The 57,671-nt window shown below is 42.0% G+C and carries 57 protein-coding genes, 1 tRNA gene, 1 other RNA gene, 1 pseudogene, 1 riboswitch and 1 other annotated feature (1 of these 62 running past the window's edge); of the genes and pseudogenes, 13 read left to right on the top strand and 47 right to left on the bottom strand.

Annotation, left to right across the window (positions count from 1 at the left end):
* Positions 1-88: the end of a cupin domain-containing protein gene (locus BM241_RS01975; RefSeq protein ID WP_025748662.1), read on the top strand. Its footprint begins 446 nt before the window's first position; the window shows 88 of its 534 coding nt (coding positions 447-534); the start codon falls outside the window, past its left edge; its stop codon occupies positions 86-88.
* 285 nt (positions 89-373) lie between these two features.
* Here BM241_RS01975 and BM241_RS01970 read toward each other — a convergent pair whose 3' ends face one another.
* The 8 genes from BM241_RS01970 to BM241_RS01935 form a co-directional block, all read right to left on the bottom strand.
* Complete coding sequence (locus tag BM241_RS01970; RefSeq protein ID WP_092281913.1) at positions 374-751, bottom strand: hypothetical protein; 378 nt, start codon at positions 749-751, stop codon at positions 374-376.
* A gap of 531 nt (positions 752-1,282) precedes the next feature.
* A complete protein-coding gene (locus BM241_RS01960) occupies positions 1,283-1,504 on the bottom strand; it encodes a hypothetical protein (RefSeq protein ID WP_051456423.1) in 222 nt (73 codons plus the stop codon).
* A gap of 291 nt (positions 1,505-1,795) precedes the next feature.
* Positions 1,796-1,981 (bottom strand): hypothetical protein, encoded by a 186-nt coding sequence (locus BM241_RS01955; protein WP_092281912.1) that lies wholly within the window; start codon positions 1,979-1,981, stop codon positions 1,796-1,798.
* Between the two features lie 284 nt (positions 1,982-2,265).
* Positions 2,266-2,421 (bottom strand): hypothetical protein, encoded by a 156-nt coding sequence (locus BM241_RS13285; RefSeq protein ID WP_449240101.1) that lies wholly within the window; start codon positions 2,419-2,421, stop codon positions 2,266-2,268.
* A gap of 39 nt (positions 2,422-2,460) precedes the next feature.
* The gene (locus BM241_RS01950) at positions 2,461-2,919 is read right to left on the bottom strand and encodes a putative immunity protein (protein ID WP_035147470.1); all 459 of its coding nucleotides are present in this window, start codon (positions 2,917-2,919) and stop codon (positions 2,461-2,463) included.
* 131 nt (positions 2,920-3,050) lie between these two features.
* Entirely contained in the window at positions 3,051-4,271 is a 1,221-nt protein-coding gene (locus BM241_RS01945; RefSeq protein WP_092281911.1) for an IS701 family transposase, read from the bottom strand.
* A 465-nt stretch (positions 4,272-4,736) separates the two neighbouring features.
* Positions 4,737-4,940, bottom strand: a complete 204-nt coding sequence (locus BM241_RS01940; protein WP_092281910.1) for a hypothetical protein — start codon at positions 4,938-4,940, stop codon at positions 4,737-4,739.
* Positions 4,941-4,983: 43 nt separating this feature from the next.
* Positions 4,984-5,394, bottom strand: a complete 411-nt coding sequence (locus BM241_RS01935) for a hypothetical protein (protein ID WP_025748669.1) — start codon at positions 5,392-5,394, stop codon at positions 4,984-4,986.
* Between the two features lie 252 nt (positions 5,395-5,646).
* Here BM241_RS01935 and BM241_RS01930 point away from each other — a divergent pair, with 252 nt between their 5' ends.
* The gene (locus BM241_RS01930; protein WP_092281909.1) at positions 5,647-6,090 is read left to right on the top strand and encodes a hypothetical protein; all 444 of its coding nucleotides are present in this window, start codon (positions 5,647-5,649) and stop codon (positions 6,088-6,090) included.
* A gap of 83 nt (positions 6,091-6,173) precedes the next feature.
* The gene (locus BM241_RS12350; RefSeq protein ID WP_156925138.1) at positions 6,174-6,347 is read left to right on the top strand and encodes a hypothetical protein; all 174 of its coding nucleotides are present in this window, start codon (positions 6,174-6,176) and stop codon (positions 6,345-6,347) included.
* Between the two features lie 644 nt (positions 6,348-6,991).
* On the opposite strand, the gene recR is transcribed toward BM241_RS12350, so the two are convergent.
* The 4 genes from recR to ffs all read right to left on the bottom strand — a co-directional run bounded on the left by recR (position 6,992) and on the right by ffs (position 10,412).
* Positions 6,992-7,591 carry a recombination mediator RecR gene (gene recR, locus BM241_RS01925; RefSeq protein WP_025748671.1) on the bottom strand — a complete coding sequence of 200 codons (600 nt, stop codon included), beginning with the start codon at positions 7,589-7,591 and terminating at the stop codon, positions 6,992-6,994.
* Between the two features lie 255 nt (positions 7,592-7,846).
* Entirely contained in the window at positions 7,847-8,194 is a 348-nt protein-coding gene (locus BM241_RS01920) for a YbaB/EbfC family nucleoid-associated protein (RefSeq protein WP_025748672.1), read from the bottom strand.
* 65 nt (positions 8,195-8,259) lie between these two features.
* A complete protein-coding gene (dnaX, locus tag BM241_RS01915) occupies positions 8,260-9,891 on the bottom strand; it encodes a DNA polymerase III subunit gamma/tau (RefSeq protein WP_177206063.1) in 1,632 nt (543 codons plus the stop codon).
* 254 nt (positions 9,892-10,145) lie between these two features.
* Positions 10,146-10,412: signal recognition particle sRNA large type (ffs, locus tag BM241_RS01910), an RNA gene on the bottom strand.
* Between the two features lie 210 nt (positions 10,413-10,622).
* On the opposite strand from ffs, the gene BM241_RS01905 reads away from it, so the two are divergent.
* Positions 10,623-10,716: transfer RNA gene (locus BM241_RS01905), tRNA-Ser, on the top strand.
* A gap of 238 nt (positions 10,717-10,954) precedes the next feature.
* Positions 10,955-11,455: a MogA/MoaB family molybdenum cofactor biosynthesis protein gene (locus BM241_RS01900; RefSeq protein WP_092281907.1), complete on the top strand. Its 501-nt coding sequence runs from the start codon at positions 10,955-10,957 to the stop codon at positions 11,453-11,455.
* A 304-nt stretch (positions 11,456-11,759) separates the two neighbouring features.
* Here BM241_RS01900 and BM241_RS01895 read toward each other — a convergent pair whose 3' ends face one another.
* The 13 genes from BM241_RS01895 to dgoD all read right to left on the bottom strand — a co-directional run bounded on the left by BM241_RS01895 (position 11,760) and on the right by dgoD (position 24,137).
* On the bottom strand, positions 11,760-12,698 hold the full coding sequence (locus BM241_RS01895) for a cyclic pyranopterin monophosphate synthase MoaC/MOSC-domain-containing protein (RefSeq protein WP_092281906.1): 939 nt from the start codon (positions 12,696-12,698) through the stop codon (positions 11,760-11,762).
* A 6-nt stretch (positions 12,699-12,704) separates the two neighbouring features.
* Positions 12,705-13,637, bottom strand: coding sequence for a GTP 3',8-cyclase MoaA (locus BM241_RS01890; protein ID WP_092281905.1), 933 nt, complete (start codon positions 13,635-13,637; stop codon positions 12,705-12,707).
* 16 nt (positions 13,638-13,653) lie between these two features.
* On the bottom strand, positions 13,654-14,817 hold the full coding sequence (locus tag BM241_RS01885; protein ID WP_092281904.1) for a molybdopterin molybdotransferase MoeA: 1,164 nt from the start codon (positions 14,815-14,817) through the stop codon (positions 13,654-13,656).
* Positions 14,814-16,031 carry a molybdopterin molybdotransferase MoeA gene (locus BM241_RS01880; RefSeq protein ID WP_025748678.1) on the bottom strand — a complete coding sequence of 406 codons (1,218 nt, stop codon included), beginning with the start codon at positions 16,029-16,031 and terminating at the stop codon, positions 14,814-14,816. Before BM241_RS01880 ends, BM241_RS01885 begins: the two co-directional genes overlap by 4 nt.
* A gap of 108 nt (positions 16,032-16,139) precedes the next feature.
* On the bottom strand, positions 16,140-16,709 hold the full coding sequence (locus BM241_RS01875; protein ID WP_092281903.1) for an ATP-binding cassette domain-containing protein: 570 nt from the start codon (positions 16,707-16,709) through the stop codon (positions 16,140-16,142).
* Positions 16,702-17,334: an ABC transporter permease gene (locus tag BM241_RS01870; RefSeq protein WP_025748680.1), complete on the bottom strand. Its 633-nt coding sequence runs from the start codon at positions 17,332-17,334 to the stop codon at positions 16,702-16,704. The genes BM241_RS01875 and BM241_RS01870 overlap by 8 nt, the downstream gene beginning before the upstream one ends.
* Before the next feature lie 27 nt (positions 17,335-17,361).
* Positions 17,362-18,159 carry an ABC transporter substrate-binding protein gene (locus BM241_RS01865; RefSeq protein ID WP_092281902.1) on the bottom strand — a complete coding sequence of 266 codons (798 nt, stop codon included), beginning with the start codon at positions 18,157-18,159 and terminating at the stop codon, positions 17,362-17,364.
* 365 nt (positions 18,160-18,524) lie between these two features.
* Positions 18,525-18,673, bottom strand: a riboswitch (molybdenum cofactor riboswitch).
* The gene (locus tag BM241_RS01860) at positions 18,668-19,357 is read right to left on the bottom strand and encodes a HesA/MoeB/ThiF family protein (protein ID WP_092281901.1); all 690 of its coding nucleotides are present in this window, start codon (positions 19,355-19,357) and stop codon (positions 18,668-18,670) included. (Overlaps the previous riboswitch by 6 nt.)
* Positions 19,357-19,587, bottom strand: coding sequence for a MoaD/ThiS family protein (locus BM241_RS01855; protein ID WP_025748684.1), 231 nt, complete (start codon positions 19,585-19,587; stop codon positions 19,357-19,359). The genes BM241_RS01860 and BM241_RS01855 overlap by 1 nt, the downstream gene beginning before the upstream one ends.
* Positions 19,562-21,322: an aldehyde ferredoxin oxidoreductase N-terminal domain-containing protein gene (locus BM241_RS01850; protein WP_025748685.1), complete on the bottom strand. Its 1,761-nt coding sequence runs from the start codon at positions 21,320-21,322 to the stop codon at positions 19,562-19,564. The genes BM241_RS01855 and BM241_RS01850 overlap by 26 nt, the downstream gene beginning before the upstream one ends.
* A complete protein-coding gene (locus BM241_RS01845; protein ID WP_025748686.1) occupies positions 21,323-21,733 on the bottom strand; it encodes a 4Fe-4S binding protein in 411 nt (136 codons plus the stop codon).
* A gap of 359 nt (positions 21,734-22,092) precedes the next feature.
* Positions 22,093-22,938, bottom strand: a complete 846-nt coding sequence (locus tag BM241_RS01840) for a hypothetical protein (protein ID WP_242948222.1) — start codon at positions 22,936-22,938, stop codon at positions 22,093-22,095.
* A 50-nt stretch (positions 22,939-22,988) separates the two neighbouring features.
* Positions 22,989-24,137, bottom strand: coding sequence for a galactonate dehydratase (gene dgoD / locus BM241_RS01835; protein WP_092281900.1), 1,149 nt, complete (start codon positions 24,135-24,137; stop codon positions 22,989-22,991).
* 313 nt (positions 24,138-24,450) lie between these two features.
* On the opposite strand from dgoD, the gene BM241_RS01830 reads away from it, so the two are divergent.
* From BM241_RS01830 to BM241_RS01810, 6 genes are all read left to right on the top strand, one after another.
* Entirely contained in the window at positions 24,451-25,089 is a 639-nt protein-coding gene (locus BM241_RS01830; protein WP_025748689.1) for a hypothetical protein, read from the top strand.
* A gap of 309 nt (positions 25,090-25,398) precedes the next feature.
* On the top strand, positions 25,399-26,670 hold the full coding sequence (locus tag BM241_RS12990; protein WP_092281899.1) for an HD-GYP domain-containing protein: 1,272 nt from the start codon (positions 25,399-25,401) through the stop codon (positions 26,668-26,670).
* A gap of 44 nt (positions 26,671-26,714) precedes the next feature.
* Positions 26,715-27,248, top strand: a complete 534-nt coding sequence (locus tag BM241_RS01820; RefSeq protein WP_025748691.1) for a DUF5317 domain-containing protein — start codon at positions 26,715-26,717, stop codon at positions 27,246-27,248.
* 131 nt (positions 27,249-27,379) lie between these two features.
* Positions 27,380-27,580, top strand: coding sequence for a hypothetical protein (locus BM241_RS12175; RefSeq protein WP_143094036.1), 201 nt, complete (start codon positions 27,380-27,382; stop codon positions 27,578-27,580).
* A 442-nt stretch (positions 27,581-28,022) separates the two neighbouring features.
* Complete coding sequence (locus tag BM241_RS01815) at positions 28,023-29,420, top strand: methyltransferase MtaB domain-containing protein (protein ID WP_092281898.1); 1,398 nt, start codon at positions 28,023-28,025, stop codon at positions 29,418-29,420.
* A gap of 180 nt (positions 29,421-29,600) precedes the next feature.
* On the top strand, positions 29,601-30,830 hold the full coding sequence (locus tag BM241_RS01810; protein WP_025748693.1) for a DUF438 domain-containing protein: 1,230 nt from the start codon (positions 29,601-29,603) through the stop codon (positions 30,828-30,830).
* A gap of 107 nt (positions 30,831-30,937) precedes the next feature.
* Here the strand turns inward: BM241_RS01810 and BM241_RS01805 are convergent, their stop codons facing one another.
* From BM241_RS01805 to ilvB, 3 genes are all read right to left on the bottom strand, one after another.
* A complete protein-coding gene (locus tag BM241_RS01805; protein ID WP_025748694.1) occupies positions 30,938-31,927 on the bottom strand; it encodes a helix-turn-helix transcriptional regulator in 990 nt (329 codons plus the stop codon).
* A 499-nt stretch (positions 31,928-32,426) separates the two neighbouring features.
* On the bottom strand, positions 32,427-33,356 hold the full coding sequence (locus tag BM241_RS01800; RefSeq protein ID WP_025748695.1) for a prenyltransferase: 930 nt from the start codon (positions 33,354-33,356) through the stop codon (positions 32,427-32,429).
* Between the two features lie 95 nt (positions 33,357-33,451).
* The gene (gene ilvB, locus BM241_RS01795; protein ID WP_025748696.1) at positions 33,452-35,140 is read right to left on the bottom strand and encodes a biosynthetic-type acetolactate synthase large subunit; all 1,689 of its coding nucleotides are present in this window, start codon (positions 35,138-35,140) and stop codon (positions 33,452-33,454) included.
* A gap of 57 nt (positions 35,141-35,197) precedes the next feature.
* Positions 35,198-35,461: a binding site (T-box leader), on the bottom strand.
* Positions 35,462-35,762: 301 nt separating this feature from the next.
* Between ilvB and BM241_RS01785 the strand changes: the two genes are divergently transcribed.
* Positions 35,763-36,272 (top strand): methylated-DNA--[protein]-cysteine S-methyltransferase, encoded by a 510-nt coding sequence (locus BM241_RS01785; protein WP_025748698.1) that lies wholly within the window; start codon positions 35,763-35,765, stop codon positions 36,270-36,272.
* An 81-nt stretch (positions 36,273-36,353) separates the two neighbouring features.
* On the opposite strand, the gene pepV is transcribed toward BM241_RS01785, so the two are convergent.
* Positions 36,354-37,751, bottom strand: coding sequence for a dipeptidase PepV (gene pepV, locus BM241_RS01780; RefSeq protein ID WP_025748699.1), 1,398 nt, complete (start codon positions 37,749-37,751; stop codon positions 36,354-36,356).
* 91 nt (positions 37,752-37,842) lie between these two features.
* Positions 37,843-38,085: a DUF2179 domain-containing protein gene (locus BM241_RS01775; protein WP_092281897.1), complete on the bottom strand. Its 243-nt coding sequence runs from the start codon at positions 38,083-38,085 to the stop codon at positions 37,843-37,845.
* A gap of 335 nt (positions 38,086-38,420) precedes the next feature.
* Between BM241_RS01775 and nagB the strand changes: the two genes are divergently transcribed.
* Positions 38,421-39,152 carry a glucosamine-6-phosphate deaminase gene (gene nagB / locus BM241_RS01770; RefSeq protein WP_092281896.1) on the top strand — a complete coding sequence of 244 codons (732 nt, stop codon included), beginning with the start codon at positions 38,421-38,423 and terminating at the stop codon, positions 39,150-39,152.
* 79 nt (positions 39,153-39,231) lie between these two features.
* Here the strand turns inward: nagB and BM241_RS01765 are convergent, their stop codons facing one another.
* The 17 genes and pseudogenes from BM241_RS01765 to BM241_RS01690 form a co-directional block, all read right to left on the bottom strand.
* On the bottom strand, positions 39,232-40,842 hold the full coding sequence (locus BM241_RS01765) for an extracellular solute-binding protein (protein WP_092281895.1): 1,611 nt from the start codon (positions 40,840-40,842) through the stop codon (positions 39,232-39,234).
* A 119-nt stretch (positions 40,843-40,961) separates the two neighbouring features.
* On the bottom strand, positions 40,962-41,855 hold the full coding sequence (locus BM241_RS01760; RefSeq protein ID WP_025748703.1) for a carbohydrate ABC transporter permease: 894 nt from the start codon (positions 41,853-41,855) through the stop codon (positions 40,962-40,964).
* Between the two features lie 35 nt (positions 41,856-41,890).
* On the bottom strand, positions 41,891-42,820 hold the full coding sequence (locus tag BM241_RS01755; protein ID WP_035147481.1) for an ABC transporter permease: 930 nt from the start codon (positions 42,818-42,820) through the stop codon (positions 41,891-41,893).
* Between the two features lie 200 nt (positions 42,821-43,020).
* Positions 43,021-43,893 carry a MurR/RpiR family transcriptional regulator gene (locus BM241_RS01750; protein WP_092281894.1) on the bottom strand — a complete coding sequence of 291 codons (873 nt, stop codon included), beginning with the start codon at positions 43,891-43,893 and terminating at the stop codon, positions 43,021-43,023.
* 220 nt (positions 43,894-44,113) lie between these two features.
* Positions 44,114-45,304 carry an anhydro-N-acetylmuramic acid kinase gene (locus BM241_RS01745; RefSeq protein ID WP_092281893.1) on the bottom strand — a complete coding sequence of 397 codons (1,191 nt, stop codon included), beginning with the start codon at positions 45,302-45,304 and terminating at the stop codon, positions 44,114-44,116.
* 23 nt (positions 45,305-45,327) lie between these two features.
* On the bottom strand, positions 45,328-46,272 hold the full coding sequence (locus BM241_RS01740) for a BadF/BadG/BcrA/BcrD ATPase family protein (RefSeq protein WP_207648945.1): 945 nt from the start codon (positions 46,270-46,272) through the stop codon (positions 45,328-45,330).
* Positions 46,269-47,843, bottom strand: coding sequence for a beta-N-acetylhexosaminidase (gene nagZ, locus BM241_RS01735; RefSeq protein ID WP_092281892.1), 1,575 nt, complete (start codon positions 47,841-47,843; stop codon positions 46,269-46,271). The genes BM241_RS01740 and nagZ overlap by 4 nt, the downstream gene beginning before the upstream one ends.
* Before the next feature lie 27 nt (positions 47,844-47,870).
* Positions 47,871-49,019, bottom strand: coding sequence for an exo-beta-N-acetylmuramidase NamZ family protein (locus tag BM241_RS01730; RefSeq protein ID WP_092281891.1), 1,149 nt, complete (start codon positions 49,017-49,019; stop codon positions 47,871-47,873).
* 4 nt (positions 49,020-49,023) lie between these two features.
* On the bottom strand, positions 49,024-50,100 hold the full coding sequence (locus BM241_RS01725) for a DUF871 domain-containing protein (RefSeq protein ID WP_242948229.1): 1,077 nt from the start codon (positions 50,098-50,100) through the stop codon (positions 49,024-49,026).
* A gap of 31 nt (positions 50,101-50,131) precedes the next feature.
* Positions 50,132-50,308: pseudogene (locus tag BM241_RS01720) on the bottom strand (serine hydrolase); the annotation flags it as partial.
* A complete protein-coding gene (locus tag BM241_RS12340) occupies positions 50,247-50,483 on the bottom strand; it encodes a hypothetical protein (RefSeq protein ID WP_025748710.1) in 237 nt (78 codons plus the stop codon). The pseudogene BM241_RS01720 and the gene BM241_RS12340, both read right to left, overlap by 62 nt.
* Positions 50,470-51,393: an N-acetylmuramic acid 6-phosphate etherase gene (gene murQ, locus BM241_RS01715; RefSeq protein WP_092281889.1), complete on the bottom strand. Its 924-nt coding sequence runs from the start codon at positions 51,391-51,393 to the stop codon at positions 50,470-50,472. The genes BM241_RS12340 and murQ overlap by 14 nt, the downstream gene beginning before the upstream one ends.
* Positions 51,394-51,851: 458 nt before the next feature.
* Positions 51,852-53,456, bottom strand: a complete 1,605-nt coding sequence (locus BM241_RS01710) for a peptide ABC transporter substrate-binding protein (protein ID WP_092281888.1) — start codon at positions 53,454-53,456, stop codon at positions 51,852-51,854.
* Positions 53,457-53,547: 91 nt separating this feature from the next.
* Positions 53,548-54,531 carry an ABC transporter ATP-binding protein gene (locus BM241_RS01705; RefSeq protein ID WP_025748713.1) on the bottom strand — a complete coding sequence of 328 codons (984 nt, stop codon included), beginning with the start codon at positions 54,529-54,531 and terminating at the stop codon, positions 53,548-53,550.
* The gene (locus BM241_RS01700) at positions 54,528-55,541 is read right to left on the bottom strand and encodes an ABC transporter ATP-binding protein (RefSeq protein WP_092281887.1); all 1,014 of its coding nucleotides are present in this window, start codon (positions 55,539-55,541) and stop codon (positions 54,528-54,530) included. The genes BM241_RS01705 and BM241_RS01700 overlap by 4 nt, the downstream gene beginning before the upstream one ends.
* An 8-nt stretch (positions 55,542-55,549) precedes the next feature.
* A complete protein-coding gene (locus tag BM241_RS01695) occupies positions 55,550-56,527 on the bottom strand; it encodes an ABC transporter permease (protein ID WP_025748715.1) in 978 nt (325 codons plus the stop codon).
* Positions 56,528-56,534: 7 nt separating this feature from the next.
* Positions 56,535-57,473, bottom strand: coding sequence for an ABC transporter permease (locus tag BM241_RS01690; RefSeq protein ID WP_025748716.1), 939 nt, complete (start codon positions 57,471-57,473; stop codon positions 56,535-56,537).
* Between the last annotated feature and the right edge of the window lie 198 nt (positions 57,474-57,671).

The following is a 57,671-nucleotide window of genomic DNA, read 5'->3' as shown; positions in this document are numbered from 1 at the left end:
AAAATTATACTCTATATATGCACCCCCCGAACATCCTCGTGGTACAGTTCATGAAACAAAAGAGGATGCTCAGCAACATCATAAGTAAACCAAAGGCCAGGTCAAATTTTTATGCTAAATTACCGCAGGGAAATTTCCCTGTGTTAATTTTTTTGTTTAAGCCAATACTATTTTCCCTATATTTTATTGCAGTATATATTACTTGCCCCTCTACAATTTTACAGGCACCTTTTAATTATTAATTCTTCAGCTCCAGATGGATACCTACAGTTTTATATAAGCCTATTTGATAATCTTCAAAACACTGTGGAGGTAGAAAGAGTACTGTTTGTGGATAAATTCTTGCTTTATATTCTCCTGCTTCGTCTGGAAATCAAAAACCAACCAAAGATACATCTTCCCCTTCTTCAATAAGATTGTTATTTTTCAGTTCGGTTATAGCAACTGACTCTGTAACTGGATCACTTCCACTTGAACCAGGTATGAAATATCCTTCTTTTTCTTTAGTGCTATATGTCATCATACCAAGACCATCTATATAGGGATAAATAATAACATGGTTGTCTTTCTTTTTTATTATATCTATTAGGTACTCTTTATGTGTATTATTAGTAATATTATTAATTTGTAAAGAGGCTTCAACAGTAATATCCTCTTTTGTTGCCGATGGTTGAATATTACTATATACCACAATTATTATAGCTACTAAAAATACTATAGCAATTAAACTTGCTTTATACTTGCTGAACATATTATTTACCTCCTATTTCTTAGCACAACTCTATTTCAAGTAACACAACTTTTTTAAATTCACATAAAAAACATCCTCCTGTTATTCCACCATCGGAAGACAAAACTTTACATAAAATATTTTACAACCTTGAGCTTTTTCAAGGGCTATCGTACTTTGTGGCCATTGATAGACCATATTAGTTAATAGTAGTTTTTTTCATATAGAATATTACCGTTGGCATCCAAGCCTCTTAACACTTTCGGCTTATATTTTGTTTCATTATCATTCCAGTAAAATATGAAACCTCTATGGTCTTTTAATTTATATTCCAAAATCTTATTTTCTGTTCCATCTTCCTTTATCCACTAAACTTCCAGAGTAACCGTTGTAATATCAGGATTACTTACATAGCCGTATACTTTATATAAAAAATAATCCTCTGATATTCTGCTGCCTGACCATGTGCTGGATATCCCCTGGCTTTCTTGAATTGGATAACCTCCTACGCCGCTACCTGGATACCACTTTATTAGTCTTTTTATAATCGTATCAAGCGGTAAACCATTTATCATACTTACATAGGAATATTTTCCCCTTTGGAAAATCAATGACCTCCAGGATTTCTGATGGACCATAATGATAACTTTTCTCAGACTTTTGGTGAGCTTCTAATGCAGAAAAGCTTCCATAATATACATAAGGATATACTGCTGTTACCAGTAATATAACAGCTATTATCCATTCAATAATCGACTGTAGCCTTTTATTCACCTTGTCCACCTTCTTCCCCAATCGGAATAACAAATTTCATATACCTATTGTACTCGTCATATTCAAGAATCAGTTCTTTTGCATCCTGATTCAATGGTCCTTTGTATTTTACACTTGCATCCTCTCCCCATATTTTCCCTGAGCTATAGTAGCCACCTATCTTGTATTCTTCCCCCTTGTCATCATATAAACGAAATGAACCTCAGCGAAAAGTCCATCCCGATCTCGATGGAAACGATACACTCCTAAACTGGACATAAATATTTCTATCTTTATCGATAATTATTTTTCTTACAATAAAATAGTTCTGTCATCAATTTTCGCTTTTTGTTCAGTACTAATCTGTATAACAGCACTATCATCGATATCCCTTTCTAAATCACTAAAGCCATGACTATTAGTTGGCAAGTTTTCAAACACAGAGATGAGTGTCATTATCCCGCAGATTATAATTATACTTCTTCTTAATGTTTTCATGGTACTCACTCCTATATAACCCCCTTAAAAACATTGATTCACATTATATTTAACAACTTTTTATTTTTTATTTAGTCTGTAATCTAAACACCATTTTATAAATTGAAGTGTAATACCTGAAATCAGAACAAACCATGTATTTTTCCAGATTGTTAGGTACAGAATTACCACAACACACCATAAAAATAAGAAAAACAAAGTTTAAAGTTTCTTTTTCCATAATAATCCCTTCGTTCTGTAATATTATCCCATATTTTTCTACTGCTAAGCAACTTTAAATTTGTTTATCGCATTTGTTCTGCATCATATCTCAATTTGTAGAAGTATTTTACAAGTTCATTCTCGTCTTTTATCGATTCTTTAAGCGTGCTTAGCATTCTTTCCCCGGCTCTTCTATCAATTAATGCCAATGCTTTAATAATAGGACTATCTGATTTCAACGACTCTTTATGAATTCTTTTTTCATCAGATAAATCCCCCTACAAGAGTTTCTTCAATTCTTTAAGTTGCCATTCCCGTTCAAAAGTTATTTCATCAATATCGTTCGAACTTATCAAGCCTATTACTTTTACAGCATAATCTGAAGCAACCATTGCATGCTCTTTCATATGGCCACTTGCCACTGCATGACCAGCAACCCTTAATGCTGTTCTCTTTATTTCCGAGTCATATTCGCGGGCAACCTTGTGGATCTTAAAACCAGCCTGCCTTACATCATATACTCTTGCTTTCCCTCCTTGCCACAATTCATTTATTTTGAACCCTTCTACTATTTCCTCTATTGAATTAAAATCGATACCAGCAATATCCAATATATGTTTTGCCATTGCCAGTGACCACTTTGCCAAACTTATCTGGCTTGCCTTTTCATATAGTTTGCATATTTGCTCTCTTAATTCGCTATTATCTTTTATCTTTATTTTGGGTTTTGGTGGCATGTTATGCCTCCTTAAGATAGAAAGAATACTTACTTCAAAAAATACTAATTCACTCCTGTTCTGCAAATTTAAAATCTAAATTACCAACATTGGCTGTATAATCCAATATTGTAAGACAATAGCCTTCTCTTTTAAGCAACCAGCTTTAATTTGGCGTATATATCCATCAAAGGAACATCATTCTTTGCATGGTAATAGGCAAAATCTACAAAATCTTTGATAGACTCCTTCTTCATGTGCTGTATCGTATCCCCTATCGTCTCAAGATTTAGATGCTTTTGCGTTACCCTGTAATATTCTAAAAAGTTATAGGCCAGAAAGCAAAGTAACATATATCTTTCAATGGAAGCGAGGTTCCTTACTTTGTACTCATCAAAACCTAGATTCTCCTTTAAATACTGATAACTGGTCTCTATCGTCCAACGTACTGCATAATACTTCAATATCGTCTCGCTATTAAGCTCTATATCAGTAGAAAGAATACACACTGGCGCTTCAAAGCCATCTTTCTTAACCTCATAGGAGATTAACAAAACAGCATTATCAAATGTTCCAACTTTCCCCTCATATCGATATACCCTGTACTCCTTACCCTCAACGGTAACCAGGTCAAGGGTGGATGGCTCAATGTACTTGATAAACTCAGAAACCTTAATCTTGACTCCATAAGGAGATATCATCTTATTGGCTTTAACGCACCCAATAACATGATGCCCCTTACTTAAAGCTTCTTCTATTAATGAGGTACTCGTATACCAGCCATCAGTTAAAACATAAAGCTGTTTTATATTCGATGGAGTATGAAATTCATTTATAAATCCTTTGGCAATATCTAATTTATTCTCAAACGCTACCCCTAGCTCCTTACACTTCTCCTCCCTGTAATAGGGTTTGAAGTGAAAGAGCATAGCATATGGCCCCGCTACAAAATTTGAAGTTACCATACAATGAGACCAGCAAATCTTGCCTTCAGTATGGAAGTAATGAAAATCTAACCCTTCCATATGTTTAGTTCTTATATCTTTCAAGTTGGTGGTATCATCAATAACCAGAAAACCAATCTCACCTGGCCTGATGTTATGTTCTAGATGATATCTAAGAAAGCTTATACGATTTCTGTTTAGCAGCTTATCATCCCAGGGAGATTCACTTAAAAACCTGTAAATACAACTTTCATCCTTTGCCGTAGCAATATTCTCTGCTATTTTGGATATCGATATTTTGCCTTCAATTTGAATGTTACCTTCCACCATTGTAATTAGGTGATTAAACTGTGCTTTATTCATTCCATAATTTACATCTTGCAAAAAGTCGATTAATTCGTTATTATGATTTACAATGGTGGTTGGCATAGTTACTACCCCCCTGTGATGAATTTTTGATAGATAAAATTTATCACAGCTTTAGTAACTATGCCATATTTAATTTTTGGTAACTTTACCAATTCCACTTCCATTTTTGCAGAACAAGAGTGAAGAAATTGCATGATATCATGATATTATGAAATAATTCTCCCCATCTATATATGAATAAACAATCTTAACCCTCAACTATGGGAATATTCCCGTTACAGCTTAACTTATACACAGCACGGTAAAAAATAGATAACAAAAGAAGATGAAAATTCTAGTAGTGTTTCTGTAAAAACAAATATTTGAATGTCAAAGTTCTATATAGTATTTTCTTCTATATAAAAATAAGGCTCTGTTAAAGTATTGTGTTGTTTTTGCTATAATTTTTTAGACTGCACATCCCATATTTACGGAAAGTGCAGGCTAAATTTGCAATTTAAAAATATTGTGCAATATTTTATGTTTTCATTCTTTTCTATTTATATTCTTATCTCGGTAAGTTTCTATCAGCATACCAGTACAACAACAGATTACTGTAGAAAGTATTACCGTTCCTATAAGTATAAACCCCTGTGTGTCTGTAGCCATAAGTAAGTTTTGTAAAATAATAAATGCAACAAAAGATAAAACTCCCCCAGCAATTCCATAAAATATTCCTAAATGTTTCATATTTATTCCCCCTTAAAATAGTGAAACAATAAGGCTTGTGCTATTATTCTACATTAACAGAGAATGCATAATGCGCACTTCCCTCGTGCCATTTCGCGTAGATTTCATATACTACAAGACCCTTTTGCTGTGGTGCAATTACTACTCCATTACTTGTTTGTTGAAGTATTCGCTTATCTCCCTGCCATATAAAAACCTCATAATGATTTGGTGTTCTTTCGAATTTGAGTATTATTGAAGATTGTGGTTTTATATTCAGATCTTCTTTCTGATATTCAACCAGTTCAGGTGGCGATACCGAGTCAGCTTCAGTATTTTTCCAACTATATGTTCCTAGAACAGCAGAAATACTCTTATTATCTACCATTATAGTTAGTTCTGGTGGAGTTGGATCTCGCTGACTGCATCCAACAACAAGGATTGTTAATAGTAATAAACTAAGCACCCTTTTCATTTTTTCCACCTCCTATTCTCATATTGTACGCTCTCGAAAAGTCCGAGAGCTTCATTTTTGCATATTTCAGGGCTCAGGTTTTCAGATTCACCCCTACTTTTTATACGATTTTCATACACAAATTCCCAGCTACTATCCACCTTATATTACCCACTTTTCCCTCTATTTCCTTATATTACAGCTTCACTTTTTAAGCTTTTTCCCCCAAAATAGTTTTATGTTCACTAATTCTATTTCGCTTGGGGGTTTTACATGCTAAGAAACTGGCAATCTCATTCTGATTATCAACAGCATCTTATACAACGTCTATCTGCCTATAATCAAAAAGAAAAAAGCAGGCTTATCCTCCTCGATAAAGCTATCTCTAAGCTCTATCTATATCTACTTAACCTGGATAACCTGCTCCCAATAATAAAACCACTTTACCCTAACTTCGGTCGCCCCGCTATAAATCAGCAGGGCATTATACGTTCGTTAACACTTATGCTCGACCAACATGAATATTCTATCACAAAATGGGCCAAAACGGTACAACAAGATGACCTCTTTTTCGATATTTGTGGCTTCGATTCTAACAAGGCTCCTGGCGTCGGCTCCTACTACGACCTACTCTGGCGCTTCTGGCTTGCCATGGCCAAAAACCTCCTCAGGATTGTTTGTGTTCCAATAGCCCCTATGGCAAAGTCATTTATATAAAACCAGACTATGACCCCCGAATGTTTCCACCTGTGCCACGTCATACCAAAGCTTTCAAGGATAAATTCAAGAGCAGAACATCGGTGGAACGTACTAACAAAAGACTGTTTATTGACTACTCTATTGAAAGGGCTCGTTCCAGAAGCAATATGATGAGGTTTGCCATGGCTACCTTTGCTGCAGTCAATGTCCATCTTGATGCCTGGGTTAAACATACAAACTTTAGTTTTGTAGATACCTTTATCGGAGCGGCGTAGATAGCTTGGTTTACAACTTTTATAGTTTTAACTAGAAGCTTTAAAAATCGTATCCCTTAAAGCTTAGGTTCTTATACCCTTTTTTCGGTTATCCAGGTAATACCATATGAATTTTTCAAGGTTCATTTCTAATATTCCCTGATAATACCTATAATTTTGTTAATATAACCCTTTTTTACCTGCCTTGTAATTATTCCCAGTTACTTTTCGAGAGTGTTCAAAATAAACTTCTACCACAAAAATCCCCACAAACCGCACCAAATCAATGTTTGTTATTATATCCCATAACTTATCTATTTTACCAATTCTCTTAATATTATTGGATTATTATTCCATATACTGGGATATTATTCCTCCAAAAAGAAAATAAAGTTTTATTAGATTTGAGTGGGAATAAAGTTAAAGGATCAAGTAAAAAGGGAATAAGGTTCTTTATATCTTATTCCCTTAAAGTCAGTAGTATCAATGGTTAGAGGGAGTAGGGTTATTCATTCAGTCCAATAATTTCTCACAAAAATCCTCCCACTTTTCCCTAGATCCTTATCCCTTAACTCCTTAACCCTAATAGAACTTTATTTTATGCGGTGAAACTTTATTTTTTTTGAGTAAAGTTTATTTGATTTCGACAAAAAATTGTCCTGTTACTACATCTCACGGCGGCCTTCCAACGCTTTGGATAGGGTAACCTCATCGGCATATTCCAAGTCCCCACCCACAGGCAAACCGTGGGCAATACGGGTAACCTTTATGCCCATGGGTTTAAGCAGCTTGGAGATATACACAGCCGTTGCTTCGCCTTCCACATCGGGATTAGTAGCCAGTATGACTTCTTTCACCGTATCGTCGCTTACCCGCGCAATGAGCTCCTTTATCTTTATATCATCGGGCCCTATACCGTTCATGGGGGATATAACGCCATGAAGCACGTGATAAAGGCCACGAAAATCCCGCGTCTTTTCCATTGCAATGACATCGCGCGGATCCTCCACCACGCAGATTATAGAAGGGTCCCTTTGAGGATTGGTGCATATCCTGCAAGGATTCACATCTGTAATATTCTGGCAAATAGAACAATATCTTATCTTATTCTTCACTTCGGCAATAGCGCTGGCAAGCTGGCCCACCTGTTCATCGGGCATATTAATGATGTAAAAAGCCAGCCTTTGAGCAGTTTTGTTCCCTATACCCGGAAGTTTAGACAATTCGCTGATAAGCCGTGCAATGGGTTCAATGTAGTAGTCCATACCATTACCTCTCTCAAATTATTTCTTTGTTATTTTTATACAAAGCATATTGCGAACCTTCCCAAATCATTTATAATCCCATAATCCTCAGATATAGCTCTTTTTTATACGCCAACCCCATCATTAAATACACTGTTAATGTTAAGTGCTCAGCGTATGGATACAAATCCGGCCCAGCATCACACTGCTGTGCAAATTCACCACATCCGGGCGGTTCACTACCTTCCAAAAGTAAAGCCTTACAGCTAGTTTTTACTAGAACAAGCCAGGTATAGACAAACCTCCGGTCAGCTTGCTCATCTCTTCCTGTACCATCTCTTCCGCTCGCCTCAAAGCCTCATTCACAGCCGCTAATATAAGGTCTTGAAGCATTTCAACATCATCGGGATCTACAGCCTCAGGTGCAATCTTTATCTCAACCACTTCCTTCTTCCCATTCGCCACAACAGTAACTACTCCGCCACCTGCAGAAGCCTCGACGGTCTTTTGCTCCAGCTCCTCCTGAAGCTTGGCCATCTGCTCCTGTATCTTCTTGGCTTGCTTCATGAGCTGGTTCATATTGCCTATCCCGGGGAACCCACCTGGGAATCCGCCTTTTGCCATGATTTTATTCCTCCCTTTCCACTCACATAAGTGCAATCCTTTTCTCTATTATATTGGCTTTACAATCAATCATCAACTATTTCCACAAAATCCTCACCAAATATATCTATGGCTTTTTCTATTATATCCTCATTCTGCGATTTCTCTTCAGGCTCTGTACTGGTACTTTTCCCTTCAACCAAGGTACATCGAACCTTCACCTGTCTTCCAATTACTCTTTCAATAGCTTTTTCAACAAAATTTCGATTGTCCTCTCTGTTTATAGATTCCATAAAAAATTGCTGATCTGCAGGGAAACTCAAAACCGCTACGCCTTTTTCATCCAGGACAAAACCGCAATCCTTTAAAAAACCATATAATGCTATGCGCTCTTTTTTGATAATCCCCAGCACCTCTTCCCAAACATGAGCATCTGCCGTACCTCCACCAGCATTACTGCCGTCATCTCCACCTTCTTTTCCTACTGTACTGCCCCCATCAACCGCTTGGGATTTGCTTGCAGCACGTGCACCTTTTCTAGAAGGCGATGTCTGTTTGACCACTACGCCACCCTCAAGCTGCTGTTCCAACTTTGCCACCCTGTCCATCAGAGCATCCAGCATCACTTCCTGCTCGGGCCTACAAATCCTAACCAGGGCCATCTCCAGCGAAACCCTGGGCTGGGTGCTCCACCTCATTTCAGCTTCCGCAGCACACAAAATCTCTATAGCCCTCATCAACCTTTCTTGGCTAGCCTTTTGCGCCTGTTCCGTATAAGCTTTGAAGGTATCCTCACCCACATCTATCAGCTCTGCTCCATCATGGCACACCTTTATAACCAATAAATTCCTGAGATGGTGTATTAAATCCTTCAAAAAAACGATTACGTCTCGCCCATCCTCTATCAACTGTTCAACCTGATAAAACAGGTCCGACACATTTCCCTCGATGATGTTCTCTGCCACAGCAAAGATAAACCCTTGATCCGCCGTCCCCAGCACAGCCAACACATCTTCATTGGAGACAACATTGCCACCAAACCCTATGCACTGATCCAAAAGGCTTAAAGCATCTCTCATGCTGCCCTCCGCCCACCTGGCTATGGTGTACAAAGCCTCGCGCTCAACCTGTACCCCTGTGCGTTTGGCTATCTCCGCCAGCCTGCTTACAATCGATTTGTTGGCTATCCTCTTGAAGTTAAATCTCTGGCATCTTGACAGAATAGTGGCTGGCAGCCGATGCGGTTCGGTGGTAGCCAGGATAAATATTATATGCTGTGGGGGCTCCTCCAGCGTTTTAAGCAAGGCATTGAAAGCTCCAGTTGAGAGCATGTGTACCTCATCTATGATATATACCTTGTAACGTCCCACCACAGGAGGATACTTGACTTTATCTCGTAATTCCCTTATCTCATCCACTCCATTGTTGGAAGCAGCGTCTATCTCAATTATATCCATGCTGCTGCCTATTGACAGTTTTTGACACACTTCGCATTTAAGACATGGATTGCCATCTATTGGATTCAAACAGTTGACAGCCTTTGCAAAAACCTTGGCCGTGCTCGTCTTGCCTGTACCCCGTGACCCACAAAACAGATACGCATGAGCAATGCGGTTGCTCTTTATCTGATTTTTCAGTATACGAATGGTGGCATCCTGCCCCACCACTTCATCAAAGGTTTCAGGCCGCCATTGGCGATACAGCGCCGTATATCTCAAAACGCTCACCTGCTTCCCGTATAGGATTAAGTTAATACTGATTTAGGAAATTTCAAATATCACATAAATTCGCTTTCACGTTAGGTTATATCCACCATACATGCTACATTTAAATGCAACTCTTTCTACAAAAAGCAAAACATATAAGGTACCACTAAATATTCCACTTAATTTATTATAACACAAACAGCCATAAAATGTAGTCAAAAAATAGACAAGCCGCGATTTGATCGCGGCTTGTTATAATGGTAATGCCGTGCACCTGCCTTCGATTTAACACCTACAGGCGGGAACCGAACAGTTTACTCCGACCAGGCTACCCTGCGGCACACGAAAACATCTACTTACTGCTGCTTCCTTCCGGACCTGACAGGGTTCGTAGAGTTTCGTTGCACAGGACCCAGTCATCCTCGTAGCTTATTCGACCCCGGCCCCTACAGGTGCAAACCTCCAGCAGGAATTCGACCCCGCTATAGCGGATTGCGGGTTACAGGGCACCGCTAACTCCCCATCTAGCACGGCAAATTTTTTACTTTTTAAATATCATTAGAGATAGTGTTCCTTCTGGCATATTAATTATACTATTATCTCACATCATTTGCAATACAAAAATTCTTACAATTTTACAGAAATATCCATCCTTTTAAACCAAATAATATTCATTATGCCTCTTGATTTTTTGGGTTTTACGAGGTATACTATTAAAGCGCTAGGAGTAATATATTCGACGCGGAGAGATGGCTGAGTGGTCGAAGGCGCACGACTGGAAATCGTGTGTACCCCCAAAAAGGGGTACCGAGGGTTCGAATCCCTCTCTCTCCGCCAAACAGAAAGGCTTCCAGATAACCCTGGAAGCCTTATATTTTAAGCAAGCTACCCTCTTACTGGAATGGCGGAAAACAAGCTGTGCAACTTAAACAGCGTACAAACGATATGACCAAGCCGGATGGTTGAAATAGCGGAAATCAAGCTGTACAACCCATTCACATAGCTGGGCAATGAGAAGTATAAGGCCCCCTCATTCCACATTAAAATAGTTAAAAACAGATAGGGAGGAATAAATATGAGTTTCACCTTCGCGGTAATAACCTGTTCAGATAAAAGTTCACAGGGATTGCGAGAGGACCTAAGCGGCAAACAACTAATTGATGTACTCCAAGCTCAAGGTTTTTTAAAGGTGTACTACAAAATAGTGCCCGATGAAAAACAGCAGATAAAAGAGGCTATAGTTGAAGCAGCCAGCGCCGGAGCAAACCTTATTCTGACAACCGGCGGTACAGGATTTTACCAGAGGGACGTAACTCCCGAGGCCACCCTTGAGGTAATTGAAAAACAGACACCTGGAATATCTGAGCTTATTAGATATGAAACGGGAAAGATAACAAAAAGGAGCTATCTTTCCCGCGGCATTTCGGGTATCTATAAAAACAGCCTTATAATCAACCTTCCCGGCTCACCGAAAGCTGCAGTGGAATGTATCCAGGCAGTCCTTCCCATACTGGATCATGGGTTGAACATCCTTCTCGAGAATGAAAGGGAATGCGGCCGCAACAGCAATTCATAGACGGCATTCCTCAATTGATATTACTTGCAGAAAATTCACGTGAACTACCAACCACCTATAGAGATGGTGGCTTCATGAGAAATTTGGTAGTCTAAGCTACCCTCATTCTCACAGGGTGGTTCACACACCCACTACTGACTATCCGCTCAACTGCAGACTCGCCAGCTACTTTGAGTTTTGTACATTAGCCATCACCCGAGAAATATTTTATCACATTTTTAGCAATTCATCTCCATCTTGTAGAAGATCAAGTCTTCTTGCGTATTTTTGGATAAACACAAACACGTGCTTTTAAAAACAATGCTCAAGCCATAACCTCTATACAATCTCCTACCTTTATTTTCCCGCCCTTAAGTACCCTGGCAAACAGGCCTTCTCTGGGCATTATACAACCCCCCACCGTCCTGGCTATCTCGCACCCATCCCCATGACATTTTTTTCCTATTTGGCTTATCTCAAGCACCACATCGTTCCCAATTTTAAGCCTTGTGCCAATATCAATTCTGCTCAAATCAAGCCCCTCGGTTGTAATGTTTTCGGCAAACTTGCCAAAACAAAGGCCCTTTAGCCCGTATTTCTCCATCTTCCTTATGCTGGAAACATCAAGCAGGCTAACCTGCCTGTGTCCCGCTCCCGCATGGGCATCCCCCTCTATCCCAAAATCCTTAATTAACAATGCCTCGTCTGCAGGCTGTTTGGGCGTGCCCTTTTGCTTGCTTATGTTAATCGAAACGACCCTGCCCAGCCCCCTATCGTTTTTGCCAAATGCGCCGTCAAGTGACCAATCACCCGACTTTCCACCCTTTTTCTCGATCACCCTGACATCGGTTATTACCATGTGTTTTTCTATTGCCTTGCACATATCGTATATCGTCTCTAGAAATATCAAAACAGCAGTAAGGGCTTCCATTTCAGCCCCGGTTTGAGCATTGGTCCTCACTTCGGATGTGGCTTCAATATAACCCTCCTCCTGGTTTACGGAATACGAAATATCGATGTATGATAAAAATATATTATGGCAAAGCGGAATAAGCTCCGACGTCTTCTTGGCAGCCATTATCCCAGCAAGCTTTGCGGTAGTAAATATATCTCCTTTTGGCATGTCAGAATTCTGTATTGCGGCCATAACTTTATACCCTACATAGATCCTGCCGCTTGCCTTTGCAACCCTGTGCGTTACATCCTTTTGAGACACATCGACCATCTGAGGCAAACCTTCGTCGTTTAGATGAGAAAAATCCATTGTCTTTCAACCTCCTATCTTAAACATCATTGAGTTTGTGGTTGCGCTCCTTTCAAATTTCTTTTTCATAACGAACTGCTTTATCCTCTCGGCCAAAACATCTTCTGATCCGAAATGCTCTTTAAGATCGAGCCCATCTTCATCAAAAAGGCAGTTATAGAGAATACCCTTTGCCGAAACCCTCACCTTATTGCACCGGCTGCAAAAATGATCCGACACCGCATTTATAAAGCCTACCACGCTATCAAAATCCTTGATGTAATAGTATTCTGCAACAGATTTTTCACGGTCTTCGATCCTTTGAAAATGTTTAAACCTTTTCAAAACGTCCTGTGTGCTTACAAATTCCCTCTCAAAAATTCGGTTTGCCACGCCAATTGGCATGAGCTCAATAAACCTGATGACAGCATTGTTGTCTTTGGCAAATAAAATTAAATCCTCCACCTCATCGAAATTTATCGTTTTCAATAAAACCGCATTGAGCTTTACCCTCTTAAACCTCGACAATGTTTGAATGGCATTTACCACCACATCAAACCCGTCCACACCGGTTAATTCACGGTATTTTTGCCTGTCCAGCGTATCAAGAGAAATATTGACACCGCTCAGCCTGCTTTCAATAATCCTCTGAATACAGTCATCATGCAAAAAGCCGTTGGTGGTAACGTTTATATTCTGTATCCCCAAATCATACGCAAAGTCTATTATGTCAAATACATCATTCCTCAAAAAAGGTTCACCGCCGGTAAGCCTGAGCTTCTTTATGCCCAGCTTTTTAAAAGCGGAAATTATCCTGAACACATCTTGCTTTGTAAGCTCCCCGGCATCAGTATCACAAGCGCATACATCCCTTGTCCTGCAGTACCTGCAGAAAAAATTGCACCTCTCGGTTATTGAAAACCTCAAATATTCAATTTCTCTGGAGAATCCGTCTCGCATCTTACCTCTCACCTTTTTAAATCAATTTAACCTCGACAAGGCTTCCCTCTTCCAATAGATCCGCATTAACGGGGATCACTATATATCCGTCTGCCCTTTTTAAGCTCGATATCACGCTTGCACCCCTTTTAAGGACCCTGGCCAAATTTCTGCCCTGGTCATTTTCTATACTCACCCTGATGTACTCCTCAGCTCCTATATCCGAAAAAAGCCTTCTCTCAAGCAATGCCCAAATCGTCTTTTGCTTTGGGTTTAAGTTATAAGCATTGAAGAATGCCTTCAAAAACAACTCCTTTACTGCAAAAAACATCGAAACAGGATATCCCGGAAGCCCCATGACGAGCTTTTTGTTTACCCTGCCTATGATGGTGGGTTTGCCGGGTTTTATTGCCACGCCGTGTACAATGACCTCTCCAAGCCTGGAAACAGCCTCAGCAGTTAAGTCCATATCTCCCTTTGAGGATCCACCATTTATAAATAATATGTCATATTTTTCTAAAAGGGTTTCTATCCTGCCTGTAAGTTCCGCTATATCATTGGGTGCAGGCTCAAAAATGCTTATATCAAACCCGTATTTTTTTAGTAGACTGCTAAACAGCACCGAGTTAAATTCTACAAGCTGGTTTTCCCTTTCAATCACGTCCACAAGCTCATCGCCGGTGGGCAGAAAAACCAGCCTTGGCATTTTAAACACCTCGACTTCCCTGTACCCCCCTGCCTTCAAATACACCTGCTCAAACTCGGTAAGCAGCTCTCCCTTTTTCACTATTACCTGGCCTCTCTGTACGTCCTCGCCTTTCAATCGAACGTTCTGGCGCGGATAATAGCTTTTAAAAATCTTTATACCCCCATCCTCTTTTTGCGCCTCTTCAAAGGGTACAACAGCGTCAAAGCTTTTTATGCTGTGCCCAGTCTGAACGACCTCAAAGTTTTGAATCATCTTGGGCTGCGCATCGGTGGCATCATACGTTTCTTGCGCATTGACGGCATATCCATCCATGGCAGCAACATCAACAGGCGGACAGGTATTTACCGAAAAATAATCCTGGGAGGCAAAACGATTACCGGCTTCGTATATTGAAATTGTTTCTTTCCCCAAAACCAAATATTCCTTTAAGATTTTCTCTATGCTATCCCTTGCCACATCGGGCAACACAGCAGTGAAATGATAATCCTTCACAGCAACACCACCTCAACCAAATCCCCCGGCTTCAAACCCGTCCTTGTTGCCTCAATCTTGACATACCCCGATGCATTGTTCAGAAGATTTATCGAACCGGATTTTCCGTACAAAGGCTCTGCTAAAATCTCATCCGAGTAAATCAGCTTTACAAATACGAACTCGGTCCTGCCGCTTGAAGCAGCAAAACCCGATTTCAGCCTTGCCAAAACCTTACCACCGGCTGTATCCTGTTGATGCAGCAGGATATCAAACAACTTTTTAACAAAGAATTTAAATATAAACAGGCACGACACCGGATGCCCCGGAAGTCCAAACACTGCTTTATTGCCTGCCTTTGCTATAATGGTTGGCTTCCCGGGCTTTATTGATATCCCATCAACCAGGATTATGGCCTCATCCAAACTTTGTATGGCCTTCAGCGTGTTGTCATACGTTCCAACCGAACTGCCACCGGATATCAGCACAACGTCGTTTTCCGAAACAGCTCTTGAAAGAATGCCTACCAAAGCCTCATAATCATCCTTTACAATCCCGTACAACTTCGGAACGGCATACTCCTGTTTCAGCGCGCTGTACAGAGTGTATGAGTTTACATCGTAAATTTTTGCTCCCTCCAGGGGCTGGTCCTGCATGATTATCTCGTCGCCGGTTGAAATGATCCCCACCTTGAGCCTTGAGAAAACCTCTACTTCCTTCTGGCCCACCGCTGCCAAAACGCCTATTTGAGGTGCTCTCAGTCTCTGATATTTCTTCACAACTGTACAGCCTTTTCCCACATCTTCGCCTTTTTTCAAGATGTTCTCATTCGGCCTTGCCGGCTTAAAGACGAAGACCCTCCCCTCCTGCTCAACGGTATTCTCTAGCATGACCACAGCGTCAGCACCTTCAGGGACGGCGCCACCCGTAAAAATCTTTGCCGCCTGACCCTCTTGTATTTTAAAATCCGGTATCTCCCCCGTCTTAACCTCCCCTATAAGGTCAAAAACGGCCGGATTCTCATCGTTGGCCGAAAATGTTTTTTGGCATCTAACGGCATATCCATCCACCGTTGACTTGTCAAAATGTGGGACATCTATATTTGCTTCGATATCCCTTGCACAAATTCGATCAGACGCCTCATACAGCGGCACTGTTTCAGTGCCTAGAACAAAATCCGAAAACTCTTTGTGTAAGATATCAAATACCTCAGAGTCGGTTTTAAAAACCTTCATCTTTTTACCACCCACTTCTGCTTATTTTTCAATATCACAAAACAACAAATTAGAGTCATAAAATGTACAGAGACACCGCTCGAGTACACCTAGGTTCTATCCCAAAATTTAAGATTTTATCTGACAATCCTCAAACCAAATAGTCCTGGCCGGGACAGCTATTGTGGAGTCATGGGTTACCGCTATTATGCATCTCTTGCTTGAGTCCTGCGATATCAGTTCAAACATAAAGTTTTTAACCCGGCTATCCAGGTATGTGTCTGGCTCATCCAAAAACAAGACTTCCGAATCAATGTAAAACGCCCTTAGAAAGGCAACAAGCTGTTTTTGGCCCAGCGAAAGCGAAGAAATATGGGCATCAGGGGCAATCGAAAATTTATCCAGGACCTTACGAGCTTTAGCAAGCCCGTCGCGTTTTGCACCCGGCGATATGTTGTAAAGCACGCTTCCTTTGAAAAAGTATGGCTGCTGAGGAAGCATAACTCTTTTGTCAAACGCATTTTTAATCACACCTTTAAAATCCCCATCCTTGCCAAACAACATTCTTAAAAAAGTGGTCTTGCCGCAACCGTTTGGCCCCTTTATGATATACAAACCTCTTTTCTCAAACTTTAAACTTTCGCAGTAAAACAGCAGCTTATTCCCTATATATTTTTCGACGTTCTTTACCTCAATCAACCATATCACCCTGCAATACCTGCAAAGCTGTATTAAACCCAAAAGATATAGCAAGCAGAATCAGGCCCAGCAAAAGCGCACGAGAAAACTCGCCCTTTGAAACCTCGTGGATTATAGCCGTTGTCAGTATTCTCGTCTCGCCTTCGATGTTGCCACCTACAATGAGCACCGCTCCGACCTCGGAGATTGCTCGGGAGAGCCCCAATACCGACGCATAGATCAATTCCCGTGAATACTCCCGTATCATAATGAGGTATCTTCTCTTGCCCCTTATATCCAGGTAATCAAGATTATCCAGCAGTACAAAGATATTTTTAAGCCCCGATAAGGTGTACAGTATTACAATGGGCACTATCAAAATCACCTGGGCAATAACCATAGCCCACTTGGTAAAGAGAATGTTCAAAAATCCCAGCGGCCCTTTATTAGAAAGCATCATATACACCACCAGCCCGGCCAAAACCGGCGGCAGTCCCGACAGGGTATACACCGCTCTAATTATAAACCTTCGCCCTTTAAACCTTTTAATTTTGAGAATATACCCTGCGGGTACAGCAAGCAGTATCGAAATCAAAGTTGACGGAATACATACAACCAGCGTTGATATGACAATATTGCCCACCATTGCCCCTACCTCAAGGCTGTTTTTAAATTATTCGCACAATTTATAAACCGGATTTTTAAAGTACTTCTGATTAAATCCTTCAACCAGCGCTCTAAACTTGTTACCTTTAAAAAATTTCTCAAAAATGGGCGCCTCCTCCCTCGCAGAAGAAAGGGCAAAATAGTAAACATTCATTAAGACCTCTTCATCCGGGCCTTGATAAATTACATCCAAGCTGTCCAGCTTGTCTTTCATCTTATAAAAAGTAGCTTCATCAGTAAGGATAAAAGCGCGCTTTTCATTTGCAAGATTTAAGCTCATGCCCATGCCCTGTCCCGATTTTATATAGCCATCGAAATCGGGCTGGGTCCCCGCTAAATCCCATATCTCAAGCTCCCTTATATAAGTCGCCGAGTTGTCAGCGCGAGACACAAATGGCAAATTATTGTTTTTAATTATCAAAAATGCCTCCTGGATTGAACCGGCATCTTCAAACAAATTCCTGGCATCTTTAGGCCCAACAAGCATAAAATGGTTATAAACCAAAGGAGTATACCCATTTATATATTTTTCCTGCAAGAGCTCATCCAAAAAGGACCTCTCGTGAATGATTATCCCGTCAACGTCTTTATTTTTAAACATCTTAACAGCCTGCCCGCTGCCAACGGAAATAAAATTGAGCTTTATCCCGTAATCGTCCTCAAAGGATGGAAATACAAAATCCAAAAAACCACTGTCATATATGCTTGTGGTGGTAGCTATTTTTAATGTAGTTGCAGGCTTTAACCTTTGACAGCCTGTAAATAATACAGCTAACATCAAAAGTAACATCGCGTACCTTTTCATTGCCAAAGTGCCTCCCCTTTAAAATTCTACATATTATCATGAAGTAAACCACCATCTACCATAGGGACATGAGCTCCAAGAGAAGCTGGGCAGCCAACTCCCCCTTATTCTGCTGCAAAGGAACCCGTTCCAGCGGCTCTCTCGTAGCTCACATACGTAATCACACGAGCATATTGGCTCCCGGGGCGAGCACCCTCACTCTCTCAGTATTGTTCACATACCCATCACTGACTGCCTGACAACATCAAGATTTGCCAGATATTTTCTTTCATGCAGTTCATCTCACACTCGCAGAAGATGAAATCCTCTTGCCGAGTTGCAACTAAAAAAGGGATACCCTCCGCTTTGGAAAGGCAAAAGAGCATCCCTTTTATGCCGTCCTTCCTTTCCAAAGCGGGAGGCACAGCGGTTTCCCGCAAACTGCACCCTATCGGCCATAGCACCATAAAGGAAAACCTAAAGAACGACTGGGTTTCCCTTCTTAGGCTGCAATGGCTCGGAAAGACTTTTAAAATTCAAAAACCCTGTATTCATTTGTCAAAAGATTGACAACCATGCATTTGCCTACAAGGGGCTCTCCCTTACCCGATATAAGCTTACAGAACTCGGAAAGCTCAAGGGCTGCCGTCAGCATGGGCGCAAACACCGGGTTCCCAAGCACTTTCTCAGCCCCCTGGTCACCGGTGCCTCCAAAAAGCCTTTCTATAGATGACGTATATTTAGTCACTATCGCCACCTGCACATACCATCCCGCACATCCACCATGGATCAGAACTTTGCCGGTATTTTGCACAAACTCAGAAAGCTCTTTCCTTATCTCGATATTATCCGTCGCATCAAATATATAATCTGCTTCACCCAGAAAATCCGGAAGATTCTCCAGACAGGCTTTTTGTCTGATGGGCAGAAAACGCACGCCTGGATTTATCTCCTTCACCCTTTTTTCTGCCTCGATGACCTTGTGGTTGCCCAGATTGTTAACATTGGACAGGGCCTGCCTGTTCAAGTTCATCTCATCGAATACATCCATATCGACCGCTATGATTTTTTTCACTCCAAGGCGTGCCAGCCCTTCTATCACGAATCCACCGATCCCCCCTGCACCGACCACAGCAACCGTCGTTTGAAATAGCCTGTTTTGCCCTTCGCAGGTAAGCGTACCAATGTTTTTTATATATCTTTTTTCCACTTTAAGCATTACCCTCCAATCGCAAAAGGCAAAATATGCACTTCATCGCCTTCGGAAAAGACGTAATCAAAGTCCACCCTTTTTTGATTTACGATTACAAAGCCAACCCTGTCCTGTGGTATATTCAGCTTTTGAAGCAACTTTTGCACATTAAAACCTGGGTCAATCTCCATTTCAAATTTCCCAGTTTTGCCGCCGTATTTTTCAAAAAAATCATTGACCTCTACTCCAATCCTCATATTCCTTCTCCACCCTATCGATATACATCCTCAAAAGCCTGTTTAACCTCTCTTCGTCCATCCTGCCCCAGAGAGTGGGCGTCTCAAATACCCTCTTCGGGAACCTGTAATTTTCAAGGGAATAGCCAAGTTCTTTCTTGATCCTGAGCTTTGTAAAGAATATATCATTCCCCAACCTTGTCAGGTCATCATCCGTCCAGTCAATGCCGATAGAATGCAGAGCCTTTAAGATAGTTGGCCTGTCATACACCTTTCGCGCAAACAGGCAGATACACAGCGACGTCAAGACGTTCCTTTCCTTCTCCTCCTTTATCACATAATCCACTATTTCTTCATCCTTGAGCTCTTTTGCGCTCTGATCGTATGAATACCCTGCATTGTCAAGATGCGAATGCCTTGCTCCAACCGTCTGGCCCAGCGCAAAACCATATCCGGTATGATAGCCCGCCATCTCATTCCCGCCGTACAGCAGCGCAAATTCCTGACCACCGTATTTTTTTACCGCTTCATTCAAGCCGTTCCCTATGGTGTAATAAAACTCGTTTGCCCTGTCTGCAATATAATCGATGGCCTTGATGTACTCCTTGGTATTCCCAAATTCAAGGTCTGCCAAAGTGTCTTCCTTTGTTATAAGTCCCTTCTGTAAAGCCTCGGTGGCCCATGCCAGTACAACACCCGTCGTCATTGCATCAAGTCCCGCAAGCTCTACCTCTTCGATTATCTCCAGCACCTCATCGCTGGTCCTTATTCCAAGCAGGCTGCCAAGGGCATAAACGAGCTCATGGTCATATGAAACAGCTATGGACTCATACTCATACCCCTTGTCAAACTCCCTTCTGAATTGCCCTATGTGAATGCAGCCTATTGGGCAACCGGTGCAGGAGACCTTTCTTATGAGATTTTTCTCAGCAAACCTTTCGCCCGATATGTCATCTGCATGCTCAAAGGTCGACTGCAAAAGATTCTTCGTTGGCAGAGAATTTATGGCGTTCAGCACTTTTATGTTCAGGGGCGTTCCAAGCTCATGGTATTTGGCCATGGCATCGGTCTGGGTTGCTTTTTTATATATCTCCTGATAAGTCTTAAAATATTCCTTTAAGTTGGAAATTGGCAGGTCCCTCTCACCCATGATTATCATGGCTTTCAGGTTTTTGCTGCCAAACACCGCACCCATGCCCAGCCTTCCAAAGTGCCTGTAAGTATCAACATTGACGCATGAATACGTAACAAGATTTTCTCCTGCCCTACCAATTCTTATAATGCTTCTTTTACCCGGCCCTGGCTCTCTTTCTCTAACCACCCTGCCTACCTCTTCTATATCAAGACCCCACATCGCCCGAGCATCCTTAAACTCTATATTCCTGTCAGTTATTAACAGATAGGTAGGTTTATGCGCCCTGCCGGTTATAACAATAGCATCATATCCCGCATTGCGCATGGCCATGGCCAACCTCCCACCAGCATGGCTTTCACCATACTCGCCCGTGTGGGGCGATATAAAGGTTGCAACTGCCTTGGTAACGACAGGGAATATAGTGGAAAGCGGGCCAATTGAGATTATAAGCGGCTGCTCTTCATGTAGCGGCGGCAGACCCTTCTTCATGTTCTCCTCCAAAAGCTTTGCAGCCACACCGGTCCCGCCCAGGTATTTATACAAGTCCTTTCTCTCTCTAATATCTGCCTTTCTGTTTTCAAGGTCTATATACAATACCCTTACAAAGTCTTCCCCTAGCATCTACTCCGTCACCTCTTCCATGCTCAAACAATTATGCGGGCACATCCTTACACACGCCCCACAGTGCTTGCATATGATTGGTATTTTTCTGTCATAGTCCATGTGAATTGAACCAACTATGCATGCAGAAACGCATTTTTCGCATGCAATACACCTTTCGCGGATCAATTTCACTCCCCCACCAGGACGCCTGACAAGCGCATTTGTGGGACAGGCTTCAGCACAGGCAGGCTCCTTGCAGGCAACGCAAATCGTTGCCGCAAACTTGCTCTGAAGCCCTCCTCTCGTCTTGACCTTTATGGAGCTTTTAGCAAGATTGTGGTTATTATGATTCACGGCAGCGCATGTAAGCATACATGTAAAGCATCCGAGGCACTTGTTCATGTTGTCGGCTCTCAATACCTTTGGCAACCAAATCACCACCTGAGATCTATATTGTTTCCTCAAACATTGTTTTATTTTTAACAAAGTTTATTATAGCATTAAGTATGTGTATTTACAACAACAAATTATCATAATCAAATATTTCTTTCCCAAATCGTTAAACAATGATAAAATATAGCCATTCATCGCCATAATCCTTGTTGCCCAAACGCTGTTAATCATCTACTTAATAAAAAAATGGCTTTTGGATATTTTTTATCATTGGTTCTAAAAGCCACTTACTGTATATGCCGCTATTGATATATTCTTTTCAGGAAATAACTCCATTCCTCCATTGCGGTTTTTACGAACGATTATTCTCATTAATGAGACAATCTGTTAATGTATTATATTGGTAGAAATGTAATCATATAGCTCCCTGCTATAAAGCTTACCAAATTGGCTGTCAACACATATAAAACTGTATGCCAACGACATGATTTTATAACAGTTAAAAAAGCTTTAATTTCGGCTATAAATACCAATATTTCCGCAGCTACAAGATTTAAAATCAAATAACTTTCTATAGGAGTAAACCCATTAATCCAGATATTCAATGCTCCCTGAGTAATTATATTTATTATAAAAAAAGCAATCCAGTAATCTTTATTTCTAAAACCAAACAACCAGAATATAATGCCTTCTATCATCAATGTTAGGATTAAGCGTGTTAAAACTAATAAAATTGACCTTGATAATAACTTTCCCGGCGTTAATGTTCGATTTTTCAAGTTCAAAGTATAAATATTATTGTATGATTTGAGAGGCTTTTCTATTGCTATTTCATAACTGTCATCCCCAGTAGTAATTTTAAAAACATAGTCCCTAGTATTTCCTAGCTTGCTCGAATAAAAAATATAATACCTTTCTATAACTTTCTCTACTACAACTTTATCCACTTTATTAGCTTCTACATATGTATTGCCCGTATCAATACTAATTTCTAAATCGGATGGTGGATTAGGAACAATAATCAGAATTGATGGTGGCTCTGCTGAGTTACCATAACATGTTGAGGCGGTAAAAACAAATATCAATATTGATAACATTATAACAACTATTGATTTTAATTTTTTATACATATAAGCAATCTCCTTCATACTTAAATTCTTTTTGGATAGAAAAATTTGCATCATATACACAAGCACAATAAAATTTACTATGTACAGAGCTAAGACACTGCCATTTGACAACCGTCCCATCCTGATTTATTCCAGCTTCTTCGGAGTCTAGTGCAGAACACCTACCACTCAGCAACCGTTCCATCCTCGTTGCGCCACACAGGATTTTTCCAGTTATGCCCTTCTTTAGCTGCTTCTAGCACCTTTTGCTCATCGATCTCAATCCCTAATCCAGGACCTTTTGGAATATCCACAAACCCGTTGCTGTATTTAAATACGCCTGGATCCTTCAAATAATCCAGAAGATCGCTGCTCTCATTATAGTGTATACCAAGGCTCTGCTCCTGTATAAACACGTTGGGCGTACAGGCATCAAGCTGTATGCAGGCAGCAAGGGCTATTGGCCCCAACGGGCAGTGTGGCGCGACAGCAACATCAAAAGCCTCCGCCATGGAAGCGATCTTCTTGCATTCCGAGATCCCGCCGGCATGTGAGAGGTCAGGCTGGATTATGTCCACATAACCATCCATTAGAAGGTTTTTAAAATCCCACCTCGAAAACATCCGTTCGCCTGTTGCAATGGGAGTGGATGTATAGCGCACAATTTCCCTTAAAGCCTCATTGTTTTGCGGCAGCACCGGCTCCTCGATGAACATCAGCTTAAACGCATCCAGCTCCTTGGCCAATACCTTTGCCATGCTCTTATGTACACGGCCATGGAAATCCACGGCTATATCCAGGTCATAGCCAAAGGCATCTCTAAGAGCCGCAATCCTATCAATCACTTGCTGCACTTTTTTAAAAGAATCTATATAGTGCATCTCCTCGGTCGCGTTCATCTTTACCGCCGTAAAACCGGCCTCTATCTTTTCCCTAGCAGCCTCTACTATGTCGCTGGGCCTGTCTCCCCCTATCCACGAGTAAACCCTGAGCTTTTGCCGGCACAAGCCACCCAGCAGCTCATATATGGGTGCATTGTAATACTTGCCCTTTATATCCCACAGTGCCTGGTCAATGCCTGAAATAGCACTCATCAGCTCCGGGCCGCCCCTATAAAACCCTCCTCTATAAAGCACCTGCCAGTGGTCCTCTATGTTTAGAGGATTTTTGCCAATCAAATAATAGCTTAATTCTTCCACCGCTGCCTTCACCGTAGCCGCCCTGCCTTCTACTATAGGTTCACCCCATCCAACAATCCCCTCATCGGTTTCTATCTTCAAAAACAGCCATCGAGGCTTCACGGTATAGAGCTTTAATGACGTAATCTTCACGTTTTATCCCCCTTCGCATCATTATTCCTCTTTATTTTTACAACCGGAAATGTAACCCTTGATTATTGATTTATTGAATTTTTGTTCCGTTATATTCTTTTTACGGAATATTATACCATGTATCATATTCTGATGCTAGTACCTATAAAGTTTTCGCTTACTACAGACGGGATTTTTAGACTAAGATCAACGGTTTAATCCTTGTACAAACTTTTTAAAATTTAAAGAGGATTTTACAAAAACATGGCGAAATATGTTTTAATAGGATAGGTTGATCCCTGTAAATATATATGTAAGGGGGATATCAGGATTTATGGTGTTAGACAACACAAAGATTCAAGAATATGAATCTTTCCTAAATAAAATTCCGGGGATTATATCCTCAAAAATAGTACTGAACCAAGAAGGCAACATAATTGAACTTCATATATTGGCAAGTACAGCCCGAAATCCTAAACAAATTTCTCGAGACGTACAGTCTGCACTCATGGCAAAATACGGCATCCCCCTTGACCACAAGGTGATAAGCATTGCACAGATACAAGATGAAAGTGAAATATGCTACAGTAACTCTCGCCTTGTTCTCAAAAACATTTCCATAAGTATGGAAGATTCACAAATTGAAGCAAGAGTCGTCCTAACAAAAGACGACAAGGTGTTTGAAGGCGTCTCCCGGGGGATAAACTTTACTCAGGGGCGCTTTCGAGCCCTGGCCGAAGCCACAATAAATGCCATACAGCAATTTCTAGGCGGCGAGTGTGTGTTCAGCGTGATAGATATACAGAAAACCACAATTTCAGGAAAACCCGTTTGCATTGTGGCAGTTTCTCAAGTTGCTGAACAGATTGAAAACTTTCTTGTAGGTTCATCCCCTATAGAGCAAGATGACAATAAAGCAGTTGTGAAGGCTGTGCTGGACGCATTAAATAGAAAATTGGGTAAATATGCTTGAGAGTAAAATAACAGCGACTTCCAAAGCACTAGACGTCCTAATGTTCTTGCCAAATAGGCCAAACCCCGGTTCTTCGCTTAAATTTTCTGATTTTTATAAGCGGAGCGGAGAAAGGCCTGCCTGATTAGCGAAGGGCAGAGAACTCAAAACAGGAGGGTGTAAAGCCATGAAAAAGGTCCTGGGGTTCATAGTCGCCCTGATTTCTCTCATTCTGGCAGGCGGTGCGGGATTTTATTGGTTGTAATTTGAACTGAACCAGGGGTTTGGCCTTTTAAGTACTAATCACAAAGCGGAGGTAGTACAGCATATATGAACAGAAAAGCAGTCTTCTTTTTAAGCATAATATCCATAATAGGAATATCAATAATACTTCTTTCAATGAACAATATACTTCGCACACAAATATATGACCTGATATTCTGGATCATACTTGCAGGAATGAGCCAGTCGTTTTCGGTGAAGTTTATGAATGGAGGTGCACTAAGCGTATCCTTTGCCATTATATTCGCTTCACATTTATACCACGGAACATATTTTGCTGTAATAGTAGCATCTATCAGTCATTTTTTCTTTTTTAACCGTCCTAAAAAAGGTGCGTACGAACACGTATTCAACAGGCCGTTTTATAAAACTCTTTTCAATATGGCAAACCATGCGATAAGCGCATTTATATCGGGTAATATATATCAGACAATGCATTACAAACTCAATGCAGGTCAAAACCCGTATTTATATATGCTCTGTTTACTTACATATACAACCCTGTTTTTGTTTTTTAATTCCTCCATACTTATTCTTCTCATGACCTTCCTTAAGCAGGAATCGTTTTTTAAGTTGTGGAAAAACAATATCCTGTGGGCAATACCCAATTTCTACGCTCTCGCTCCTTTTGGGTATTTTATATACCTGCTCTACCAAATCCCCAACGGCCATATATATGTGATATTGCTGTTTGGCCCATTGCTTCTTGCACGTTATTCCTTTCAGCTTTACCTTGACTCGAAAAAGAGGTATTATCAAATCATACAAACCCTTACGGCGGCAATTGAAGCAAAAGACAAATATACAGAAGGACATTCCAAGCGAGTAGAGATGTATGCTGAAAAAATTGCCCAAAAGCTTAAACTGCCCTCATCCAAGATTGAATCTATAAAGGTGGCAGCCCTATTGCATGATATAGGTAAAATAGGAATAGAAGATTTCATTTTACGCAAGCCCCAGTCACTCTCCGAAGAGGAATGGGAAAAAATCAGGCAACATCCCAATATTGGGTTAAAAATACTAGAAGATATAGATTTTTCCGATGACGTAAAGGAATTTATAAAGAGTCATCATGAAAGATACGATGGAAAAGGTTATCCACAGGGCCTCAAAGGTTCAGAAATACCAATTGAGGCTTATATCATTGCGGCAGCCGATGCCTATGATGCCCTTACCTCCGATAGGCCCTACCGTAAGGCTTTTACCCCACAAGAAGCCCTGGATATCATCAAGCAAAACAAGGGAACCCAATTTCATCCACTGGTGGCAGATGCCTTAATCAGCGTAGTACAAGAAAATATAAATAACTCTTTTGTTTAACTAAAGCACCCTAAAACACCACAGAAAGGATGAAATTTTTTGCCATGGTAGCAGTTATAGTTATTGCGTTAAGCCTTTTTTTAGCTTTCATCAGAGGAGGACAGCTAAACAGGCTAAAAAATGTTGAGCTTCGTTTACCGTATCTAGCAATTATGTCCTTTGCTTTAGACTTTTTGCTTTATCATCATTTAAACTATATCCCCTCATGGGCATTGTTTATAATATTTATAGTTAAATATGCATTGTTGTTTATATTTATATTTTTTAACACGAAACATAAACACATGAAAATCATAGGTATGGGGGTTCTGATGAACTTTTTAGTAATACTTTTTAATGGTGGAGCCATGCCGGTATCCCGCCGCGCACTCGAAATTCCCTCCCTGGCCAAACAGGTGGAAATGATCCAATCCGGCGTACTTTCCAACTATACCTTGATGACCGATAAAACCCCCCTATGGATTTTAGCTGACATAATCTACATCCCTTGGCCTAAAGAGCAATTCATCAGCATAGGGGATATCATAATAATGCTTGGCATATTTCTGTTTATACAGCACACAATATTAGCTGATTAGAGACACGTCAACGCTATCCCTTCCTTGCCAGGAAGTAGCACTGTGATAGTGCAGCTCCTTTTAATGTAACTTAACCTATTGCAGTAAGGTACTACATTGACTATGTAAAAGGCACAGTAACCGAAAGAGTTATGTCGAGCACCCGGTTTGACCCACCGGAAGTAAACTCCAAGCTGCACAACCTGGTCATGAAAACCCCCTTCAAGCAGGGGGAAACATGGAGCCACAGCACCAGAATAAACGGGAAGGAATACCATCCAGCAACAGGTAGAATGAAGGTGACATACACAGTCAAGGGCGTACCGGGGTACTCCCAAAACACCTATATATAGGAACGTATATTTGAGCCAGGCTGAGGCATGGTAGGATTTTCTAACCTTATGCCAGGAGATATACCTATAAGTAAAGCCGATGCAAAAGACAGCAAAAAGCTAGAAGAAGCGTTGGTCAATCACATGTTTGGATATTCGCTAAACCCAGAGTTTTAAAGCTGGGGCAAATGCTCCGGCTTTTTCGCATACATTGTGTTTCAAAGCTTTTTAAAAAGCTGGCATCGCAGAATCGCAAGATTTTACTATGCCTTCATCCACCAGCAAGCCTATAACCTTGTCATGCGGGTATTATACAAGCCTTTTTGTCCATTTTTGATAATTTAAAGAGTATATTGCTTATCAGCACTCCAACTATTGTAATACATCATTCCATTTCCTATAATTTTTAATACAAATCTTCATGTAATAACTTGCATGCATCCTTTTAAAGGGGGAAAATCCCATGGACTGCAAACCGCGTAAAACCTTTAATCAAACGGCCATCAAGTCTCTTGATGACTTCGTATATGGAATCGCTCCCCATCCAGTTAAAACAAAAAACGGAATGATAATAGGCGGGGGAACTGTCTATCCTGAAATTAACATGACCCTACCACCCATGAAGATTGAACCAAGCACTATCTCGGAAGTATATCGACAGTATGCAGAAATGATTGAAGGCATTTTAAAGCGTGCAAGAGACTTACACGCCTCTGGAATCATCGTGGAAGTGGAATTGCTCCCAGATACAACGCGGGAACCAAAATGGGGGATCGAGATTAACAGGATTTTGCTACAGCACATGAGAGAATACGAGGCAAAATACGGGCTTAAAAGCATATTGAGATGTACGCCCAACGACATCAGAGAAATGGTACGCCCATCATTTATGAGGCAGGGCCAGCTCCTGGAAAGCATGCTTATCACATTCCAAAGATGCGCTGAAGAAGGAGCTGACATTCTGTCCGTAGAGTCCACAGGCGGCAAGGAGCTCCACGATGAAGCGCTAATCAACTGCGATATGAGAAAAGCTGTTTTCGCTCTTGGCGTTTTGGGAGTTAGGGATATGCGATTTCTGTGGTCACGCATAGTACAAATAGCCGAGACAACCGGCTCTATCCCAGGCGGAGATACGGCTTGTGGTTTTGCCAATACTGCTATGGTACTAGCCGAACAGGGCATGATCCCAAGAGTATTTGCAGCGGTGGACAGGGTGGCGTGCGTCCCCAGGACGCTGGCTGCTTACGAGATGGGAGCAGTAGGCCCAAATAAAGATTGCGGTTATGAAGGCCCTTATATGAAGGCCATAGCTGGAGTTCCTATATCAATGGAGGGGAAAACGGCTGCATGTGCCCACCTGAGCGCGCTGGGCAATATAGCAGCGTGTGTTTGCGACTGCTGGAGCAACGAGTCGGTGCAGAACATCAAGCTTTTGAGCGCTCCTGCCCCAGTCGTTTATACAGAGCAGCTGATCTATGACTGCCGCTTGATGAACCAGGCAGCAGCTGAAGGACACGATTACGCTCTAAAGATGCGCGATTGGCTGGCCAAATCCGACGATAAGTTTGACCCTCAAGCTTATGTCTTAAGGCCGGACATTGTGCTGGAAATCAGCAAGGAACTGGTAAAAGAGAAAGACGCTTTTATGGCAACCAAGAAAGCAGCAGTTCTTGCAGTGGATGTAATTAAAAGAGGCATTAAAAATGGAGATGTTATGGTGCCCCCACGGGAACAAAAATGGTTGGACATCATAAGCGCCCAGCTTGAAACCATACCCGACGATGAAGAGAAATTTTGGTACGAAATAAAGAAAGAAGTAGACCTGACAAAATGGAGACCTGAAGAATATGGCTTAAAATGAAAATATCACATTTAAACTGCAGTTCTATAAACTGCAGTTTTTTGATGCAAAATCGGGGTTATAATAATATTAACTGGGCACCAGCAGTAGATACCAGAGATGCTTGGCTCCAATAGCTATCTTAGTTAAAATGGGAGCCATAAGATGCGTATTCCCACAAATCACAAAGGAGGCGATTTCGTGAGCGAATTCATAAACAATCGTGAATACAGAAAAAAGGTACTGAAAGAGCTGATCAAAGAGCTACATAACGGAAAAACCGTAGAAGAAGTCAAACCCAGGTTTGAAGAGCTGATCAAGGGGGTATCGGCCGAAGAGATAGCTGATATAGAACAAGCCTTAATCATGGAAGGCATGCCTGTTGAGGAAATACAGCGATTGTGCGATGTGCACGCAGCTGTTTTCAAAGGCTCCATAGAAGAAATACATCGACCGCAAAAGCCGGAAGACGCTCCCGGCCACCCTGTTCACACCTTCAAACTTGAAAACAGGGAACTCGAAAAGCTCATAAATACCCGCATAAAGCCGCATATTAAAGACTTTGAAACTTCAGATAGCCCAGGCAATGTCAGCACGCTGGCCGAAGACTTCAACATGCTTTGGGAAGTCGATAAGCACTATGCCCGCAAAGAAAACCTGTTGTTCCCCTTCCTGGAAAAATACGGGATTACAGCCCCACCAAAGGTGATGTGGGGTGTGGATGACGAAATACGGGATGGAATCAAAGAAGTTTGCTCTCTGCTCTCAAACTACAAAGGCAACAAGGACGAAGTGGTAAACAAGGCCAACCAGGTAATCGACAAGGTCATCGAAATGATTTTCAAAGAAGAGAACATACTCTTCCCAATGGCGCTCAATACGCTGAGCGAGGACGAATGGATCAAGATAGAAGAAGAAAGCGAAGGGATAGGGTATTGCCTCACGCGGCCTGCAGGAAAATGGCATCCAGCCCGAGAAAACATTGAGCAAAAAGCACAAGTTGAAGGCCAGCAGCTGGTCGAAAGCGGATACATAAAGTTTGAAACCGGCATACTCTCACAAAAGGAGATAGATGCCATCTTCAATACGCTTCCGGTAGACATAACCTTCGTTGACAAAGACGGGGTAGTAAAATATTTCTCACAGGGCAAGGACAGGATATTTGCTCGACCCAAGACTGTCATCGGCAGGCGCGTAGAAAATTGCCATCCCCCTGCCAGCATACACATAGTTCAAAAAGTTATAGAAAACTTGAGAACAGGCAAAAAGGACCATGAGGATTTCTGGATTAAGATGGGCGATAAATATGTCTTTATCCGCTATTTTGCCGTAAGGGATAATTCCGGCCAGTTCCTTGGCATCCTGGAAGTGACTCAAGATATCAAGCCCATACAGGAAATAACAGGTGAAAAAAGGCTTCTCGATGAGTGATTAATAATGATTAATAATAATGATATATAGCATACAAGCGTTTAAAATGAAAGATGCCTTCTTATTTGCCTGACAATATACAGGGGAAATAAGAAGGCATTTTTGCATTAATCCTCTCCTTCCTTCTCACAAGACCGTCCTCCATACAAATCCGCCATGCCTTCCAGCTCTTCCCTTATGCTTCCCACAAGCTCCTCAGGCTTTTGCACTACTGCCAGCTTCCCGAAGCTCAGCACCCATCTTTTTATGTCAATAAGCCCTTTCACCTTGGCCTTGAAAATGATGGAACCATCCTCTAACACTTTAATCTGTTGGTTGGGAAGCCATCTCTTCTCCCTAACCCATACACTGGCAGGATGGAAAAACCGGATCTCCACATCATATTCTTCCCCTTCAATTACGCTAAAGATGTTTGACATATATTCTTTTACCGAAAAATCGCAGGGATATACAAAGGACGTATCCAATATCTCGATGTGCTCTATCCTGACCAGTTTGAACGTGCGTATCTGCTCCCTCAAATGGCAGTATCCTATTAAGTACCACGAACCCTCACGGTATATCATAGCATAGGGGTCCACTTCTCTTACCTTCTTTTCATCTCTAGCTGGAGTATAGTACAGTATCCTTATGCGCTTACGCTGTTTTATGGCCATATAAATGGTGGTCAATATCTTATTGACGTTGTCCCTTAAATCGACTTTACCTAGGGAGAGCATCAATTCATCGGTGGGAAGAGGAAAAACATTCACAACAGTGTCACCCAAGGCACACCGAATCTTTGCCACTGCTGTCTGCAACTCATTTGCCAATGGGAATCCGTTTTTGTGCGTCAGAAGCTTTTCGGCCAGCATCAGGGCAGAATATTCCCCTTCATCCAGCTTGGGTACATCAAAATAATAGTTATCGCTTAAATAGTACCCTCCCCCTCTTCCAGTCATCCCTTGAATTGGCACTCCTGCTCTCTTTAAATATTCAATATACGCCTTTACATTCCTAGGAGTAATCCCCAGTATTTCTGCTATTTCCCGGGTTGACAGCATCTGCCGGGTCTGAAGGAGTGCAATGATCTTCAAGCACTGGCTCAACTTACTCATAATTCACACATCCTTATATTAAAATTATTTGACCAAGCTGCAGGCCAATCGCAAAGTTGTCTATCGTTCTAATCAACAGGCGTTACAAATAAATTATTACTAAACTTTAAAGTCGATGATTTTAGAAAGGAGGTAAACGTGGCTTCGTTTAAAAAAGCCAATTAGTTCGCATAAGAAACTCAAAAATGGCACTAATATCCTACCAATGTGAAAAGCGCCCAGCCTATTGAGGGGTGACATACATAGACGATAAAACCTTACATTGCGTGCATCACTCGTTTATATCACCTTACAAGCACTCATGCTGGAACTGCGGTGCACCTGTAGATAGCTCGACAGACGCTACCTGTCCCGTCTGTCACTGGGTCAAATGCCCTGTATGCGGTGCATGTAGAAAAGGGGGATGCATAAAAGACGAATTCACAAACCCCTGATCAATAGCCGCATCCGCCCTACATCCCCCTTCAACGCCTTTTTTCAATCCCTGCTTTCCACCTGATTAGATAAACCTGCCCAATATGGCAGCAACCGTCATGGTCAAACCTGTTAGCTGATAAACCTGTACCATCCTCAAGTTGGCTTCTGTCAATCTAGGAATGTCATTATAATACTGCCCGGCAACCTTGACGGCCCTTACAGCCAGAGGAACGCTGACCAATCCAAGGAGCCAGAAAGGATTTCTTAAAATGACGGCCAGCAGGATAAACCATAGATAAGCTGCTAAAAACAACAGCGCAAACACCTTTACGCCCTTTTCCTTGCCCAGCCTAACCAGCCAATTTCTCTTGTTGCCCTGAGCATCGGCCTCATAATCGGGGAATTGATTTATCCACAGCACGTTTGCTATCAAAATTCCGATGGGTATGGACACCCACAAAGCCGATAAATCCACTCTGCCTGTTTGCAAACAGTATATACCTAGAACTATAAGAGGCCCAAATGTCAGACCAACCGTTACCTCGCCTAGCCCGCGATAAGCCAGTTTAAACGGCGGAAGGCTATAGAATATGGACAGCAAAACGCCGGCAATGCCTATCCAGAATATGCCCATTTCCTTAAAAAACATGATATAAAGGCCTATCCCGCAGGCAACCGCAAATGTGACCACGGCAATCATAACGACTTCAGGCAGCGTAAGCTTCCCGTCCACGATGGTCTTTTTACCCCCACTGAAGGGGGTTCTTTTGTCGGGGGTTATAAACCGATCAACCCCCGACTTATAATCTACCCATTCATTTACCGCATTTTTCCCGATCTCTATGCAATAAACAGCTATGAGAGCCACAATAAACCAGTAGAGGTCAAACCTTCCCGTGCTACCAAAGGCAAACGCCGCACCTACAACCATTGGCACTGTAGAAGCTATCCATATCTTAGGGTCAGCCAATTGCCAGAAACCCTGCCATACACGCCTTACGTCTGCATTCATATTCGATTCCCCCTATATCGGCAGCTATTTAGGTCCCTTGCCATTTAAAAAGCCTTTAAGGCAACATATTTTAACTCATCAACCATATTATAACCTCAATCGATAATCTCATCAATAGGCGCTCCTGGCGGAACCATGGGATACACCATCTCATCCGGGTGTATCATGCACTCTATCAACACGGGCTGCTGCATCTCAAGAGCTTGCTTGAGCGTGCCCTCAACCTCTTCATTGGAAGTCACTCTGAACCCTTTGATTCCATAAGCATCGGCCAGCTTTACAAAATCGACATCGGAGCCCAAAGTAGTATACGAGAATCTCCCGTTATAGAACAACCTCTGCCATTGACGCACCATACCTAGAGCTTGATTATTTAGAACCAGCTGGATTATGGGCAACTTGTATCTTGAAACTGTAGCCAATTCAGTCGAATTCATTTTAAAGCTTCCATCCCCTGCGACGTTTATCACCCTTCGGTCAGGCCTTCCAATGCATGCTCCTATGGCTGCCCCCAGGCCATAACCCATGGTGCCCAGACCCCCGGAAGAGATAAAGGTACGCGGCTCATCAAACTTGTAAAATTGGGCAGTCCACATCTGATTCTGCCCCACTTCGGTGGTGATTATAGCCTTTCCCGCAGTAAGCTCATAGAGCTTCTCTATGATGTACTGCGGAGTCAGTTTCCCTTTGGGAGTACCATACCTCAGCGGATGTGCCTTCTTCCAATCCTCTATCTGCTTATTCCAGCCATTGGGCTGCTTTTCATCCACTAACTCGATCAACCTCTGAAGTATCTTTTTCACATCGCCACAAATCGGGATATGGGTATCAATATTTTTGCCCAGCTCTGCAGGGTCAATGTCTATATGAATTATCCTGGCATGGGTAGCAAACTTCTCCGCCTTGCTTACAACGCGATCGCTGAACCGGGCACCTATGGCTATCAGCAGATCGCAGTTGGAAACGGCGTAGTTGGAAACACGCGTTCCGTGCATACCCACCATGCCCATAAAGTACGGATGGGTACCCGGGAAGGCGCCTAGACCCATAAGCGAACAAGTTACAGGAGCTTTTATCTTTTCCGCAAAGGCTACCAGTTCACGGTTGGCACCCGAGATGTTGACTCCACCCCCCGCGTAGATCACTGGCCTTTCACATTTATTTATAGCCTCTACTGCTTCCTGAACGCTTCTCTCTATTTCTTCCTTGCGATAAAACTGAGGATGAAAGATATCCTCATTCACATAGCTGGTATCCACCTGAGCGGGCTGATAATCTATTACGGCATTTTGTATATCCTTTGGGATATCGATCAGAACAGGACCGGGCCGACCGCTTCGCGCTATCTTGAAAGCCTGCCTTATAATATCCGGCAAACGCTCAGCATCCTTGACAATATAATTATGCTTGGTAATGGGCGCAGTTACGCCAGTTATATCCACTTCTTGAAATGAATCTTTGCCAAGCAGTGAAGAAGCCACCTGACCAGTAAATACCACCAGAGGCACCGAATCCATATAAGCGGTTGCAATACCGGTTACCGTATTGGTGGCTCCTGGGCCCGATGTGGCAAACACCACGCCAACTTTACCTGTAGCCCTGGCATACCCATCCGCAGCATGGGTAGCCCCCTGTTCATGGGCCGTCAAAATGTGGGTGATGTCCTTGGCATCATACAATGCATCGTATACCGGGAGAATCGCTCCCCCGGGAAACCCAAAAACGATATCCACACCCTGCTCTCTCAAGCATTCTATGACCGCCTGTGCACCCGTCAACTTCACTCCTTCATCGCCCCCTTTACCGAAAAATAAGTATTAAAAAACCCTTCATCCCTTGTTAAATGGGACGAAAGGTTTACTTCCGTGGTACCACCCATATTCGCCGTTGCTTCGCAGCAACAGCCTCATCAGGATACGGCCTTGCACAAGCTCAGGCTTATATCCTTGCACTGTAACGGGTGCATTCCCGTCAGAGCTTACTAGCACCGTTTCAGCCCTGCAGCTCCAGGACGACTTCGCCATTTCCCCGGGCACCGGTTCGCAGCAACCACCGGCTCTCTTAAGCCCGCCTGAAAACGCTACTCTTCCCTTCATCGCCTTTTCGATGCATAATTATGTATAATTAGGTATATTTTAATATAAATTATCCAGAAAAGCAAGTAGTTTTTTGAGAGAAAAAGCTTACCCTGGGAAGGAATTTGATTCTATTTATAGAATAATTTTTATGGATTTACATCAAACAATAACACAAGGAGTGGAACTTTATGAATGGAGCGTTTACCTAGAAAAGACGGAGTAGTCAAAATCATATATTAAGTTTTGCTATTAGTAGAATGTTAAAATCTCCTTACTTAAATGTAACCATAACATGAATCATAAACACAACACAAAGGTGGAATAGCTTATGCCAAACCAAGAAAATTATATAATAGCTCAGGTTGAAGACTTCATATGCCCTATCACTATTATAGCTTCTGTTAGAGGAGTCAGGGGAATACACTTTACTTCACTTGATGCTATTATAGAAAAATTGACTCAAGAAAACATACCCCATATCATCGATTTATCCCATCCTGCAGCCATTGAACTCCGTGAGTATTTTCAAGGGCATCGAAAACATTTCGATGTACCCATCGACATAGATGGTACTCCATTCCAGCTGAAAGTATGGAAGGCCTTGCAGTCAATACCTTACGGCAAGGTGCGAAGCTACAAAGACATTGCCATACAGATCGGTCATCCCAAAGCCTTCCGTGCAGTGGGCCAAGCTTGCGGCGCCAACCCCATACCCATAATAATACCCTGTCACAGGGTACTTACAGCCAGTGGGAATTTGGGAGGCTTTAGCGCAGGAATTGAAATAAAAAAGGCTTTGCTGGATCTAGAAGGAATATCCCACAATAAATACCGATAAACAATGCCGCCGTTATTGCACTGCCATCAAAATCTGTTTAGCAGCGACATGATACAACGGCGGCAATTTCACAGTATATTGTCACTTAACAAGCTCGGCAATGGCGTGGGCATAGATTTTAGCATTCATCATCAGGTCCTCGATTTCTATATACTCATTCCTCTGATGTGCCATCTCGGGCTTTCCAGGGAAGACCGCTCCAAAGGCAACAGCATTTTTAATCGCCCTGGCGTAGGTACCGCCACCTATAGCAACAGTATAGGCGGGTTGCCCTGTTTGCTCCGCATATACCTTCTTCAGCGTTTGCACCAAGAAGTGGTCCTCGGGCACATAAAGAGGGCCCTGATGGTCTAAAACCTCTACCTCTACGCCATGCATGTCAGCCACCATGTGTATGCGTGCCAGTATTTCCTGTTCTTCAAAGCTCACTGGATAGCGTATATCGATAACGGCACGCCCGACCTGGCTGTCCACTTGAATCATGCCTAAATTGAGGGTGAGCTTCCCCGAAAGCTGATCTTCCAGCGCCAGCCCCATGGATTGGCCGTCAACCTGCATTCCAATGGCCTCACTGAGAAAAGCGATGAACCTCTCCATCTCGCTATATCCCAGTCCCAGAGCTGACAGGCAGAGCAGCATCTGACCAATGGCGTTCTTCCCTTTTTCAGGCATGCTGGCGTGAGCGAGTTGACCAATAGATTTAACGATTACAGTATCTCTATCACCCAATTCAACCTCTATCGTATATCCCGATTTACTTTTTAGGTTTTCAATGTCTTTAATCAATTTTTCCCTATCAACGCCTGGCCCAAAAACGCAGATGCACTCGTCGGGCACCACATTTGGCCTCTGGCCCCCGTATATTTTTTCAATCCCGATAGAAGATTTTTGCCCACTGGAAAACTTCTTACACAAGGCTATGTGCAAAATTCCCTTTTCGGCGTTGATAATAGGATAGCGTCCGTCAGGGCTCATCCCAAAATCGGGTACTGCCTCTCGCTTAAAATAATATTTGAGGTCCTCCCAGCCGCTCTCCTCATCGGTGCCCAGTATTAGTCTCACCTTCTTATTTACCGGGATCCCGGACTGCATAACGGCTTTCATGGCATAAAGCACCGCAATGGTTGGCCCTTTATCGTCAATTGCTCCTCTGCCGTAAATCCTGCCATCGTGAATCTCCCCGCCATACGGTGGATAAGTCCACCCACTTCCTTCGGGCACCACATCCAAATGCGTTAATATCCCCAGCATCTTTTCCCCTTGACCGAATTCTATATGGCCAGCATAGCCATCTACGTTTTTCGTCTCAAACCCGAGCCTTCTGCCAAGGGTCAACACGTAGTCAAGCGCCCTGTAGACATCCTCGCCAAACGGCTTGCCAGGCTGTGGCTCCCCCTCTACGCTGGGTATGGCCACCAGCTCCTGAGTCGAACGTATTATTTCGTCCCTGTACGATTCAATGATGTGGTTCAAATCCATAAAAAAATCCCTCCCTGAATTTAAAATTTATCCTCAACACTGAACCCCGCTGTTGTGCTCGCCAGTTTTGTACGGCCTACCCTAAAAAGGTTTAAAGTACCTCCTCAACGCTGAAGCCTTTTCCCTCTACTTCCCTGGTATCTATTATTGACATAAATGCACCAGGATCAACCTTGTGCACCACTTCCCTGAGCTTTGACAGCTCCATGGTTCGTACCACCATGTATATAATAAGCAGCGATATGATGTCAGTACCGCCTAGCGAACCACGGTTCCTTATTACGATGCCCGTTCCCGTTCCCGAAATCAATCCACCGAAAATGGCTGCAATCATAGTATCCTTTACATCTATTGTCCACTACTATTCCGCTATTTGCAACTAATCTATATTATAACACAAAAATACCGTTTATGTATTTTTAAGCCAATTATCAGAAATTTTCGTTTCTTTCTAAAAGTTTTTGTACAAAAGGGGCTGCATCGGCGTGCAAAACATGGTAAAATAAGTTGGGGGTCATGCTAATTCTAACTGCAGTGGCCTGTTCAAAAGCTGGCTGGTAAATCTTACATAAATTTGTTAGCCGATAAAATGCGTGCAAACGGTATCCACCGAATTTTTTGATAAAATCATTCAAAACCACAAAATCATTAAAAAGGAGTGTTCAAATGATGAAGATCATAATATGCAAAAATTATGAAGAGATGAGCCAAACGGCAGCTGAAATTGTGGCCAAACAAATAAACAGCAATCCCCACACTGTTCTCGGCCTGGCAACCGGCAGTACGCCTGTGGGGATGTATAAAAATTTGGTTAAGATGAACAAAGAAGGCAAAGTTGACTTTTCCAACGTGGTAACCTTTAATCTCGACGAATATGTGGGCCTCGACAAGGATCATCCCTGCAGCTATCACCGATTCATGGACGAAAACCTCTTCAACCATATCAACATAAAGAGGGAAAACGTCCATTTGCCCAACGGTGTGGCTCCATCATTGGAAGAGGAATGCAAAGCTTACGAAAAGATGATAGCCCAGGCCGGAGGTATTAACCTACAGATATTAGGCATTGGACATAACGGCCATATTGGCTTCAACGAACCGGGTACCCCATTCCATTCCCTCACCCACGTTGTGGAGCTGGCGCAGCGCACCATCGAAGCAAACTCCAGGTTCTTCAACTCACCAGATGAAGTACCACGTAAAGCTATTTCTATGGGCATAAAAACCATTATGCAGGCGCAGAAAATCCTCCTTTTGGCCTCTGGAAAGGACAAAGCAGAGATTATAAGCAAAGCGCTTCATGGACCTGTCACCACTGACGTACCTGCCTCAGTGCTTCAGCTTCATCCAAATGTAACAGTCATCCTTGATGAAGACGCAGCATCCGCTTTGGACAGGTAAAGGTGAAAAGCCTTCAAGGCTTAAAAAATAAAAGGCTACTGAGTAACTCAGTAGCCTTTTTTATAAACAAGGTTAATACTTATTTTGTCAACATTTTCCATGCCTCTCTTCCTTCATTCAGAATCTCCTGCAAACCTACTGCCTTTAGCTTTTCGTACTCGCTATAGAATTCCTCAATGCTTATCTCACCGGTTATACACTGAGCCAGCAGCCCCTCTAATTTGGGGAATATTTGCGCCTGATATTCGGTATATGCCTTGGTATTCAAGACAGGAATCGGTGTGAAGAAATACTCTTTCCCAACATATAGGGCGTCATAGAATAACTTCATAGGTTCGGAAATCTCTTCATAAGTTTTGCCGCCCAACAAAACTTGCATATAGGCATCTTCTGTGAACAAATGAGGGAAAGGTGTAAAGTTCAATCCGGCTTTTCTGAATTCAGCAAAAGACTCATTATAAGGCGCCTTCAATACCGGTTTCCCATCTACAATTTCATGATGCACCCCTTCAATACCATAGGACATCAACCTTATTCCTTCTTCACTGAATACATAATTGAAGAACTTAATTATATTTTCTGCTTTATCTTCAGCGGCAACAGTAATGGCAGCACCACCGCTCACTCTTACTCTGGACGGTATACCCCTTTTACCCTGTGGCCCTTGTATAGGTTTTACTCCTATCAACGTGGCTTTTGGATCAATTTCCCTAAGCACTTCTGTTGTGGTTCTTGTATTGGCAGCCCAGGTCATCATTGAGCCTGCAAGATTGGCTTGAGCTACCTTTTCTAACTCAGGATTATTGACAAATGTTCCTCTTGTAGCAAATTCTTTATCCAACAATCCTTCTTTGTACAATGCTCGCATTTCTTCCAAGAAAAGTTTAAATTCTGGGAGCTCATACATTAAGGTATAATTCCCTTCAGCATCCAGCGTAAATCCTATCTTATTAGCAACGTTTATCCCAAAGGCAGGCAATAGCGAATAAATATCACCAGCATATGGAATTTCATTGGTTGGATCCCCATCACCATTGGCATCCTGCTCTTTAAAGGCTCTCCAAGCAGCCTTCCACTCATCCCATGTCTCGGGTATCTTCTCTATTCCTACATTTTCTAGCCAATCCTTACGAATTTGCATTGCATAAGCAGGATCAAAATCAAGAATAAAAGGTATATGGTATATTTTACCATCTACCACTTGCCTCACATGGAAATAATCCTCCTCTTTTAAACTGTTTAAAATATTCTGCCCGTGCTTTTCTAATAGTTCATCTAATGGAATTATTGCTCCTTCATTGATTAGCGTAGGTATGCTTGCTCCAGCTATCATGTCAGGTATATTCCCAGAAGCAAGCGTAACCGATACCTTATCCGCATAATTAGCTGCTGGGTACCACTGAAACTCAATTTCTGTATTGGTCCTTTTCATCAATTCATCAAAGATTGGATTTCCTTCTTGTGGATGGTCTCCCCAAATGCTTCCCATATAACTAAATTTGAACGTTTCTTTAAATAAGGTATCATTTTTCTCTTCACCCTCATTAGTCTCTTCAGAAGGAGTTGTTGCATGCTGTTCTGTTTCTGTACTAACTTTATCATTGGTTTTATCTTTTGAACAGCCAGAAAAAATAGACACTAACATAATAAAAACCGTTAGCAATACTGCAATTTTTCTAAATCCTTTCACTTTAAAACACCCCTTTTACCTTTTAGTTTTCTATATAAAATATATAAAAACTTTAAAAATACATATTTATATGTGTTGTTATTTAGCCTGGTTTAACAAGAATCAGCCTTTTTATAAAATCAACCTTTTATAGAACCGATCATAACGCCTTTTACAAAATACTTTTGAATAAACGGATAGATAACAAGCATAGGTAACATAGCAACAAAAATAACCGCGTGTTGCACTTGCTGAGGAATCAGCATCGACCCTTCCCCAGTCTGTACTACATCTGTAAGCTCATATATGGCCCCTGAAGCTTGCAAAACGATATCATATAATACTATCTGAAGCGTATATTTCATTCTATCGTTTAGATACATAAGAGGCGGCAAGAAACTATTCCAATGCCCAACAATATACCACAAAGATATAGTTGCCAACACCGGTTTAGATACGGGTAATACAATTTTAAACATGCATACAATATCGTTGGCTCCGTCAAGTTTAGCTGACTCTATCAATGATTTGTGAATAGTGGAAAAAAAGCTTCTTAACACGACTATGTAGTAAGCCGGAGCCAGGAAATTTAAAATTAACGCCCAATGTGAATTTATTAGTTTCAGCTTTTGCATCACCAAGTATGTTGGTATTAACCCCCCGCCAAACCACATAGTGAATAAAATCATATAGCTATATACTTTTTTACCATAAAAATCCCCGAAGGCAAGCGGATAAGCTGCAAAACAAGTCATAATAAGTCCTATTATACATCCTACACTTGCTACAAAGATAGTATTTCCATAAGAAATCCATATGTATTTGTTACTAAATATGTTTTCGTAGCCCTTAAAAGTTAATTGCACAGGATAAAACGAAACCTCACCACGCAAAATAGGGCCGCTTGAGCTCAACGAAATTGCAAGTACATTAAGCACCGGATAAATAAAAGCTATACCAAGTAAGCACATTATAATAACATTGACCGAGTCGAATATTTTCTCCCCTATGCTGTTTTTATTTCGAATAGACATCTAAGAACCTTCCTTTCTCTCGCCCGTGTCTGTCTCTAGATTAAACTTATCTCAGAGTATTTTTTACTTAGCTTATTGGCCAACAATACAAGAATTAAACTAATCACGCCATTGAACAATCCAACCGCTGTAGCAAAGCTATAGTTACTTCGAGTTATTCCCATTTTGTATACATAGGTAGATAAAACTTCTGAAACTCGAATATTCTGCGCATTTTGCAATAAATATACTTTCTCAAAACCTACTGATAGTAAATTCCCTATTTGTAATATAAGCATTATTATAATAGTTGTCGAAATACCAGGTATTGTTATATATAATATTTGTTGATAGCGTTTTGCACCATCAATAACTGCAGATTCATATAATTCTGTGTCTATTCCAGAAATAGCAGATAAATAAATAATAGAATTCCACCCAATCCCCTGCCAAATACCCGATAAAATCATAATTGGTCTAAAATATTCTGGATCACCAATGAAGTGTATAGGCTCATACCCCAAACTTTTTATAATACTATTCAATGTACCGATAGAAGGCGATAAGAAGGTTTTGATCATACTGACCACAACCACTGTAGATAAAAAGTAGGGTAAATAACTAACGGTCTGAATAGCTCTCTTAAATTTGCTATTAGATAATTCGTTTAACAATAAGGCAAAAATGATGGGTGCCGGAAAGGCAAAAATTAAGCTTAATATGTTAAGATATATGGTATTCCATATGATTTGAAAGAAGTCGGGACTTTTGAAAAAGGCTATAAAATGTTTCAACCCTACAAAATCACTTCCTTTAAACCCTTTCAAAATTTTGAAATCATAAAACGCTACTCTCAGCCACCACATTGGCCAATATTTGAATATTATATAATAAACAACAACAGGCAAAATCATAAGATAAATATATCGATCAGCCCATAGCTTTGTTGCAACCTTTCTATAATTTATATTTTTAAATCTCCTCATTCACACCCTTCTTTCCATGGTAATTTCTACTGTCCATGTCGCCGATAATATTAAATGAGGAAATCAAATGGCATTATTACATTGCTTTAAATGAGGTCTCTCATCACCCTCTTCATTTCTTATATTAGCAAATAATCAAGGTTTTGTCAACTATATTTCATTTTTAAAAACGATTTTTTGAAAAAAATTTTTGTAAACTGTTACGCCTTATGGTTTACGGTATACTGGGATGTCCTGGTAAGCAAATCCTTCACATTTTCATATTCCTTATTCGCAACCCCAGTAAATAAGATGTCTATTACCGTAAGCTGCGCAATACGTGATCCCATAGCACCGCTTCTTTTCTCAATCTCTGGTGTGCTGATAAAAAGAGTTATATCGGCTTTGCTGGCAATTGGATTCTTGCCGTATTTAGTAATGCTTATCACTGTACAACCCAATTCTTTAGCAATCTCAAGGCACTCTATCATCTCCTTGGTACGCCCTGAATAAGATATTATAACCGCCACATCATTTTCTCCCAATAAATAAGTATGAGTCAACTGCATATGGAAATCCGTTGGTGCTATAGCATTTTTGCCTATCCTTACAAACTTATAGGCAGCGTCTTGAGCCACCAGTCCAGAAGCTCCAACGCCAAGAAACAAGATCTTTCCGGCTTTGCTGAGAACATCTATGGCCTCTTTAACGCTATTAGCATCCAGTATCTTTTGCGTATCCGATATTGCTCTACCATTTAACAAACTCACATTGTCAATAATGCTTTCTATACTGGTATATCCTTTAATATCCGTATACAGCTGCTCTTCTTCACCAGCTTCGCTTTTCTCCCTGGCAAGGCCATTCATGACATAAGCCTTTTTGAAATCCTTAAGCCCTGAATAGCCCAATAACTTACAAAATCTAACCCATGCCGCTTCACTAACCCCTGTTTTCTCAGCTAATTCTTGAATTGAAAGGGTAAACACTTCCTCAATATTGTTGAGAAGATAATCGGCTATCTTTTTCTCGGTAGGATTTAGTTCATTATATATATTCTTAATCTTTAAAACATAGTCGTGTTGAGCAGACATAAACTCAGCCTCTTCCTTTCTTTAGTAAATTTTTAAAAACCATATTCAGTCAATATTATACCTCATTCATCATATTTTGTCATACATACCTTCTTGTTTCAATTACTCAAACACCAAATCTCATAATGTGAAATCTCCTGGTCACTTTAAAGCCCGTCTTCCTTATACAAATTCCCTGCCGCGCTTTTTTCAGACGTCCATAAACATCTCAAACTCCCCCTTACATACAAATTTTCCCCATTACCACCGGATGTTTGGCGCCCGTAGCTTTGGGTATATTGTTAAAATGGCCATTTATAGCCTCATTTGCAAGAATGGCAAAAGCTACAGCTTCCTTGGCATCGCTATTGAACCCCATATCCTCTTGTGTCATTACTTCCATCTCAGGTAAATACTCTTTTATCATCCTAACCAGCGTTTTATTATAGCTTCCTCCACCGCTGATAATCACCCTATCAATCTTGTACAATGGTATTATAAAATCCCTATAGCTGTTTGCTATGGATTTTGCAGTTAGGGCGGTTACCGTAGCGACCAAATCGCATTTATCGAGATTTAATCTGGCCGCTCTTTCCATAAGCCTGTCCACATAGGATGCCCCAAAGTACTCTCTGCCCGTTGTCTTAGGAGGCCTTTTAACAAAATATTCATCCTTTAATAATTCATCCAACAGCTGGCTGTTAACCCTCCCTTTGCTTGCCAAATGTCCGTCTTTATCATATTTCAATACCCCTCCTGTAACCCTTTTGACCACTTCATCAATAACCATATTGCCAGGGCCTGTATCAAAAGCCATTACATCTTCAACTCCACACGCAGCAGGCAATACAGTGACATTAGCAATTCCGCCGATATTCTGCAAAGCTATAGTATTTTCTGGATTGCGATACAATATATAGTCGGTATATGGTACCAGCGGCGCTCCATCTCCCCCTGCAGCCACATCCCTTACCCTAAAATCGCCAACCGTCACAATGCCGGTTCTTTCGGCAATAACCGCTGGCTCGCCGATTTGAAAAGTGGATTTAATCCTATAACTTAAATCCTCAATTATTTGAGGAATATGGTAAATGGTCTGGCCGTGCGAACCTATAAGGTCAACGTTATTGGGGCTCATATGCGCTTTTTTAATGATTTTCAAAGCTGCTTCAGCAAACAACTCTCCCAGCAAAAAATTCATATGACAAATCTTTTCTACAGTGCTTGTTGATGGCTCAAACAATTCGAATATTCTTTCCCTTACATGATCATCGTAAGAAAAATTTTCAAATTCCAACAATTCTATCTTTGTATCAAGCCCTTTCCCCCTAATCCTTACAAGGGCAGCATCAATCCCGTCAACAGAAGTACCCGACATAAGCCCTATGACTAACCTTTCTTCCTTTCGGTAAATCTCAATAAGCCTATTCATACCTCTTACCCTTCCCCGTATGCTTAAATAAGCTTGATAGACTTCAAAGCCACTATCACAGCTCCTCTTGAAGCGTCTGCCTTTGCCTTTTCAACGGTCACATTTGGATACTCTTTGGTAAGCAGCTTGACGAACTCCTTATAGACCAAAAGGTTGTTTATTAAAACGCTGCCGCTTACCACGACCATTATAGCATCCTGCTCCGCCTTTATCCCTCTTATAGCAGCCTTTGCGAGCAAAAAAAGCTGCTCTGCCGCATCCATAAGTATCTCCTTAGCCTTGTTGTCACCCTTTTTGTGCGCCTGGTCAACCACTTTTGCCAACGCCGCAATCTCGCTCTTTCTTATATCCTTTCTGTACACAAACCGCACAAACTCCTCAGGAGTGGCTATGCCAATCTCCTCCATCAGCATGGGTAGCAAATGGGTGTAAGGTTCTCTTCCGTCATAACATCTCAAAGCGGCTTTTATGGCCTCAAGGCCAATATAATAAGCGCTTCCCTCATCTCCAACAATATGCCCCCATCCACCAACCCTTACCCTTTCACCGTTCTTACCAATCCCATAGGCTATTGACCCCGTACCTGCAATAACAGCAATGCCTTCCCTTCCACCTGTCATCTCTGCAATAACTATTTCGGCGTCGTTGGTTATTACAATATTCCCTTTTAGCCCTAAAGATTTCACGTAATCCTTTATAACCTCTTGTTCTTCCTTCCTGCCCGCTCCCGCGCTACCAATACATATAGCTTTGCAATCTTCTATGTTTAAACCAGCATGTTCCACTGCATTCCCTATCAAGGACTTCAGGGCATCATATACCTGAGATTCTTCCTGAGCCCTTATATTAGTAGAACCGCCGTATTCAGTGAGGATAATATTGCCCCGCAAATCAGCTATCGAAATGGCGCTTTTTGTACCGCCGCCATCAATGCCAATGACGTACTCCACGCCTCCCCACCTCTTCATAAAGAAACAGGCAATCTGCCCCGAGGTGTATGGTTCCCACTCAAAACCTCCATAACGCTTTGCACCGAAAGAGGGGTGTATTCATAAGCACACAAATATGTCGAGATCCCCTTGAATTTTAACAAATCATAAGGATCTCTCAAAGCCACGACGACGATGTGTTTGTTAACCTCCAGCAATGCGTTTACCAGCTCAGCCTGGCCTTCATTTAAATTAGCATTATATGTTCCTACTACAACGAGTTCTTTCCCCTCTGCCTCTCGCTTGATGGAATCTATAAACGCTCTGTCTGGATTTACAGGAATGGTCCTCCCTATCCCGCCAAACCTCTCTACAAAAGAATTGGCGAAAGATAATTTCGTCGTCACCTTATCATCAACGGCTGAAACTGGAGTCATTTCAGGAGATATAGCCAAAATTTTTTGCCCTTTTATAGGCAAAAGCCCCAGTTCATCCTTTACCACCGTAATGCTGTTTAAACTTATCTCCCTGACGATCTCCTGGTGCTCCTTACTTCCCAATAGTTCAATGCTGCTTTCATCGGGATATGGGTCTTCAAAAAGCCTGTATTTTTGTTTTAGCCTTATTATCCTGTCAACAGATTCATCTATCCTATCAATGGATATCTCTCCCCTTAAAACGGCCCTTTTAATTTCATTAAAGACTTCAATCTGAGTATTTTTGGTGTGGGACACTAAAACTATGTCGGCTCCCGCTTTTATTGCCAGTACGGCTGCTCTGGCGATGCCAAAATATTTAGCGATTGCATTCATTTCCATGGAGTCTGTGATGATTATGCCTTTAAAGTTGAATTCCTTTCTTAAAACATTTGTGAGGATGTTGTACGACAATGTAGCTGGCAGCTTGTTTTCCTCCAAAGCAGGAAAGAGTATGTGAGCCGTCATCACAGCATCAACGCCATTTTCTACAGCCTTTTTAAAGGGATAAAGTTCAACTTTATACAGCCTTTCTCTGCCATGTGCCACCAAGGGCAGATCAAGGTGAGAATCTACAGACGTATCTCCATGCCCTGGAAAATGCTTGGCTGTAGCAATTACGCCCCCGCCTTGCAGCCCCTTTATGTAACTTACCCCAAAATTCGCTACTTTTTTCGGATCTTCCCCATAAGATCTAACGCCTATTACGGGATTCAAAGGGTTATTGTTTACATCCAAAACCGGTGCAAAATTCATGTTTATGCCCAAAGCCCTGAGCTCTTTGGCCGCTATCTCGGCTACTTTACGGGCATTTGCGGGATCGTGCGTAGCTCCCACCGCCATGTTGCCAGGCAAATAGGTAGCATCTTTATAGATCCTGGTAACCATACCTCCCTCCTGGTCAATGGAAATAAAGGCAGGAATGCCGGTATGCTCAAGGACGTTCCTTTGAATATCGACGCACAGGTCCCTGGTCTGCTTAGCGTCCTTAACGTTTCGAGAAAAGAGTATGACATTGCCTATTTTATACTCCCCAACCAATTGCTCAATATGGTCATCATAAAAGATAGAAGGGAAGCCTACCATTAGCATTTGGCCTATCTTTTGATCCAAAGTCATGTGATCAATTCTCATAACCTTCCATCCTTTCCATCCCACCAATTATTGGTAAATATGATATTTCTCCTTTGTCATCTTAAATTCTTCGCTCTGGTTTTTCCACTTTTCAACAAGCTCGTTTTCTTCATATTTCATGAGCCGCAGTTCATCGGTTCCAGCAAGATAATCAATGAAATAGTGCCTGCTGTCGCCGGAGGGGGCTACCCATTTAAAATTCTCGCCGCTCATCTTGACTATGGTATACAAAAGCCTAATCCCTACTTCTACCGCATTGACGCGTTTTCTGTCGGTTACGTGGATCTGCACGCCTTTACACAGCTCATTTTTGTGCTTTGAAAAATACGGCACAAAATGTACCGGCCTAAATATGACCCCGCTTAAGCCTTTCTGGTTCATCTCATCGGCAAGCTTATATGGATCAAGCCACGGTGCCCCTATAATCTCAAAAGGCCTCGTAGTCCCCCTGCCCTCAGAAATATTGGTGCCCTCAAAGAGGCAGGTACCGCTATATAAAACGGCGGCATCAAGAGAGGGGATGTTAGGCGATGGATTAATCCACAAAAGTCCTGTTTCATCATAATACATATCCCGTTTCCAGCCCTCCATAGCTATAACCTCAACATCACAGCCTATACCGAATTCCTCATTTATAAGCAAGGCCAGCTCCCCTATAGTCAAACCGTATCTTATGGGAATGGGATACATCCCAACAAAAGAAGAAAACCGGGTATCAAGTACATTTCCCTCTACCTGTAGTCCTCCTATCGGATTTGGCCTGTCAAGCACCATGAATTTCTTATCAAGTTCACTGGCGGCCTCCATGGCATACGCCATGGTATACAGATAAGTATAGTACCTCACCCCTACATCCTGGATATCGAATATGAGCACATCCACATCTTTCAACATTTCTGCAGTGGGCTTCTTGGTTTGCCCGTACAGGCTGTATACTTTAATACCCGTCCTCTCATCTACATAATCGAGCACATGGACACCTGCCTGTAAATCCCCTCTTACCCCATGCTCAGGAGAAAACAGGCACCTCAATTTTCCCACCTCATTCAATATATCGATGGTACTCCTTAAGTTTACATCTACTGCCGTGTAATTCGTTATAAGCCCTATCTTTAGCCCCTCTATCTTATTGGCCTGCTCTTTGAGCACATCTATACCGCATTTTACACACGCCATTGATTTAACCATCCTTCCTAATGAGTTTAAATTTGGTTCCAGGACCTATATAATCCAGTAAAAAGCCGTTGCTATCGTCCACTTTTCCCACCACATTTACCCTGTGATCCCGCGGAAGTGGCCTTTTCACTATTTGCAGCTCCCCCATGTATCTACCCATTTTTTCATTATCGATGGTGATCACATTGGAATCCCGCGCTATACAGTTAAAAGGAGATATAGGAGAAATCGCCTTACTTCTGGAAATCGATGAGCGTATTACATATTCGGAAGCGTCCATCCTGTTTAAATGATGTGATAAAAACAGGATCTCCCGTTCAATATCGGATATGCCTTCAAAGATTTGTACCTCAAGCTCAACCACATGAGGGTCCACGCTTAAAATCCCCTTGAGCTCTTCATATGATGCATAAGCATCGCCAAAATATACCGCATCCACCATACCGCTATATGCCAAATCCTTGGCGGCCAAAACAGGGGATTTTACCCTATGGTCTTCTATGGTTGGCAAACCTTCGTATAGCGGCCCCCTCTTCCCTGCCTGTGACGGGATAAAGGCCGCCACCTCCAGTCCATATGATTTCAGCATGGCCGTCTTCTCGGCAAAAAATCCTTTCGAGAGACCGGTATAAGGACGGGGATAGAAATTGTGACACGCTCTTATATTTTCTACTTTTCCTCCTGCCCTTATAATCTCCTCTACCCAGCCGGCCGTAGCGGTGCTGGCATTTATCACAATATCTATACCCGCAGCGTTTGATGACATTACAGCTATCGCTTGTGCATCAAATCCATAGTCACACCTTATTGCTGACACGCCCATCTGATAAAAAGGCCCAAGGTCAACAATATCCGCACCCACCAATTTAAACGCTTCCGGAGACACATCCACCATAACGTCCATGTCTTTACTCTTTGCATACTTAACGATATGTACAACTTCGTCAAAAGCCAGTCTATTGCCCATCGCAACATTAAAAGAAGTGAATAGCCTGGTAACCCCAAAACTGCTGGCCATGTCTATGTATTCCATGTTGGCCCTTATCGTGTAACAATCGCCTGAATACACAGATATACCCACCTTCAATTCAATAGCCCCCTACCTGAGCCGTTTAATTATATATCGCAGACGACAACACGGCATTGTGAAATGCACGCCTGAACCTGATTATGCTATCGTTTTGCCTTGAAGGATGTACCCTGTTGGTAAGCAACACCACATATATATCATGCGGTATATCCACCCATATAGATGTACCCGTAAATCCGGTGTGCCCAAACGCAGAAGGTATCCATGTTAAGCTCAATTACAGACGGGTATATGCAGGCCTTGCCGTACCGCCAAACCCCATAAAGCCCATTCTTATGGCCAATGGCCACAGTGGCTCCCGGAAAATATCCTTTATCAACCGCCTGCCTCACAAGAGCCAATGCATCATCAAGTAGGCTTTTATCTATTTCCATATACCATACCCTCTTCTATAGCTTTTGACACAAACCCTTCGTTCTTTTCCAACAGCCTACAGGCTGTCTGGCAGTCCACTCCAGCTTTTATCATTACTATTGCTACCTTAGCATTTCCATTGCTCAATTCAAAATATTTTTCGGCTTCTTCATAAGAGACGTCAGTTGCCAGCATTATGATCCTCTTTGCCCGTTCGATAAGCTTTTTGTTTTTGGGCCTTACATCCACCATGAGGTTTTTATATACCTTACCCAGCTTCACCATGGTAGCCGTGGATATCATATTCAGTATCATCTTCTGCGCAGTCCCCGCTTTAAGCCTGGTAGAGCCCATTATCACCTCAGGCCCCACTACCACGTTTATGTTTACATCCGCTATATTATCTATAAGCGTACGAGCATTACACGAGATTGATACAGTAAACGCCCCTCGCCTTTTAGCTTCCTCCAACACGCCTAACACATAAGGTGCCCGGCCGCTGGCCGAAATCCCCACAACGCAATCCAAGCTGGTGACCTCTTTTCTCGATACGTCTGCTATACCTTCCTCTTTATAATCTTCTATATCCTCCCTGGCAACTTCAAACGCCCCAAGGCTTCCACCTGCCATCACGCCTTGCACCATTTCGGGAGGAGTTCCAAAAGTAGGCGGGCACTCGGCCGCATCCAGTATGCCCAGCCTGCCGCTTGTGCCGGCACCAAAATACAAAAGCCGCCCACCTCTCTTTATTCTCTCTACTATCTGATCCACAGCCATTGCAATTTGCTCAAGTTTTTCTTCCACTGCATAAGCAACTCTTTTATCTTCTTGATTCATAATCTTTAAAATGCTTAAAGTATCCATCCTATCGATATCGTTGCTATTTGCATTTGGCTGTTCAGTGGTCAAGGAATGAAGCAATTCGTCCATCTTCACAACAACTCCCATTTTAATAAATTTTTTAGGTGTGCACACCTACCATTGCCTATCTAGGCCTACCTGTTATTTTGGTTGCTATTTTTACCCAGCAATTCATCTACCCCTGATAAAATACTGAATCTTTCCCCCGGGTTTTATTAAATATCATCGCAGTTATTTTACTAGAATCTAATGACTCTATTAGCTCAAATTGTTTATAATCAACCCCGTTAGCTATTAGTGGTAATTAAGGTATTTAATCATGCCAAAAACCTATACTTTTTCAATCTTTATTATTATCAGCGCTTATATATATGACTTATGCTTTAATAATAACATATCCGCAAAAAAGTTTCAATATATTTTTGAATTTATATAAATATTATTTCAAGATACACTACAAAAAAGAGCCGATTCTCTCGGCTCTTTTTTTGTAGTTAGTATTATATACCGCTGCACCCCATCTTGTCTTATTTCTTTGTCGCATACAGGAATACCTTGAACCCTAATGGATCATAGTAGAATCCTCCTATTTTAGGATTTATCAAGTACAAATCTGTATAATAGTAAATAGGAATTATGGGCATCTCTGTCATTAAAATCTCCTCAGCCTTGTGCATGGCTTCCATTCTTTCCTTTTGATCCCCTGATCTCTTGGCCAATTCAATGAGTCGGTCATATTCGCTGTTCTTCCACCTGGCGTCGTTCTGCCCGCTCTTGCTGTGCCACATATCAAGCATGGTCATGGGATCAACATAGTCACCCACCCAGCCATGACGTGCAATTTCATAGTTGCCCTGTGTACGGGTCTCCTGAAATACCGCCCACTCCTGGCTGTCCAGCTTTACATTTATACCCAAGTTGTTCTTCCACATCTCTTGAACAGCTTCGGCAATAGTCTTATGACCACCCTCCGAGTTAAAGAGCAGCGTCAGCTCAGGGAATCCCTCGCCGTTGGGATATCCAGCTTCAGCCAAAAGCTTTTTGGCTTCTTCAACATTTTTCTTATAATCTTCACCTATATAATTCCCTCCAACTTTCCTGAAATCAGAACCCTCCTTTGCATCGGGCATCCCTGGGGGAACCCACGCATAAGCGGGAAAAGCAGAGTTCTTGGCTGCATTGTCAATGATGTACTGCCTATCAATAGCAAGAGCTAATGCCTTCCTTACCTTGGGGTTATCCAATGGGGGCTTCTCTACATTGAGGCAATAGAAGTAAGTCCCCAGTTGAGGTTTTACGGTGAGTTTCCCTTCTTTCTTTAATCTAGGAATCTCTTCAGCAGGGGGGCTATCAGCAAAGTCAATTTCTCCAGCCTCAAAAGCCGAAAGCTCAGAAGCCGGGTCAGAAATCATGGTAAACACCAGTTCATCAGCCTTTATGGCATCCTTGTTCCAGTAAGTATCGCTCTTCTTTAAGACAATCTTTTCATTGACAACAAATTCAGTAATCACCATGGGTCCATTTGTAATGTAGGTTTCAGGGTTGTTGGCCCAACCATCGCCGTACTTCTCAATAATATCCTCTCTTACAGGAAACAGCGTAGGGAAAGCAGTCAGCTGTAGGAAATATGCACATGGAGCCTCCAGTTCAACCTCCAAAGTTTTATCATCAACAGCCCTTACACCCAATTCTTTGGGGCTCATCTTGCCTTCGGTAATGGCCTGAGCATTCTTTATATACCACAGTTGATAAGCGTATTCGGCCCCTGTGTTAGGATCTACAGCCCTTCTCCAGGAGTACACAAAATCATGAGCTGTCACTGGTTTGCCATCGGACCACTTGGCATCGCGCAAATAAAAGGTATACTTGGTTCCATCATCGCTTATATCCCATCGCTCTGCCATACCGGGCTGAATCTTCCCCTCTGCATCCTTACGGGTTAACCCTTCAAAACAGTGCACGATAACACTTCCTGCCTCAACTGCATTATTTAAGTGAGGATCAATAGTTTTAGGATTAGCTCCCATGTTGTAAGTAATGGGTTTGTTATCAGAACCACTTGATGCACAAGCTGTAAATAGCGAAACGATCACTGCCGTACAAAGCAATAATACAATTGCTCTTTTAATCATGGTTTCTTTTCCTCCTTTTCCCTTTTATTTGTTTTCTTATTCTATCCAAAAGCCAAAACTGGCTTTAGAAACACAATTTTTTAACCTACCATCATTCTATGAAATGACAGGCCGCCATATGTCCACCACCATAGTCTTTCATAACAGGTTCTTCTTCTGCACACCTTTCACGAGCTATAGGACATCGCGTCCTGAATCGGCATCCCGACGGCGGATTTATAGGCGTAGGCACATCTCCTTTGAGAATTATGCGATTGCGCTGTTTTGCAGCATCGGGATCAGGAATAGGTATGGCCGAAAGCAGAGCCCGGGTATAAGGATGAAGCGGCTTATCGTACAATTCAGCACTAGGAGCGATCTCCACCAACTTCCCAAGATACATTACCCCAACGCGATCAGATATGTGTTTAACCATAGATAGGTCGTGCGCAATAAACAGGTACGTAAGCCCCAGCTCATCCTGTAAATCCTCAAGAAGATTTACCACCTGTGCCTGTATAGAAACATCCAAAGCGGATATAGGTTCATCACAGACAATAAAATCAGGATTGACAGCCAGTGCTCTTGCAATGCCTATCCTTTGCCGCTGACCACCGCTGAACTCATGGGGATAGCGGTTGGCATGCTCACTGCTTAAGCCCACCTTGTTTAAAAGGTCATATATAAGGGCCTTTCTCTCTTCCCCCTTGGCAATCTTATGAATATCGATAGATTCGGCGATTATGTCACCCACTGTCATCCTGGGATTCAACGAGGCATAAGGATCCTGAAATATGATCTGCATCCTCTTTCTGTACGGGCGCATCTGCCTGTCATTCAGATTGGTGATGTCGTTACCATCAAATATAATCTGACCGCTGGTGGGCGAATACAACTTTAAAATTGTGCGCCCAATCGTTGTTTTACCGCAACCGCTTTCTCCTACTAAACCCAGCGTTTCACCTTTATAGATACTGAAGGTAACCCCATCAACCGCTTTAAGGACCTGATTTTTATCCCTTATAAGCCCGCCTCTTACAGGAAAATACTTTTTAAGATCTCTTACTTCTACCAATACCTCATTTGAACGACTCATCCAAAATTCACCCCTTCCCTATCCCACGTAACAGCAGGTGCACGGGGATCAAGCAGCCAGCACGCCGCCTTATGGCTTTCAGAAACCGAATACAGCCCGGGACACTGTTCCTTGCATATCCTCATTGCGTAACGGCATCGAGGCATAAACGGACAACCTTGGGGTGGTTTCAATAAGTCAGGCGGCTGTCCATCAATTGGAATCAATCGTTCTTTCGATAGCATATTAATCCTTGGGATGGATTTTAAAAGCCCCCATGTATACGGATGCTTTGGATTGTAAAATATCTCCCTTGTAGTCCCCTCCTCCACAATAATTCCGGCATACATTACTATTACCCTGCTGCAAAGGTCAGCCACAATCCCCAAATCATGAGTAATAAGCATTATGGACATGTTAAACTCTGCTTTAAGCTGTTTCAAAAGCTCCAGTATTTGGGCCTGTATGGTAACATCCAAAGCCGTGGTAGGCTCATCAGCTATGACAAGTTCGGGCTGACAGCTTAAAGCCATTGCGATCATTACCCTCTGGCGCATGCCTCCACTGAACTCGTGGGGGTATTGATTAAGCCGCCTTTCAGGATCGGGAATTCCTACAGCTTTGAGTAGCTCAATAGCCTGCCGGCGTGCAGATTTAGCATCCATCTTTTTGTGAATCCGGAGAGGCTCCATGAGCTGATCCCCCACAGTATACACCGGATTCAACGAGGTCATGGGGTCCTGAAACACCATAGAAATTTTATTTCCCCTGATCTTTTGCATCTCTTTTTCGCTTTTTTTAAGCAAGTCCTCACCTTTGAAGTATATCTCCCCACAGATGATCTTACCTGGCGGCGGGACAAGCCTCATTATCGAAAGGGAAGTAACGCTCTTACCACAGCCCGACTCGCCCACTATACCTACAGCCTCACCCTGATATATATCAATATTTACACCTCTGACAGCTTTTACCTCACCTACATGGGTAAAAAATGATGTATGCAAATTTTTAACCTCTAAAACTTTCTCCACATCATCACCTACTTCCTCATATGGGGATCAAGGGCATCCCTCAATCCATCCCCGAGCAAATTAAACGCTATCATTGTAATACAGATACAGGCCGCAGGGAAAAACAGCAAATACGGATAGCTTCTGATCCCTCTGTATGCATCGCTGGCAAGGGTACCCCAACTGGCCATAGGAGCACTTACACCTATACCGATAAAGCTTAAAAATGCTTCTGTAAAAATTGCCGAAGGTATGGCCAGGGTTACAGTCACAATAATGGGACCAATGGCATTGGGAATAAGGTGTTTCCAAATAATGCGCCAAGCGCTGGCTCCCTGAGCTTTGGCCGCCAGAACAAATTCTTGATTCTTAAGGCTTAAAACCTGACCGCGCACTATCCTGGCCATGTTTACCCAGTACACCAATCCAAGCACAATGTATATCAATATAAGATCAGAGCCTATGCCCTTAAATACTCTTAAAAATGATGTTTCAAAGGCCTGTTCAATTGGTTTCTCTAAAACAACCTGAAGCAATATAACATACAATAGCAACGGGACGCTATACAATATATCCACGATTCTCATCATAATGTTGTCCACACGGCCACCAACATATCCCGATATACCACCGTACAACACTCCAATAGTAAGATTTATAAGGCTGGCAACCAGCCCTATGCTGAGCGATATTCGGGCACCGTACATCACGCGGATGAACAAATCCCTGCCCAGGCTATCAGTCCCAAAGGGGTGCTCCCATGAAGGACCCTGGTTCTCATGTCCACGGATTTGAGTAGCATAATCATAAGGCCAAAACATAGGAACAAAGATAGCAGATAATATTATTATTATAACCGTCACCAGTCCAATCATAGCTGGTTTATTCTTTTTAAACCGTCTCCAGGCATCCTGCCAGTATGTGATGCTGGGACGCACAATTTCATCTGCAACATCGGTTCTACCTCTAATCGGCTCAAACAGGGATGGATCTATTTGTACCTGCATATTTACCTTACCCCTCCTTTGTACCCATCAACTTAATCCTCGGATCTACCATAACATAAATTATATCTACAATAAAGTTCATGACAACCAAGATAACGCTATAAAATATAGTAGAACCCATAATCATGGTATAATCACGGTTTCCAACGCTGTTTACAAAGTAACCACCCATTCCAGGTATCGAAAACAGCTTTTCTATAACAAAGCTTCCAGTCAAAAGCCCTGCTGCCAAAGGCCCTAAATAGGTAATAACTGGAATTATTGCATTTTTTAAGGCGTGTTTGTATATAACCTTAAACTCGCTTAACCCCTTTGCCCTGGCCGTCCGTATATAATCCTGCTTTATGACATCCAGCATGCTGGATCTCACCAGTCTGGCAATAAAGGACAACGAATATCCCGAGAGTGCTATAACCGGTAGTACGTATTCAATAGGCCTGGTCAACCTGCCGCTGGTAGTCGGAAATATCTTCAATACCACCCCAAAAAAGTATATAAGTACGGTAGCCAGTACAAAGCTGGGTATGGTAACACCTAGAGTTGCAATAAACATGGTAGTGTAATCCTGCCACTTCCCCTGGCGGAGTGCCGAAAGAATCCCCAAGGGTACGCCAACAAGTATAGTAAATACGATAGCCACTATGCCCAGCCTGGCAGTAATGGGGAACCCCAGACCAATAAGCTCGTTAACAGTACGGTTTGTCAACTGAAACGAAGGACCTAAATCTCCCCGCAGTATATCCTTCCAGTAATCCAGATACTGCTTCCATACAGGGTCATCGAGATGATACTTCTCGTTGAGGGCTTTAATAATAGCCTCTGGAAGAGGTTTCTCACGGGTAAACGGTCCACCTGGTATGGCATGCATGAGAAAAAAGGTAATAGTAATTATAAAAAAAAGTGTAAGCGCCATAGAAACTAATCTATGAATAATATATCTACCCACCAGACTTCCCCCTTGAGTTTTATTGTTTATCCTCTGAAAAACTCATTTTTATTTAGCGCTTATTTAGTGCTTTATGTTTATAAATATAAATTAACATTGTTTACTCAAACTTCGCAGTTAAATATTGACTGCTAGACCTTGAAAAATCAATAATTCAGCCAATTTATATACCTATTAAGATGCTTTTTTATACTCCAT

Source organism: Caldicoprobacter faecalis (assembly GCF_900115765.1).
GTDB classification, from domain to species: Bacteria; Bacillota; Clostridia; order Caldicoprobacterales; family Caldicoprobacteraceae; genus Caldicoprobacter; species Caldicoprobacter oshimai.
Note: the sequence above shows the minus strand (reverse complement) of the source record. Positions and strands in the feature narration are given on the sequence as shown.

Excerpts from the sequence above, each read along its gene's own strand:
- BM241_RS01970 (WP_092281913.1), bottom strand. The coding sequence starts at position 751 with ATGTTCAGCAAGTATAAAGCAAGTTTAATTGCTATAGTATTTTTAGTA.
- BM241_RS01955 (WP_092281912.1), bottom strand. The coding sequence starts at position 1,981 with ATGAAAACATTAAGAAGAAGTATAATTATAATCTGCGGGATAATGACA.
- BM241_RS01950 (WP_035147470.1), bottom strand. The coding sequence starts at position 2,919 with ATGCCACCAAAACCCAAAATAAAGATAAAAGATAATAGCGAATTAAGA.
- BM241_RS01945 (WP_092281911.1), bottom strand. The coding sequence starts at position 4,271 with ATGCCAACCACCATTGTAAATCATAATAACGAATTAATCGACTTTTTG.
- BM241_RS01940 (WP_092281910.1), bottom strand. The coding sequence starts at position 4,940 with ATGAAACATTTAGGAATATTTTATGGAATTGCTGGGGGAGTTTTATCT.
- BM241_RS01935 (WP_025748669.1), bottom strand. The coding sequence starts at position 5,394 with ATGAAAAGGGTGCTTAGTTTATTACTATTAACAATCCTTGTTGTTGGA.
- BM241_RS01930 (WP_092281909.1), top strand. The coding sequence starts at position 5,647 with ATGCTAAGAAACTGGCAATCTCATTCTGATTATCAACAGCATCTTATA.
- recR (WP_025748671.1), bottom strand. The coding sequence starts at position 7,591 with ATGGACTACTACATTGAACCCATTGCACGGCTTATCAGCGAATTGTCT.
- BM241_RS01920 (WP_025748672.1), bottom strand. The coding sequence starts at position 8,194 with ATGGCAAAAGGCGGATTCCCAGGTGGGTTCCCCGGGATAGGCAATATG.
- BM241_RS01900 (WP_092281907.1), top strand. The coding sequence starts at position 10,955 with ATGAGTTTCACCTTCGCGGTAATAACCTGTTCAGATAAAAGTTCACAG.
- BM241_RS01895 (WP_092281906.1), bottom strand. The coding sequence starts at position 12,698 with ATGGATTTTTCTCATCTAAACGACGAAGGTTTGCCTCAGATGGTCGAT.
- BM241_RS01890 (WP_092281905.1), bottom strand. The coding sequence starts at position 13,637 with ATGCGAGACGGATTCTCCAGAGAAATTGAATATTTGAGGTTTTCAATA.
- BM241_RS01880 (WP_025748678.1), bottom strand. The coding sequence starts at position 16,031 with ATGAAGGTTTTTAAAACCGACTCTGAGGTATTTGATATCTTACACAAA.
- BM241_RS01870 (WP_025748680.1), bottom strand. The coding sequence starts at position 17,334 with ATGGTGGGCAATATTGTCATATCAACGCTGGTTGTATGTATTCCGTCA.
- BM241_RS01865 (WP_092281902.1), bottom strand. The coding sequence starts at position 18,159 with ATGAAAAGGTACGCGATGTTACTTTTGATGTTAGCTGTATTATTTACA.
- BM241_RS01860 (WP_092281901.1), bottom strand. The coding sequence starts at position 19,357 with ATGCTTAAAGTGGAAAAAAGATATATAAAAAACATTGGTACGCTTACC.
- BM241_RS01855 (WP_025748684.1), bottom strand. The coding sequence starts at position 19,587 with ATGAGGATTGGAGTAGAGGTCAATGATTTTTTTGAAAAATACGGCGGC.
- BM241_RS01850 (WP_025748685.1), bottom strand. The coding sequence starts at position 21,322 with ATGCTAGGGGAAGACTTTGTAAGGGTATTGTATATAGACCTTGAAAAC.
- BM241_RS01830 (WP_025748689.1), top strand. The coding sequence starts at position 24,451 with ATGGTGTTAGACAACACAAAGATTCAAGAATATGAATCTTTCCTAAAT.
- BM241_RS12990 (WP_092281899.1), top strand. The coding sequence starts at position 25,399 with ATGAACAGAAAAGCAGTCTTCTTTTTAAGCATAATATCCATAATAGGA.
- BM241_RS01820 (WP_025748691.1), top strand. The coding sequence starts at position 26,715 with ATGGTAGCAGTTATAGTTATTGCGTTAAGCCTTTTTTTAGCTTTCATC.
- BM241_RS12175 (WP_143094036.1), top strand. The coding sequence starts at position 27,380 with ATGTCGAGCACCCGGTTTGACCCACCGGAAGTAAACTCCAAGCTGCAC.
- BM241_RS01815 (WP_092281898.1), top strand. The coding sequence starts at position 28,023 with ATGGACTGCAAACCGCGTAAAACCTTTAATCAAACGGCCATCAAGTCT.
- BM241_RS01805 (WP_025748694.1), bottom strand. The coding sequence starts at position 31,927 with ATGAGTAAGTTGAGCCAGTGCTTGAAGATCATTGCACTCCTTCAGACC.
- BM241_RS01800 (WP_025748695.1), bottom strand. The coding sequence starts at position 33,356 with ATGAATGCAGACGTAAGGCGTGTATGGCAGGGTTTCTGGCAATTGGCT.
- BM241_RS01785 (WP_025748698.1), top strand. The coding sequence starts at position 35,763 with ATGCCAAACCAAGAAAATTATATAATAGCTCAGGTTGAAGACTTCATA.
- pepV (WP_025748699.1), bottom strand. The coding sequence starts at position 37,751 with ATGGATTTGAACCACATCATTGAATCGTACAGGGACGAAATAATACGT.
- BM241_RS01775 (WP_092281897.1), bottom strand. The coding sequence starts at position 38,085 with ATGATTGCAGCCATTTTCGGTGGATTGATTTCGGGAACGGGAACGGGC.
- nagB (WP_092281896.1), top strand. The coding sequence starts at position 38,421 with ATGAAGATCATAATATGCAAAAATTATGAAGAGATGAGCCAAACGGCA.
- BM241_RS01760 (WP_025748703.1), bottom strand. The coding sequence starts at position 41,855 with ATGTCTATTCGAAATAAAAACAGCATAGGGGAGAAAATATTCGACTCG.
- BM241_RS01755 (WP_035147481.1), bottom strand. The coding sequence starts at position 42,820 with ATGAGGAGATTTAAAAATATAAATTATAGAAAGGTTGCAACAAAGCTA.
- BM241_RS01750 (WP_092281894.1), bottom strand. The coding sequence starts at position 43,893 with ATGTCTGCTCAACACGACTATGTTTTAAAGATTAAGAATATATATAAT.
- BM241_RS01745 (WP_092281893.1), bottom strand. The coding sequence starts at position 45,304 with ATGAATAGGCTTATTGAGATTTACCGAAAGGAAGAAAGGTTAGTCATA.
- BM241_RS01740 (WP_207648945.1), bottom strand. The coding sequence starts at position 46,272 with ATGAAGAGGTGGGGAGGCGTGGAGTACGTCATTGGCATTGATGGCGGC.
- nagZ (WP_092281892.1), bottom strand. The coding sequence starts at position 47,843 with ATGAGAATTGATCACATGACTTTGGATCAAAAGATAGGCCAAATGCTA.
- BM241_RS01730 (WP_092281891.1), bottom strand. The coding sequence starts at position 49,019 with ATGGCGTGTGTAAAATGCGGTATAGATGTGCTCAAAGAGCAGGCCAAT.
- BM241_RS12340 (WP_025748710.1), bottom strand. The coding sequence starts at position 50,483 with ATGGAAATAGATAAAAGCCTACTTGATGATGCATTGGCTCTTGTGAGG.
- murQ (WP_092281889.1), bottom strand. The coding sequence starts at position 51,393 with ATGGACGAATTGCTTCATTCCTTGACCACTGAACAGCCAAATGCAAAT.
- BM241_RS01710 (WP_092281888.1), bottom strand. The coding sequence starts at position 53,456 with ATGATTAAAAGAGCAATTGTATTATTGCTTTGTACGGCAGTGATCGTT.
- BM241_RS01705 (WP_025748713.1), bottom strand. The coding sequence starts at position 54,531 with ATGAGTCGTTCAAATGAGGTATTGGTAGAAGTAAGAGATCTTAAAAAG.
- BM241_RS01695 (WP_025748715.1), bottom strand. The coding sequence starts at position 56,527 with ATGCAGGTACAAATAGATCCATCCCTGTTTGAGCCGATTAGAGGTAGA.